Source organism: Streptomyces sp. NPDC024698 (assembly GCF_055559015.1).
Genome location: NZ_JBVHLK010000008.1, coordinates 225,388 through 281,485 on the forward strand (window position 1 = coordinate 225,388; position 56,098 = coordinate 281,485).

Consider the following 56,098-nt stretch of genomic DNA (forward strand, 5'->3'; position numbering starts at 1 on the left):
CCGCGGCGGCTCCGGCACGGGACACGCTCCGGCGGCCAGCCGGCCCCGCACGCTCGCGGGCGGCACCGTGGCGTCGGACCCCCGGCTGGTCACCAAGGTGCTGATCGGTCTCAACCTGGCCCTCTATCTCGTCCAGTTCTCGCTCGGCGACGCCTTCACCAACCGCTTCGACCTCTTCGGCCGTGCCGTGCTCTCCGGCGAGTTCCAAGGGGTGGCCGAAGGCCAGTGGTACCGCATGGTGACGTCGATGTTCCTGCACGGCAGCGTCATGCACATCCTGTTCAACATGGTCAGCCTGTGGTGGATCGGCGGCCCGCTGGAAGCCGCGCTCGGCCGCGCCCGGTACATCACCCTGTATTTCGTCTCCGGCCTCGCGGGCAGCGCGCTCTGCTATCTGCTCGCCAGCCCCTTGCAGCCGTCGCTCGGCGCCTCCGGCGCGATCTTCGGTCTGTTCGGTGCCACCGCGGTGCTGATGCGCCGCCTCAACTACGACATGCGTCCGGTCATCGGTCTGCTGGTGGTCAACCTGATCATCAGCTTCTCGCCCGGATTCAACATCGCCTGGCAGGCCCACGTCGGCGGTCTGATCGGTGGCGTGGTGGTGGGCTACGCGATGGTTCACGCTCCGCGTGAGCGGAGGAACCTCGTCCAGTACGGGGTCTCCGCGCTGGTGCTCGCCGCGGTGGTCGTCACGACGCTGCTCAGAACGGCACAGCTCACCTGAGAGACCGGGCTCGGCTCACCTGAGACCCCGTTCGGCTCACCTGAGAAGTGATGTTGTCCACAGATCGCCGCCGATCTTGTGCACCGTGTGCGGGAACAACTGTGCCCCCTGTCACTGACCCGAGTTTTCCCAGGTCGGACAGGGGGCGAACAGGTTTGCGGGGGCTTGCGGGCCGGTCACACCGGCGTCAACCGCGGATTAGTTATCCACAGATCGTCTTTCTTTTCCACCTGTGGACAAGTGTTGTGGATAACTCAGTGGGCAGCTGTGGGCAGAACTCGTGCCCACGGTGCTTCCATCCGGGCGAAGACGGTCACTTCCACTGTGTGGAGACGCCGAAACCGGCCGCGATGAAGCCGAAGCCGACCACGATGTTCCAGTTGTCGAGCGCGTCGATCGGCAGGGAGCCGTCCGTCACGTAGAAGACGACGATCCAGGCGAGCCCGATGAGGAACATGGCCAGCATGGCCGGTGCCACCCAGGTGTTGCTGTTCATCTTGATGGTGGTCGCCTGCTTCGCCGGGGGTGGCGTGTAGTCGGCCTTCTTGCGGATACGTGACTTCGGCACGAGGGTCTCTCCTGTCGATGCGCTGCGTGGCCGCGCAGGGAACTGGGGCGGGCTCCGGGGCAGCGTACAAGGGGAAACTGAGCGCTCCCCCGGGCGTCAGTTAGCGTAGTGCTTCCGCGGCGCCGAAGGAGATAAGGGTACGTTGAGCAATTCTGCCGACTCCCCCGGGACGAATCCCAGTCCTGGCGGTACGCACCGTTTCCGTCCGGTACGCGTCCTCACGGTGGCCGTCTTCGCCCTCGCGGGACTCATCTTCTTCACGAGCTTCGACACGGCCAAGGGGACGAACATCCGTACGGACTCGTCTCTGCTGAAGCTCTCCGACCTGATTCAGGAGCGCAGCCACAAGAACGCGACGCTGGATCAGTCCAACGGCGCCCTGCGCCGTGACGTGGACGGCCTCGCCGGCCGCGAGGACGGCAGCAGCGGCGCCGGGGACGCCCGGCTCGCGGCGCTGGAGAAGGACGCGGGCACCCAGAAGACCAAGGGCGAGGCGGTCACGGTCACGCTGAACGACGCCCCGCCCAACGCGACGGCGAAGCTGCCCGGCTACCCCGAGCCGCAGCCCGACTACCTGGTCATCCACCAGCAGGACCTCCAGGCGGTGGTGAACGCCCTGTGGCAGGGCGGCGCCAAGGGCATCAAGGTGATGGACCAGCGGCTGATCTCCACCAGCGCCGTGCGCTGCGTCGGCAACACCCTGATCCTCCAGGGCCGCGTCTACTCGCCCCCCTACAAGATCACCGCCATCGGAGACCCGGCCAAGCTCCAGAAGTCGCTCGCGGCCTCTCCGGCGATCCAGAACTACATGGTGTACGTCAACGTCTACGGGCTCGGCTGGAAAGTCGAGGAGAACGGGACGGTGACTCTTCCCGGCTACTCGGGCACAGTGGATCTGCACTACGCGAAGCCCGTGGAGTAGGCGCCGGACCTCGCGCAGCAGTGGGCGGAGCCTGTGGAGCCAGCCGTCGCCGGGGGGCCTTGTGTCGGTGCGCGTGGTCGTCAGGACGATCAGTGAGTTGTGCCTGACCGCGGGGGCCCTGATCGTGCTCTTCGTGGTCTACGTGTTGTTCTGGACCGGGGTCAAGGCCGACAGCGCGATGCACCACCAGATCGAAGTGCTCCAGAAACAGTGGTCGCAGGGCGCGGTGGCCCGGTCGCCGAAGCCACGCTCCGACTCCCCGGGAGCGTCGGGTCACGCCGCCGGAACGGCTCCCGCGAGCCCGAAGGCCCCCGGCCCCTACACGTACGGCGGCCCGCTCGCGGTCATGTACATCCCCCGTCTTGGTTTCACGTGGAACAAGCCCGTCCTCGAAGGCACGGCCACCCAGGTGCTGAAGCAGGGACTCGGCCACTACCGGGGGACCGCCCGGCTCGGCCAGGAGGGCAACTTCTCGGTCGCGGGTCACCGGCGCACGTACGGGGATCCCTTCAAGGACTTTCCCGAGCTCCGCAAGGGTGACGCGGTGGTGCTGACGGACGGAACCACCTGGTTCACGTATCGGATCGACAAAGGGCCCTACAAAACAGTGCCCTCCGACATTGAGGTGATCGACCCTGTGCCACGTAAGTCCGGGTACACGCGTCCGGGACGCTATCTCACGCTGACCACGTGCGATCCGGAGTGGGGGCACAGCCATCGGTTGATCGTGTGGGCACACCTTGATTCCACACAGCCTGTGGAGGCAGGGAAACCGACGGCTCTGCGCCGTTAGTCTGTTGGCGTACGGCTACGGAAGGGACGGCATGTACGGCTGGATCTGGCGGCATCTGCCGGGGAGCGTATGGGTGAGGGCGCTGCTCTCGCTCGTGCTCGTCCTGGCGGTGGTCTACGTGCTCTTCCAGTACGTCTTCCCGTGGGCCGAACCGCTGCTTCCCTTCAACGATGTGACGGTGGACAACCAGTGAGCACGCGCATCCTCGTCGTGGACAACTACGACAGCTTCGTCTTCAACCTGGTCCAGTACCTGTACCAGTTGGGCGCGGAGTGCGAGGTGCTGCGCAACGACGAGGTGTCGACCGCGCACGCCCAGGACGGTTTCGACGGCGTGCTCCTGTCCCCGGGGCCCGGCGCTCCCGAACAGGCCGGTGTCTGCATCGACATGGTCCGGCACTGCGCCGCGACCGGGGTCCCCGTCTTCGGTGTCTGCCTCGGGATGCAGTCGATGCAGGTGGCCTACGGGGGTGTGGTCGGCCGGGCGCCCGAGCTGCTGCACGGAAAGACCTCGCTCGTGGAGCACCAGGGCAAGGGCGTCTTCGCCGGACTGCCCTCGCCCTTCACGGCGACCCGCTACCACTCGCTGGCGGCCGAGCCGGAGACCGTCCCGGCCGAGCTGGAGGTCACCGCCCGAACGCACGACGGAATCGTCATGGGCCTCAGACACCGTGAACTTCCGGTCGAGGGCGTGCAGTTCCACCCGGAGTCGGTGCTGACCGAGCACGGCCACCGGATGCTCGCCAACTGGCTGCTCGAATGCGGTGACAAGGTGGCCGTGGCGAGGTCGGCGGGGCTCGCCCCGGTGGTGGGCAGGGCCACGGCGTGACCGCGCTGCGCCCCGAGCGCGACAGCTCCCCCTACGGCGGCGAGGCCGCGTACGGGGGCGCGGGCGCGTTCGAGGCGGCGGTCGGAGGACTCGCGGACCCGCTGACGGATCCGCTGCCCGGCCAGGGACACGCGCAGGGACAGGCGCAGGGAGTTCAGCAGCAGGGCTACGACCACGGCGGGTACGGACCCGACTGGTACGCCGCGCAGCAGCAGGCGGCCCGGATGCAGGCCGCGCACCTGCACGCGGCCCAGACGCAGGCCGCACAGGCCCAGGCCGCTCAGGCCCAAGCGGCTCAAGCGCAGGCCGCACAGGCGCAGGCGTACGCCGCCCAGGCCCAGGCGGCCCGGGCGCAGACTCCGACGCAGGCGATGCCGACCACCCCGGCGTCGGCACCCTCGTACGCGGACGACTACGAGCGGACGTACGCGCAGCCGTACGAGGAACCCGCGGCCGGCCACTACCGCGGACCGGCCGCCGCCCCGATGACCCCTCCCACCGCGGTGCGCATGGCGCCTCCGACGACCGCCGGCATGGCCGCCCCCGTGGCGGAACCGGTCCCGCCGGGACTGCCGTCGGACGACGCGACGGTCGCCCTGCGTCTTCCCGGCCCGTCCCCGAGGACGGAGCGCCGCGCGCGCGAGGCCGACGCAGGGAGCGGGCTCGCCTCCGGGGGCCGTGCGGCGCGCCGGAAGGCCGCCAGACGCCACGGGCGGCACGGCGGGCCACTGGACCCCCACGAGCCCCAGGAGACGGCTCAGGAGGCCGCTGGGAGCCCTCGGAGCCGGATGGACGCCCGGCGTGCGGCGCGGGCGTCGAAGCCCGGCGCGGCGGTCCTGGCGAGCCGGATGGTCGGCGAGGTGTTCATCACCACTGGTGTGCTGATGCTGCTGTTCGTCACCTATCAGCTGTGGTGGTCGAACGTGCGGGCGCACCAGCAGGCGGGCAGCGAGGCGAGCAGCCTTCAGCAGGACTGGGCGAACGGGAAGCGGAATCCGGGGACGTTCTCGCCCGGGCAGGGCTTCGCCATTCTGCACATCCCGAAGCTGGACGTGGTCGCGCCGATCGCGGAGGGCACCAGCAAGACGAACGTGCTCGACCGCGGCATGGTCGGGCACTACGGCGAGGCGCCCCTCAAGACGGCGATGCCGAACGCCAAGACGGGCAACTTCGCGCTCGCCGGGCACCGCAACACCCACGGCGAACCGTTCCGCTACATCAACCGCCTCAAGCCGGGCGACGAGATCGTCGTCGAGACGCAGGACGACTACTACGTCTACAAGATGACGTCGATCCTGCCGGAGACGAGTCCGTCGAACACGAGCGTGCTCGACCCGGTTCCCAAGGGTTCGGGTTTCACGGCGCCGGGCCGCTACATCACCTTGACCACCTGCACGCCGGAGTTCACCAGTAAGTACCGGATGATCGTCTGGGGCAAGATGGTCGAGGACCGGCCGCGCGGCAAGGGCAAGCCCGACGCGCTGATGGGCTGATGACGGACGCGGGCGCGAGGACGTGCCCGTGGGCGTCACGCGCACGAGAGACAACCTGAGACAGACCAGACGGGGCAGATGAACAGTGGCAGCGAGGACCGACCACGACGAACGCGCCGGATCGCAGGCCGGCTACGCGGCCCCTGGTGACGTGTCCGGCGGACGCCGGCGCATGGGATGGTTCGCGACGACGGTCAGCGTCTTCGGTGAACTCCTCATCACGGTGGGGCTGGTGCTCGGCCTGTTCGTCGTCTATTCGCTGTGGTGGACGAACGTCGTGGCCGACCGCGAGGCGCACAAGCAGGGGGACAAGGTCCGCGACCACTGGGCGCAGGCCCCGAGCGGTCCGGGCGCCCTGGACACCAAGGACGGCATCGGCTTCCTGCACGTCCCGGCGATGAAGAACGGCGAGGTGCTCGTCCAGAAGGGCACGGCGACGACGGTCCTCAACGAGGGTGTCGCCGGCTACTACACGGAGCCCGTCAAGGCGTCCCTGCCGATGACCGGCAAGGACGGCAACTTCACCCTCGCCGCCCACCGGGACGGCCACGGTGCCAAGTTCCACAACATCGACAAGATCGCCAAGGGTGACGCGATCGTCTTCGAGACCCGGGACAAGTGGTACGTCTACAAGGTCTTCGACATCCTCCCGGAGACCTCGAAGTACAACGTCACGGTGCTCCAGACGGTCCCGAAGCAGTCCGGCACGACCAAGCCCGGTCACTACATCACCCTGACGACCTGCACCCCGGTGTACACCTCCCGCTACCGCTACGTGGTGTGGGGCGAGCTGGAACGCGTCGACAAGGTCGACAACGCCCGGACACCGCCCAAGGAACTGCGCTAGCCCCCCGCCCGTCTCCACGGGGACGGGCCCCGGAGTGAGGGGTCCCACGGCAACGGGAAGGGCCCCGGCACTGTGAAGTGCCGGGGCCCTTTTCGCGGTCTGCCCGGGTGGGCGGTCGCCGGGGGCGGACGCTATCCGTTGTTCCCGCCGAAGAGGCCGCCGCCGCCGTTGTTGTTGCCGCCGTTGTTGCCGCCCAGCTTCACCGTCGTCAGCGTGACCGGGGTGTTGTCCGGGCTGCCGTTGGGCGCGCTGTTGGCCTGCGGGTCCTGGCCGATCACCCTGGCGTCGTCGCTTCCGTCGCTGCCCGGCTGGAACTGGATGTTGTTGTAGCCGGCACCCTGAAGGATCTGGCGTGCCTCGGCCACCGTCCTGCCGACGACACTCGGGACGGCCGTCTGCTGCTTGGCCTTGCCGATCTGGATCTGCACCGTGGAGCCGGGGTCCACCTGGGCGCCGATCTGCGGGGTCGTCTGGATGACCTTGCCGACCTGGTTCGGGTCGTCGGTGTCCGTGTCGACGCACTGACCGACGAGGTTGCTGGCCGTCATCTGCGCCTTGGCGTCGTCGCAGCCCTTGCCCGTCACGTCCGGCACGGTGGACTGCTTCTTCTCCTTGGCGACGGTCAGCGTGATGGTCGAACCCTTCTCCACCTCGTCACCGAGGCGCGGGTTCTGGTCCAGGACGGTGTTCGGGGCCTCCGTGGACTCCTCGAACTTCGTCTTCACGTTGAACTTGTACTTGTCGCCTTCGAGGAGCTCCGTCGCCTTGTCCAGGGTCTTGCCCGTGACGTTCGGTACGGCCACCTTCGGCGCCCCGGTGGACACGACCACACTGATCGTGTCGCCCTTCTTCACCGTCGAGCCCACGGGCGGGTCCTGCGAGCAGACGTTGCCCTTGGGTTCCTTGTCGCACGGCTTGCGGGTGGGGTCGAGTTTCAGCTCGCGGTTGTCCGCCATCTTCTGGGCGTCCGACAGCGTCTGGCTCACGAAGTTGGGCACCTCGAACGCCTCGCCGCCCGTGCCCTTGCCCGAGACGACGTACTTCCCGATCAGGATCGCGCCGATCAGCACCAGGACGCCCGCGACGACCAGGAGGATCGTCGAGGTGTTGTTCTTCTTCTGGCGACGGCGGTCCGGACGGTCGTCGTAGCCGTAGCCGCCGTCGTCCGGGTTCATCGGCGGCAGCATCGACGTGGCCTGGGCGTCCGAGGAGCGCAGGGCCGTGGTCGGCTGGTCGTCGCCGTAGCCTCCGTATCCGACCGAGCCCATGGCGGCGCTGGCCGCGACGGGCTGGCCGTCGAGGCAGGCCTCGATGTCGGCCCGCATCTCGTCGGCGGACTGGTAGCGGTAGTCCGGGTCCTTGACGAGGGCCCGCAGCACGATCGCGTCCATCTCGGGCGTGATCTCGGGGTCGAAGACCGACGGGGGCTGGGGCTCCTCGCGCACGTGCTGGTAGGCGACGGCCACCGGGGAGTCGCCCACGAAGGGCGGGCGCACCGTCAGCAGCTCGTACAGCAGGCAGCCGGTGGAGTAGAGGTCCGAGCGCGCGTCGACCTGTTCGCCCTTCGCCTGCTCGGGCGAGAGGTACTGGGCCGTGCCGATGACCGCGGCCGTCTGCGTCATCGTCATGCCGGAGTCGCCCATGGCGCGGGCGATGCCGAAGTCCATGACCTTGACCTGGCCGTTGCGCGTCAGCATGACGTTCGCGGGCTTGATGTCGCGGTGGACGATGCCGGCGCGGTGCGAGTACTCCAGGGCCTGGAGGATGCCGATCGTCATCTCCATGGACCGCTCGGGGAGCAGTCTGCGGCCCGAGTGCAGCAGTTCGCGCAGCGTGGACCCGTCGACGTACTCCATCACGATGTACGGGATGGAGGTGTTGTCGATGTAGTCCTCACCCGTGTCGTAGACGGCGACGATCGCGGGGTGGTTGAGCGATGCGGCCGACTGGGCCTCCCGGCGGAACCGGGCCTGGAACGACGGGTCGCGTGCGAGGTCGGCCCGCAGCGTCTTCACCGCTACGGTACGGCCGAGCCGGGTGTCATGCGCGAGGTAGACCTCCGCCATGCCACCACGGCCGAGCACGTGGCCCAGCTCGTACCGGCCGCCGAGGCGACGCGGCTCTTCCATAGCTACCTACCAGCCCTCTCCGTCGGTCCCGACCGCACCTTTGTGTGGTCCGGCGGTGTGCTGTCCGGGCATACCGTACCCGGATCGCTTCCTGTGACCTGGCCTAGACCGTCACCCGTGACAGGACCGGTATCGCAACGTGCACCGATGTGATGGGGACGTGATCGGGGTCACTTCTTACTGTCGATGACTGCCTTCATCACGTCCCTCGCGATGGGGGCGGCCAGACCGCCACCGGAGATGTCGCCGCGGTTGGCGCTGCCGTCCTCGACGACCACCGCGACGGCGACCGGGGAGCTGCCGTCGGGGAGCTTGGCGTACGAGATGAACCACGCGTACGGCTTCTCGCTGTTGGCGACACCGTGCTGGGCGGTACCCGTCTTGCCACCCACGGTGACATTGGGGATCTGCCCGTTCTTACCCGTGCCCTCCTTGACGACCGTCTCCATCATCGACTGAAGGATCTGGGCGTTGGCCTCGGAGAGCGGCTGGCTGAGCTTCTCGGGCTCGGTCTGGGAGACGACGTCCAGGTTGGGTGCCTGGAGCTTGTCGACCATGTAGGGCTTCATGAGCGTGCCGTTGTTCGCGACGGCGGACGCCACCATGGCCATCTGGAGCGGGGTCGCGGCGGTCTCGAACTGGCCGATGGAGCTGAGCGCGGTCTGCGGCTGGTCCATCTTCTTGGGGAAGACGGAGGCGTTGGAGCGGACCGGGGTGAGCTGTTCGGAGTTGAAGCCGAACTTCTCGGCCTCCGCCAGCATCTTGTCCTTGCCGAGGTCGGCTCCGATCTTGCCGAAGACCGTGTTGCACGAGAAGCGGAGGGCGATCCGCATGCTCGCGTTCTTGCAGGGGATGTTCCCCTCGTTCTTCAGCTCCGTGGTGGTGTGCGGCAGGGTGTACGGCAGCGGGGTGGTGGTGTGCTGGTCCGCCGTGCTGTACAGGCCGTTCTCCAGCGCCGCGGCCGCGGTGACCACCTTGAAGGTGGAGCCGGGCGGGTAGGTCTCGCGCAGCGCCCGGTTGAGCATCGGGTCGTCGGGGTCGTTCTTCTTCTGGAGCTTGTTCCAGGCCTTCGCGTCGGCATCGGAGTTGCCGGCGAAGGACGAGGGGTCGTACGACGGGGTGGAGGCCAGCGCCAGGATCGCGCCGGTCTGCGGGTTGATCGCGGCGACGGCGCCCTTGCCCCGGCTCAGCAGGCCCTTGTAGGCGGCCTTCTGCGCGGCGGCGTTGAGGGTGGTGACGACGTTGCCGCCCTGCTTCCCCTTGCCCGTGATCATGTCGAGGGTGTTGCGGAAGAAGAGCCGGTCGTCGTTGCCGGTGAGGATGCCGTCGTCCAGCTTCTCCAGCTGTGAGGCGTCGAAGGCCTGCGAGGCGTACCCGGTGACCGGCGCCCACATGGCGCCGTCCTTGTAGGTGCGCTTGTAGACGAAGTCGCTGATGCCGGTCTTCTTCGACTTGGCGGCCCCGGTGACCGGGTTGCCGTCGACGATGATGTCGCCGCGCGGGGTCGCGTACCGCTCGATGGCCACGCGGCGGTTGTTCGAGTCGGTCCGCAGGCCGTCCGCCTGGACGTACTGGACGTAGTTGTCGCGCAGGAGCAGGGCGAGGACGAGGAGCCCGCAGAAGATCGCGATCCGGCGCAGGGGCTTGTTCACGGGCGGACCACCTGGGTCATCTCGGCGTCGGGGCTGGGGGCGGGCGCGGGCGCCGGGCGGCGGGCGGTGTCGCTGATGCGGATCAGGATGCCCATCAGCGCCCAGTTGGCGATGACGGAGGAGCCGCCGTAGGCGACGAACGGCATCGTCATACCGGTCAGCGGGATCAGTCCCATGACGCCGCCCGCAACGACGAAGACCTGGAGCGCGAAGCCGCCGGAGAGACCCACGGCGAGGAGCTTGCCGAAGGGGTCGCGGGCGGCGAGCGCGGTGCGGATGCCGCGTTCCACGATCAGGCCGTAGATGACCAGGATGCCCATGATCCCGGCGAGACCCAGTTCCTCGCCGAAGCTGGCGAGGATGAAGTCGGAGTTGGCGGCGAAGCGGATGAGCTCGGAGTGGCCCTGGCCCCATCCGGTGCCGAGCGTGCCGCCGGAGCCGAAGGCCCACAGTGCCTGCATGGACTGCTCGGTGTGACCGGGGACGCCCTGACGGCTCTGCATGAACTCGTGCATCGGGTCGAGCCAGGCCTGGACACGCTGCTGGACGTGCGTCTCGAACGTCGCCACACCGACCGCGCCGGCCGCGGACATCAGCAGACCGAAGACGATCCAGCTGGTCCGCTCGGTGGCGACGTACAGCATGATGATGAACATTCCGAAGAACAGCAGCGACGTACCGAGGTCGGTCTCGAACACCAGGATGAGGATCGAGATGAACCAGACCACGAGGATCGGGCCGAGGTCGCGACCGCGGGGCAGGTAGAGACCCATGAAGCGGCGGCTGGCGAGGGCGAGCGCGTCCCGCTTCACCATCAGGTAGCCGGCGAAGAAGATCGCCAGGACGATCTTGGCGAACTCACCGGGCTGGATGGAGAAGCTGCCGATGTGGATCCAGATCTTGGCGCCGTAGATGTTGGCGCCGAGGCCCGGCACGAGCGGCAGGAGCAGCAGCACCAGGGCGCCGACCATGGAGATGTAGGTGTAGCGCTGAAGGACGCGGTGGTCCTTCAGGAAGAACAGCACGCCGACGAACAGGGCGATGCCCAGGGCCGTGTACATCAGTTGGCGGGGCGCGGCGGTGCCGGCCTGCTGGATCGACTGGAGCAGCTTGGACTGGTCGAGCCGCCAGATCATCACCAGCCCGAGGCCGTTCAGCAGCGTGGCCAGCGGCAGCAGCAGCGGGTCCGCGTACGGAGCGAACTTGCGTACCGCGAGATGGGCGACGCCGGCCAGCAGGCCGAGGCCCAGGCCGTAACTCAGCAGGCCGGTGGGCACCTTGTCGTCGATGGCGAGGCCCACGTTGGCGTAGGCGAACACCGGGATGACAACGGCGAACACCAGCAAGGCCAGTTCGGTGTTGCGTCGGCTCGGTGTGCCGATCGATCCGATCGTGGACGTGTGGTGCGTCGGCGTGTTCGTACTACTGCTCATCGTGTGACAGGGCCCCTCACGGCTTCTTACTGCTTACCGCACAGCGAGACCAGCTTCTGCTCCTCGTCGGAGAGGCTGGGGCCGGGTGTGGGAGTGGGTGCGGTCGTGGACTGGGAGGTCGAGGGTGCCGGGCTCGACGGGTTCGGGCTCGGGCTGGACGTGGCCTTGGACGTCAGGGAGGCCTTTGTGGTTCCCGTGGTTCCGGTGGCCTTGGTCGCGCTGGGCTTCGCGCTGTTCTGGCTCTCGACCGTGCGGCGCTGGGCTTCCTTGCGGCAGGCGGAGGCCTGCACGGCGAGTTCGTCGATCTTCGCCTGGGCGTCGGACAGGCCGCCTTCGGCGATGGTCGCCTTGACCTGCTTCTGCTGATAGGGCGGAAGGTACTTGAGTTCGATCTCGGGGTGGTTCTTCTCCACCTTCGAGAGCGAGACCCAGGCCAGGTCCTGGCTGATGCCGCGGTAGAGCGCGACGTGCTCGTCCTGGGCGCCGACGTAGTACTGCGTCTGCGTCCAGCGGTAACCGCCGTACAGGCCGCCGCCGATGACGGCGAGCGTCAGGACGATGTAGAAGGATCGCTTCAGCCACCTGCGTCCGCTGCGCGGCTTGACGAAGTCCTCGTCGCTGTAGTCGCCGAAGCTGCCGTTGGAGACGTAGCCGGTGGTGTCGCCGCTGCCGGGCGGGCCGAACTCGCCGCCGCCGCCCTGTCCGGGCACGGGCCGGCCGAGACCGGAGGCGCGGCCCGCGGGGGTCTGCATGGCGCCGTTGTCGTGCAGCTGGAGCTGGTTCTCGGCGACCGCGCCGACCACGACGGGGGTGTCGGAGAGCTGTGCCGCGAGGGTGTCGCCGGAGTCGATGTCGAGGACGTCGGCCACGATGACAGTGATGTTGTCCGGGCCGCCGCCGCGCAGCGCGAGCTGGATGAGCTCCTGCACGGTCTCCTGCGGGCCCTGGTAGCTGGCGAGGGTGTCTTCCATCGTCTGGTGGGAGACGACGCCGCTGAGGCCGTCGGAGCAGATCAGATAGCGGTCGCCGGCGCGGACCTCGCGGATCGAGAGGTCGGGTTCGACGTGGTCGCCACTGCCCAGCGCGCGCATCAGCAGGGAGCGCTGCGGGTGGGTGGTGGCCTCCTCCTCGGTGATGCGGCCCTCGTCGACGAGGCGCTGCACCCAGGTGTGGTCCTGGGTGATCTGCGTCAGCACGCCGTCCCGCAGCAGATACGCGCGGGAGTCGCCGACGTGGACGAGACCGAGGCGCTGGCCGGTCCACAGCAGGGCGGTGAGCGTGGTGCCCATGCCCTCGAGCTGCGGGTCCTCCTCGACCATCATCCGGAGCTGGTCGTTGGCACGCTGCACGGCGGTGCCGAGCGAGGTGAGGATGTCGGATCCGGGTACGTCGTCGTCGAGCGCGACGATGGTGGAGATCACCTCGGAACTGGCGACCTCACCGGCGGCCTGGCCGCCCATCCCGTCGGCGATCGCGAGCAGGCGGGGACCGGCGTAGCCCGAGTCCTCGTTGCCCTCGCGGATCATGCCTTTGTGCGATCCGGCGGCGAAGCGCAGTGACAGACTCATGCGCACCTCGCCCGTCGGCTCCGGGTACATCCGCACGGTGCCCACCCTCCGGTCGGGAGCGCGCCGGGGTCCCTTGTGTGGACCGCCGCTGCGTGCTCGCTCCGCTCGCTCATTGTCGTACTACTTCCGCAGCTCGATGACGGTCTTGCCGATGCGGATCGGCGCGCCCAGCGGAACGGGCGTCGGGGTCGTCAGCCGGCTCCGGTCGAGATACGTGCCGTTGGTGGAGCCGAGGTCCTCGACGATCCACTGGCCGTCCCGGTCGGGGTAGATCCTGGCATGCCGGCTGGACGCGTAGTCGTCGTCCAGCACGATGGTGCTGTCGTGCGCCCGGCCCAGGGTGATGGTCTGTCCCTGGAGCGCGACGGTGGTTCCCGTGAGGGTGCCCTCCGAGACGACCAGCTTCGATGGTGCGCCGCGGCGCTGCCGGCCACCGCTCGCGGGCGCCTGTTGTTGGCGCTGCTGCGGAGGCGCGGCCTGTCGCGCGGCCTGCTGGGGCCTCGCGGCTTCCCTGCGCGAGCCGCGCTGTGTGACACGCGTTCCGAACAGGTCGCTGCGGATGACCTGCACGGCCACGATCACGAACAGCCACAGTACGGCCAGGAAACCCAGCCGCATGACCGTGAGGGTCAGCTCTGACATTGCCCCCGCTTCACCCTTCGGCTTGCCGGTAAATGATGGTGGTGCTGCCCACGACGATCCGCGAGCCGTCGCGGAGCGTAGCGCGGGTTGTGTGCTGCCCGTCCACCACGATGCCGTTGGTGGACCCGAGATCCTGGATCGTCGAGGGCGTTCCGGTCCGGATCTCACAGTGCCGGCGCGATACGCCGGGGTCGTCGATCCGCACGTCGGCTTCGGTGCTGCGGCCCAGCACGAGCGTCGGGCGGGAGATCTGGTGGCGTGAGCCGTTGATCTCGACCCAGTGCCGCATGCGGCCGCCCGCCGCGGGACCGGCCGGGGGCCGGGCACCCGCGGGTGCCATGCCCGGACGGCCGCCGGGAGGCGGCGCGGACGGCATGGGGGGAGCGGCCGAGGGAGGGTAGCCGTAGCCACCCTGTGCTCCGCGGGGGGCCGCCGGGGCGGGGCCCGCGGGGGCGCGCTCGGGAGACTGCTGGTTGGCGGAGGAGGCGAGCGTACGGCTGCGGACCCGGTACAGGCCGGTGTCGAGGTCGTCCGCCTTCTCCAGATGGACCTTGATGGGGCCCATGAAGGTGTAGCGCTGCTGCTTGGCGTAGTCGCGGACCATCCCGGCGAGCTCGTCGCCGAGCTGGCCGGAGTAGGGGCTGAGCCGCTCGAAGTCGGGCGTGCTCAGTTCGACGATGAAGTCGTTGGGGACGACGGTCCGGTCGCGGTTCCAGATCGTGGCGTTGTTGTCGCACTCGCGCTGGAGCGCTCCGGCGATCTCCACGGGCTGGACCTCGGACTTGAACACCTTGGCGAAGGTGCCGTTGACCAGACCTTCGAGACGCTGCTCGAACTTCTTCAGGACTCCCATGGGGCACCTCCTCCGTCGTTGCCGTCCTGGTACAGCTTGCTGTCGTCTTCGTGGCCCTGCTGGACCAGCCGGCCCGGTCGGCCTTGCTGGTACTGCTTACTGATCGTATCCACGCGTCGGGAAATCGGCTGGTTCCCCCTGTCGGCACGGTCGACGGGTTGTCGACACCTTCCGAAGTCCCCTCCCGAAGTTCCCTGAGAGGCCCCTCTTCGAACTCTTCCCGGCACTGCTTCTGCCATGGATCGTAGAGGCGCCCCACGACCAGTGTCCCGCACCTGACTGTGCGGTCGGTCCGACTCCTGTGGAGATGCGCCGGACCGGTACGAGGTTGATACGTGAACAGGTTCTGTCCGAAACGTGTGACGCGCGAGGGGCCGCTGGTGGGGAGGCCGTCGGCCGGGGGACGCGGAGCGGCTCGGGCCCGGAGGCCGGGCGGGGCAAGGGCGCGGGGCCCGCGGATGCCGGGGAGGTCAGGGTGTGCGGGCGGGCGATGCGCGGGCGGGAGGGCCGGGGGAAAGGGATGTGATTCCACCCCTGACAGCGTGCTAATCTTCTGCATGTCGGAAGGCGCCCGCGGCGAAAGCGGGAGACGGAAGACACACCCAATGCGCGGGTGGCGGAATAGGCAGACGCGCTGGATTCAGGTTCCAGTGCCCGAAAGGGCGTGGGGGTTCAACTCCCCCCTCGCGCACCAGCCGAAAGCCCCTCAGGTCCTCGACCTGAGGGGCTTTCGCGTTGTCCGAAGCCGGACCGGTTCCGCTGCCTCGCGCTCGCAGGCCCTTGCCGTTTTCCCGCTTCTCGCATGCTGTCGATGGGCGGGAGCGCCGTTCGCCGCGGGTTGCGCGGACGGTCGGGGGCGCTGTGAAGTGTGACGATGCTCTCACGCGGGCGGCCGGGGACCGGCGGGCCGCCCGCGCGTGGAGCGGTGTCGATCAGGCGGCGACGCGGGCCGCGACCTTCTTGGCCCGGGCGGCCGCTTCGTCGAGGGCCTTGCTCCTGGAGGCCTCGAAGAGCGGGACCAGGTCGGACATCGCCGGGTTGTGCGGGGCCATGGTGAGCTCCGGGACGATGAACTCGACGTCGAGGCCGAGCATGTCGCCCAGTACGGCCCCCAGGTAGTTCTGCACGTACTCGAAGCCCGCGCGCGGAGTGCCCGGCGCGTACGAGCCGCCGCGGCTGGCGACGACGGTGACCGGGGTGCCCTTGGCCTTCTGGTCCTCGGTCATGGCGGTGCGCCCCACGAGGACGACGTTGTCCAGCCAGGCCTTCAGGGTCGAGGGGATCGAGAAGTTGTACATCGGGGCGCCGATCAGGATCGCGTCCGCGTTCTCCACCTCCTCGATCAGCTTCAGGCGTGCGGCGAAGGCCTCGGCCTGCCCGGGGGTGTGCGTGTCAGGGGCGGCGAAGCCGGCGCTGTGGGCGTCGGCCGTGATGTGCGGCACCGGGTGGGCGGCGAGGTCGCGGTGGACGACCGTGCCTCCGGGGTGCTGTTCCTCCCAGGCCGCGCGGAAGGCGTCCGCGACGGCACGCGAGGTGGAGACGCCGTCGGGGGAGACGGACGAGTCGATGTGGAGGAGGGTGGCCATGGTGATCTCCAGACAAAAGGGGTGGATCGGGGTGCCTGTCGGAACCGGGGTGAGCCCGTGTCCTCCCGGGCCGGGGGTGAGGCCGGCCCGTGTCCCGGGCGGGGTGGGCCCGCGTTCCGGGCCGGGGTGCGGACCGGGACGGGGCAGGGCTGTCGCAGGGAGCCGAGTCGCCCAGGAGGGCTTCTCTTTCGTACCTAACTAGAGATAACACAGGTACTTACTTTTTTTCATCCCCTTGTGTGGGCGCAGTACCCTGGGCTCATGCCAGTACCGGGAAGCCACGACGCGGGGCCGTGCCAGAAGGTGGACGACGGCATGACCCGTGTGTTCACGCTGCTCGGCAAGCGCTGGACGGGTCTCGTCGTCGCGGTCCTGATGCAGCAGCCCGCCCATTTCGCGGAGCTGCGCAGGGCGATCCCCGGCATCAGCGAGCGGATGCTCTCGGACCGGCTCACCGAACTCGGCGCCGCCGGTCTGGTCGTGCGCAAGGTCAACGAGGGCCCGCCGCTGCGGGTTTGCTACGGCCTGACGGAAGCGGGCGCGGCGCTCGAACCCGCCCTCAAGGAGCTCGGGGCCTGGGCGGAGCGGTATCTGCCGGAGGGTGGCTCCTGCCCGGAGCGGCTGGGGTAGCGGGCTGCCCCTGCGGCGGCCGTCGCGGGCGGAGGTGACCCGGTTCTCCGAGCCGCGGGCGGAGTTGTCCACAGGGCCTGACGCGTTTTCCCGGCCGGCTGTACGGTCAGCACGAGTTGATGTTCGTGCGCGGGGGAGGCGGTCGTGATGACCGAGATCGGTACAGCGGGGGCGGAACGGCGGACGGCGCCGACAGCACGGGCCGGGCTGGTCGAACAGGCCGGTCCGGTGCGGCAGGAGCACGCCGGGGCACAGCCCGGGGACGGGCCGGCGGCCGGCGCGTTCGGGGTCCGGGAGTTCGCGGTCCCGGGATTCGCCGCCTGGCCGGTGAAGGGTTCGCCCAAGGAGGAGGGGAAGGCCCTGCGCGGGCGGGTCCCGCGCGCGGCGCACGCCGAACTCCTGATGGACACCGACCGGCCGGACGCCGTGACCGCGGTCGAGGAGTCCAGCCGGGGCCGGATCCCCGAGCTCACCCCGATACGGGTCGGCAGGATGGCGGCCACCCCCTTCGCGTTCCTGCGCGGCAGCGCGGGCCTCATGGCGTACGACCTCGCCCGCACGCCGATGACCGGCGTCGGCGCCCAGATCTGCGGTGACGCCCACGCGGCGAACTTCGGGCTGTACGGCGACGCGCGCGGCCGCCTGGTCATCGACCTGAACGACTTCGACGAGACGGTGCACGGCCCCTGGGAATGGGACCTCAAGCGGCTCGCGACCTCGCTCGTGCTCGCGGGCAGGGAGGCCGGAGCGGACGAGGACACCTGCCGTGAGGCCGCGCGCGACTGCGTGGGCGCGTACCGGCGCACCATGCGTCTGCTGGCCAGGCTGCCGGTCCTGGACGCCTGGAACGCCATCGCGGACGAGGAACTCGTCTCGCACACCGACGCCCATGACCTGCTCGGCACGCTGGAGCGGGTGTCCGAGAAGGCGCGGGCCAACACCAGTGGACGCTTCGCCGCCAAGGCGACCGAGGCCGTCGAGGGCGGTGGCCGTCGCTTCGTCGACGCGGCACCCGTGCTGCGCCGGGTTCCCGACGGGGAGGCGGCCGCGGTGGCGGCGTCCCTGGAGCACTATCTGACGACCCTCTCCGAGGACCGCCTCCCGCTGCTCGCCCGGTACGGCGTGCACGACGTGGCCTTCCGGGTCGTCGGCACCGGCAGCGTCGGCACCCGCTCGTACGTGGTGCTGCTCCTGGACCACCGGGGCGAACCCCTGGTCCTCCAGGTCAAGGAGGCCCGCGCCTCGGCGCTGCTCCCCCATCTGGCGACCATCGGCCACCCGATGCCCGAGGTGGCCCACGAGGGCCGCCGTGTCGTCCTCGGCCAGAAGCGCATGCAGGTCGTCAGCGACATCCTCCTCGGCTGGACCTCGGTCGACGGTCTCCCCTACCAGGTACGCCAGTTCCGCAACCGCAAGGGCAGTGTCGACCCGGCCGCCCTGCCCGCCGACCACATCGACGACTACGGCCGCATGACCGGCGCCCTGCTGGCCCGCGCCCACAGCCACAGTGCCGACCCGCGCCTGATAGCCGGGTACTGCGGCAAGAACGAGGAGCTGGACGAGGCCGTCGCCTCCTTCGCCGTCGCCTACGCGGACCGCACCGAGGCGGACCACGCTGCCCTGACGGCTGCGGTCCGCAGCGGACGGATCGCCTCCGAGGCGGGGGTGTGACGGGCCCGGTGCGCTCCGCCTAGGCGGTGACCGGTGCCGGTGTGCCCGTCGGTTTCCCCGCTCGTGCCCGGGCTGGGCTGAGCCGGACTCGGCTGGACGGGGCGGAGCGGGGCGGGACGGGGCGCTGCCGGTTCCGGTCTCGGGAGGATCGGGGTGGTTGGGGTCAATGGGGTCGTTGTGGCCGGTCAGGTGGCTGTGGGGGCGGGGAAGGCGGTGAGACCCTGGGGAGTGTGGCCTACGCTGGTCGGGTGACGACCCCGGAAGCCGATCAGAGCCAGTCCGAGCCCGCCTTCGAGGAGGGCCGGGAGCACTCCGGTGCCCCGGAGGGCGAGACGCCCCATGCCTCCCTCGGCGACGCCGGCCGCACCACCGACGCGGAGGGTGCGGAGGCCGCCGACGCCTCTTCCCACACCCGGACCGGGTCCGGAGCCGCGGAGCAGGGCCAGGAGCGGACCGACGGGCAGGGCGAGACCCGGGCCGATGAGGTCCGGAGCCCGGCTCCGAGCGCTCCGAGCGCTCCGAGTGGCGAGGACCGGCCCGAGGCGCGCCTGGAGCGGGCCGTGCGTGCGGCCGAACAGGCGCTGATCGAGTTCGAGATCGCCGTGGAGACCTTCCGCGTGGAGGTCGACAACTTCTCCCGCCTGCATCACCAGAAGCTCGGTCCGATGTACTCCCGGCTCGACGAGCTGGAGGCCCAGATCGCCGAGGCGCGTGCCGCGCGCACGGGCGACCCGGAGGACATATTCAAGGCGCACGAGGCCCGGGCTCGGGTCATGCCCATGCCCGGTGTCGAGGAGCTGTTCCACGGCTGGATGGACTCCGAGGGCCTGTTTCCCGAGGCTGTGGCCATGCTCACGGACCAGCCCGTCCGGCCCCCGCAGCGGGTGCGTCCGAGCGAGGAGGCCCGCAAGCTGTTCCGCGAGCTGGTGCGCAAGGCCCACCCGGACCTCGCGCAGGACGACGGCGAGCGCAAGCGGCGCGACGAGTTCATCTCCCGCGTGAACGCCGCGTACGCCCGGGGCGACGAGGCGCTGCTGCGGGAGCTCGCCGTGGAGTGGGCCGCGGGTCCCGCGCCCGAGGAGTGGAAGCCGAGCCGCAGCGAGGAGCTCTACGCCCGTCTCGAATGGCTCTCCCAGCGCAAGGAGATGCTCACCCTCGTCGCCCGCGAGCTGGAGGAGAGCGCGATCGGCGCCATGCTCAAGCTGGCCCCGGAAGACCCGGACCGTCTCCTGGAGGAGATCGCCGAACAGCTGCTGACGCAGGTCGGTGAGCGCGAGCACGAGCTGGCGACGCTGATCTCCGAGGCTCCCTGAGCTTCGCGTCGGCGTGGTCGGGTAGCGTCGGAGGCATGAGTTTCGGAGCTGGTGTGCCCACGGTCGGGGTCGGCGATCTCACGGCCGACGACTTCCTGCTGGACGTCCGGGAGGACGACGAGTGGGAGGCAGGTCATGCTCAGGGGGCGCTGCACATCCCCATGAGCGACTTCGTCGCCCGGTTCGGTGAGCTGACCGAGGCCGCCCCCGAGGACGGCCGGGTCAACGTGATCTGCCGCTCCGGCGGCCGCTCGGCCCAGGTCACCATGTATCTGGTCCAGCAGGGCATCGACGCCGCGAACGTCGAGGGCGGCATGCAGGTCTGGGAGACCGCCGGCCGCCCGGTCCTGAACGCCAAGGGCGAGCCCGGCTTCGTGCTGTAGCCCCGCCCGCTCACCCCAGGGGGTGGGCCGCCAGCAGGTCGCCCAGGGCTTCCTCGTGTGCTGCCGCCGGGCCGAGTGACAGTTCCAGTTGCTTGGCCCAGGCGTGGTACCGGTGCAGCGCGTACTCGGTGTCGGCGCCGAAGCCTCCGTGCAGGTGCTGGGCGGTCTGCACGACTCGGCGCACCCCTTCGGACGCCCAGATCTTGGCCACGGCCACATCGCCGCCGGCCGGCAGCGCGCCGTCGGCTCCGGTGCTGATCCGCCACGCGGCCTGCCAGAGCGTCGCCTCCATCGCGCGCAGGTCGATGTAGCGGTCGGCGGCCTGGACGGCGACCGCCTGGAACGTGGCGACCGGGAACCCGAACTGCTCCCTCCGGCTCGTGTACGCGCTCGTCATCCGGAGCACCTCCTCCCCGAGCCCGAGCGCCAGCGCGCAGGTCCCGGTGGTCAGCAGGTCGCGCAGCCACTCCCACGCCCCCGGCACGTCGATGACCTCCCGGGCGGCGATCCGGGCGGACTCCAGGCGCAGTTCGCCGAGCCGCTCACCGGTCGTGGAGATCTGCTCGGCGAGTACGGCCCCTTCCTGATCACGGGCGACCAGGGCGAGCACGGTCCGGTCGGCGTCCGTGTGCGCGGGCACGACGACGAGGTCGGCGCCGAAGACCCAGGGCACCATCGTCTGCACACCGTCCAGCACCCACCCCGCACCGTCCTGCCGCGCGGTCACGGCGAGTTCGGCGGCATCGTGACCGGTCCTGCCGCCGGCGGCGACGGTCAGCACGAGTTCGCCCCGGCCGGCCCGTGCCGCCACCGCCGCGCTCAACTCCTTGCCGCCGTAGCGCCGGACGGCCGCCGCCGCCGCGCTGTTCTCCAGCAGCGGCCCCCGTGCCAGCACCTTCGCCGACTCCCGCAGCACGAGACACAGCGCGATCGCGTCGAGGCCCGCCCCGCCTGCCTCCTCGTCGAGCAGCAGGCTCAGCAGGTCCGCGTCGGCGAGCCTCGCCCACAGGGCCCGGTCGAAGTCCTCGGCGACGGCGCCCGGGGTGAGGGCGGGGCTGGGCACCCCGTCGGGGGAGACGTCGGCGAACACCCCCCGGGCCGCCTCGGCCGCCGCCTGCTGCTCCTCGGTGAAGGTGAAGTCCACGATCCCGTCCTCCCGCACGCGCGCCGGACCAAAGACCAGACAGAAAGCCTGATCTGACGGTGCGTCAAGATAGAACAGGTTCTATGAGAAGGGAACGGCCGACGAGCGGCCGCTCCTCCTCGGCTGTGTGAACCGCGAGCACCTGGATCCCGAGCACCCGAGTGCGGAGTGGTCGGTTCCAGAGCGTCCGAATCCTGAACGGTCAGGTCCCGAGCACCCGAGTCCTGAGCGCCCGAGTCCCCAGCGGTCGGATCCTCAGCGGTCGAAGTCCAACTCGACCTTCTCCGTGGCGGGATGGGACTGGCAGGCCAGGACGTACCCGGCCTCCGTCTCCTCCGGTTCCAGCGCGAAGTTGCGGTCCATCCGCACCTCGCCCGAGACCAGGAACGCCCGGCAGGTGCCGCACACCCCGCCCTTGCAGGCGTAGGGCGCGTCGGGACGGTTGCGCAGGACCGCGTCCAGCAGCGACTCGCCGTCCTGGACGGGCCAGGTGCCGCCGCGTCCGTCGAGCCGGGCGGTCACGGTGCTGTGCGCGGGAGCCGGGACGGTGGACGGAGCCGTCGTGGCGGCGTCCACGTGGAAGATCTCCTGGTGGACGCGGGTCCTGGACACCCCGAGCCCCCGCAGGGCCCGCTCGGCGCCCTCCACGAGCCCCAACGGCCCGCACAGGAACCATCCGGCCACCCGGTCCACGGGCAGCAGCGCCGGAAGCAGCCCGGCCAGCCGCTCCTGGTCGAGTCTGCCGGACGGCAGTCCCGCCTGCTGTTCCTCGCGGGAGAGGACCGTCACCAGCTGGAACCGCTGCGGATAGCGGTCCTTGAGGTCGGCGACCTCCTCCAGGAACATCGTCGAGGCCGTCGTCCGGTCGCTGCGGATCAGACAGAATCTCGCCTCGGGCTCCCGGGCCAGCAGCGTCGAGACGATCGACAGCACCGGGGTGATCCCGCTGCCGCCCACCACCGCCGCGTACAGGCCGGCCGAGGGCTCCAGCGTGAAGCGTCCCGCCGGGACCATCACGTCCACCTGGTCGCCGACGGCGATCTCCTTGAGCGCGTACGTCGAGAACGCGCCTCCGTCGACCAGACGCACTCCGACCCTCAGGGTGCGCGGGGCCTCCCCGTCGAGGGCGGGTGCCGGTGAGCAGATGGAGTACGTGCGACGGATCTCCGCGCCGTCGGCCGTGCGGCGCAGCGCGAGATGCTGCCCGGCCGCGTGCCGGTAGTCCTCGCGCAGTTCCGCGGGCACCGCGAAGGTCAGGGCCACGGAGTCGTCGGTGATCCGGTCGACCGCGGCCACCGTGAGCGGGTGGAAGCGGGCCATCACAACTCCTTGAAGTGGTCGAACGGTTCGCGGCAGGACAGACAGCGGCGCAGCGCCTTGCACGCGGTGGAGGAGAAGCGGCTGAGCAACTCGGTGTCGGCCGATCCGCAGGACGGACAGCGGACGGGCTCCGGCTCCCGCTCCGCCGTGAGCGTCCGGGTGGGTCCGAGGTCCAGAGTCACCGGCCCCGCGGGACGGTCGCCGCGCGGCGGCGCTATCCCGAACTCCCGCAGTTTGCGCCGTCCTTCGTCCGAGATGTCGTCGGTCGACCAGGCGGGGCTGAGGACCGTGCGCACGGACACCTCGCGGATGCCGTGTTCGTGCAGCACCCGCTCGATGTCGCTGGACATGGCCTCGACGGCGGGGCAGCCGGTGTAGGTGGGGGTCAGTTCGACCTCGACGCGGTCCGTGCCGAGGACGTGGACGGCCCGCAGCACGCCGAGGTCGTCCAGGGTGAGAACGGGCAGTTCGGGATCGAGGACGGAGCCGGCCAGCCTGCGCAGCTCCTCCTCCAGGGGGGTGGTCGTCACCATGACGCCCCCGGGTGGCTGCGGTGCAGATGCTGCATCTCGGCGAGCATCCGTCCGAAGGACTCGGTGTGCAGGCCCTGGCGCCCGGCGCCGGCCCTCCAGGCCCCGGCCCGGGGGCCTTCGGGGACCGTCAGCGTGGCACGGCGCAGGACGGATTCCACGGACTCCAGCCAGGCGGCCTGGAGCTTGTCCCAGTCCAGGTCGACGCCGTCGAGCGGCTGGAACATCTCACCGGTGAAGCGCCACAGCTCCTGGCACGCCCGGCTCATCCGCTCGTGGCTCTCGGCCGTGCCGTCGCCGAGGCGCAGGGTCCACTGCTCGGCGTGGTCCTGGTGGTAGGCGACCTCTTTGACGGCCTTGGCGGCGAGAGGAGCGAACTCGCTGTCTCCGGATGCCAGTTGTGCGTAGAGGAGCCGCTGGTAGGTGGAGAAGTAGAGCTGCCGGGCGATGGTGTGCGCGAAGTCGCCGTTCGGCTGCTCGACGAGCTGGAGGTTGCGGAAGGCGCGCTCCTCGCGGAGATACGCCAGCTCGTCCTCGTCACCGGCCAGGGAGAGCAGGACGCGGGCCTGGCCGAGCAGGTCCAGCGCGATGTTGGCCAGGGCGACTTCCTCTTCGAGGACCGGCGCGTGACCGGCCCACTCCCCCAGCCGGTGCGAGAGCACCAGGGCGTCGTCTCCGAGGGCCAGGGCGGCGGCGGTGTTCACGGTGAGCGTCACAGGTGCTTCACCCCTTCCGGGATCTCGTAGAACGTCGGGTGGCGGTAGGGCTTGTCCGCGGACGGCTCGAAGAACGGGTCCTTCTCGTCGGGCGAGGAGGCCGTGACGGCGGCGGACGGGACGACCCAGATCGAGACGCCCTCGCCGCGGCGCGTGTACAGGTCGCGGGCGTTGCGCAGGGCCATCTCGGCGTCCGGCGCGTGCAGGCTTCCGGCGTGGGTGTGCGAGAGCCCGCGGCGCGAGCGCACGAAGACCTCCCACAGCGGCCAGTCGGTGTTCGTCATGCTCGGGTCGCTCCTGTCTCACCGGTCGTGCTCATGGAGCCGACGGCCCGGCTCGTGTGCTTGTCCGCGTAGGCCGCGGCCGCCTCCCGTACCCACGCGCCTTCTTCGTGGGCGCGCCGGCGCTGGGTGATCCGCTGGTCGTTGCAGGGGCCGTTGCCCTTGAGGACCTCCCAGAACTCCGTCCAGTCGATGGCACCGAAGTCGTGGTGTCCCCGCTCCTCGTTCCACACCAGGTCGGGGTCCGGCAGGGTCAGGCCGAGCGATTCGGCCTGGGGGACGGCGATGTCGACGAAGCGCTGGCGCAGTTCGTCGTTCGAGTGGCGCTTGATCTTCCACGCCATCGACTGGGCGGAGTGCGAGGATTCGTCGTCGGGCGGGCCGAACATCATCAGCGAGGGCCACCACCAGCGGTCGACCGCGTCCTGCGCCATCGCGTGCTGCTCGGGGGTGCCCTGGCTCAGGGCCAGCAGCAGCTCGTACCCCTGGCGCTGGTGGAAGGACTCCTCCTTGCACACGCGGATCATGGCGCGCGCGTACGGGCCGTACGAGCAGCGGCACAGGGGGACCTGGTTGGTGATCGCCGCGCCGTCCACGAGCCAGCCGATGGCGCCGACGTCCGCCCAGGTCAGGGTCGGGTAGTTGAAGATCGAGGAGTACTTCTGGCGGCCGGAGTGCAGCTTGTCCAGCAGGTCGTCGCGGTTGACACCGAGTGTCTCGGCCGCGCTGTACAGATACAGCCCGTGTCCCGCCTCGTCCTGGACCTTGGCCATCAGGATCGCCTTGCGGCGCAGGGAGGGCGCGCGGGTGATCCAGTTGGCCTCCGGCTGCATGCCGATGATCTCGGAGTGGGCGTGCTGCGCGATCTGCCGGACCAGGGTGGAGCGGTAGGCGTCGGGCATCCAGTCGCGGGGCTCGATGCGTTCGTCGGCCGCCACCGCGGCGTCGAAGACCACCTCGTATGCCGCTGTGCGTGCCGCCTCGTCGGCGGCTTCGTCCGCCTGTGTGCGGGCCGTTTGGTGCGCTGATGCTGTCGCCATGCGGTCCCCCTCGACCTCTCGCTCCCGACCGACCGATCGTTCGGTCCATTCGCAACAATGGTCGGCCGCGCGTCCTACGGTGTCAACCGCTGTGGATAACCTCGTGTGCGCCGGTGTGGCCGCCGTGACGCCCGGGGCTGTGCCGGACGGTCGGCGCTGAGTACCGTTCGCTTGCGAACGTCGTGGCGCGCGGCGACGCGGCGGTACGGTGCCCGCAGTCCGGGGGCCGGCCGTCGGATTCGGGATCGTGAATCGGGGCGGGATGGACGCGAGGGACGAGGGCTCGAAGCGGGAGCCGGGGTCGGTCGCGCCCGAGGGGGGCGTGCCCGGCGGTGCCACCGGCGGTGTGCCGGTCCCCGGCCCGCGTCCGGCCGGAGAGGCGGCGACCGGACCTGAGGCGGCCGAGCCCCACACGGAAGCGTCCGACCCGGCTGGGGCCGAGGAAGACACGTCCGAGGACGGTACGTCCGGGGAAGCCGCCGCCGAGTGCCCCACAGAGGCCGGTCGGTCTGGAGACAGGGTTCCCGCCGGGCTTGCCGCGCTGTCCCCGCGCCATCAGATCGTCGCCGCCCTCGCCCTGGCCGCCGTGGCCGTCCTCGCCTGCGCGCATCTCGGGATGGTGTTCCTGCACGTCGCGCCCCCGAACACGGTGACGAAGCAGCACGGGCGCGCGATCGACGACTGGATCTACCCCGAGTTCGAGCAGAACTGGAAGCTCTTCGCCCCCAACCCCTTGCAGCAGGACATCGCCGTCCAGGTCCGTGCCCTGGTCCGTGCCCCGGACGGCACCAGCCGCGAGACCGGCTGGTACGACCTGTCCGCGCTCGACGGTCTGGCCATCGACGGGAATCCGCTGCCGAGCCACACCCAGCAGAACGAGCTGCGCCGCGCCTGGGACTTCTACGTGGGCACGCACGACGGCCAGAACCGTGCCGTGGGTCTGCGCGGCGACCTCTCGGAGCGCTATCTGCGCCGTATCGGCGTGCTGCGCCTCGACCGCGAGCGGGCGGGCGGTGAGGGCGCCGCCGTCGAACGTGTCCAGTTCCGCTCCCTCACCACCGACGTGCCGCCTCCACGCTGGAGCGACGCGAAGGTGTCCGACCGGCCCGTCGTCCGTGAGCTGCCCTGGTGGACCGTTCCGGGGAGCGATCGCGCGGACGCCCTGACGGAGGCGAGCGCCCGATGAACAGATCCGCTCCGACGATCGCGCGCGCGATCGCCCGGGTCACCGAGTCCGCTCTCGGCCCGTACCAGAGCGCCGTGATCCGCATCGGTTTCGCGGCCACCTGGCTGCTGTTCCTGCTGCGCGAATATCCGAACCGCCAGGAGATGTACGGGCCCCACGGGCCCTGGAGCTGGGACCTCGCGCGGCAGCTCGTCGCGAGCAACCACGCCTTCACGGTCCTGATGTGGTCCGACAGCCAGGTGTGGTTCGAGACCGTCTACGCCCTCGCGGTCCTCTCCGGCGCCCTGCTGCTGGTGGGGTGGCGGACCCGCGCGGTGTCGGTGCTCTTCATGATCGGCGTGCTGTCCCTCCAGAACCGCAGCGTCTTCATCGGGGACGGCGGGGACAACGTCCTCCACCTGATGGCGATCTATCTGGTGTTCACCCGCTGCGCCCAGGTGTGGTCGCTCGACGCGCGGCGGGACCGTCTCGCGCGTGCGGCACGCGCGCGTGGCGAGCGGCTCCGGCCCGATGGGAGCGGCCCCGTGCTGTGGGCGGCCCTCGGGACCGTGCTGGCGGTGGCGACGGGAGCGGGACGGATCGAGGGGGGTGTCCTGGGCGGCTGGCTCACGGTCTTCTGGGGACTGTGGGCGGTGCAGGCCCTGTGGTGGGCCGTCGGCTGTCTCGCCCGCACCGCCGAGCCGCGCGTCCTGCTGGACGTCGTCGCCAACATCGTGCACAACGCCGCTCTGATGATCATCATGGCCGAGGCGTGCCTGATCTACGCGACCGCCGGCTGGTACAAGATCCAGGGTTCGCTCTGGCAGGACGGCACCGCCGTCTACTACCCGCTCCACCTCCAGTCCTTCTCCCCGTGGCCCGCGCTGTCCGACCTGATGTCCGCGCACGGCACGATCGTGATGCTGGTGACCTACGGAACGGTCGTCGTCCAGGTCGCCTTCCCGTTCACGCTGTTCAACCGGCGGGTCAAGAACGTCCTGCTGGCGGTCATGATGACCGAGCACGCGGTGATCGCCGTGGTGCTGGGGCTGCCGTTCTTCTCGCTCGCGATGATCGCCGCCGACGCCGTGTTCCTGCCGACGTCCTTCCTCCTGCGCCTGGGCGGACGGGCGGCACGCGCGCGTGACCGGCTGTTCTCCGGCCGCGGCCCCGAGGTGCCGGGGACCGGGGAGGCGGACACGGGCGTTCCGGAGGGGGCCGGGCACGCGCCCGTAGGCTTCACCGCATGAACGACCCCGTACCCCTGTGGCGCCGGCTCTCCGACGACTCCGTCCTGCTCGACGGCTTCCACGCCCTCAAGCACGCGGTGCGCTTCGGAGCGCGTGTCCCGGTCGCCGTCACGACCGACCGGGGGGCGGCGCTCGGGCTGGCCGACGAACTCGCCCCGGACGTACGGGCCACTCTCGACGGACTGCTGGTCGAGGTCCCGGAGACGGTGTTCACCGCTCTCGTGCCGCGTCCGCATCCCACCTCGGTGGCGGCGCTCGCCGTACGCCCTTCCCGGGCCGCCAACCTGGAGACGCTGGCCCGGGCGCCGCGCACCGCGCCGGTGGTCGTCCTCGACGATCCGCGCAACCTCGGCAACGCCGGTGCGGTGATCCGGCTCGCGGCCGGCTTCGGTGCGACCGGGGTGGTCACGACCGGCACGCTCGACCCCTGGCACCCCACCGTCGTACGGGGCGGGGCCGGGCTGCACTTCGCGACCGCCGTGGAGCGCCTGGCGCTGGACGAACTGCCGCAGGGCCCGGTGTTCGCGCTCGACCCCGAGGGCGAGGACATCCGGGGGACGAGGCTTCCCGACGACGCCCTGCTCGCCTTCGGCTCGGAGCGCAGCGGGCTGTCCGCCGAACTGCGCTCCCGGGCCGACCACCTGGTCTCTCTGCCGATGCGCCCCCAGGTCTCCAGCTACAACCTCGCGACCAGTGTGGCCATGACGCTGTTCCACTGGAGCGCCGTGGGCGGCGCACCGGTGTAGGGGTGCCGTCCGGATCGAACGGCACCCCGGAGGCTCACGCCTCCCGGCGTACCTCGATCACCCGGAAGCGGTTCGCCACGAACGCTCCGTCGCACAGCGCCGCGTTGGCAGCGGCGTTGCCGCCGGAGCCGTGGAAGTCCGAGAACGCGGCCGTCTGGTTGACGTAGACCCCGCCCGTGAGGTTCAGGGAGAGCTGGGCGCACTCCTCCAGGCAGGCCTCCCGCACCTCGCGCTCGAACGTCTCGTCGGTGGTGTACGCGCCGACGGTCATCGCGCCCTTGTCCCGGGTGGTGCGGCGCAGAAGCTCCACGGCGTCCGCGGCCGAGTCGACCGCCACGGCGAAGGAGACCGGGCCGAAGCACTCGCTCATGTAGGCGGCCTCGTCGTCGCCCCCGGCGTTCTCCCAGTACTTGCGCGCGCCGTCGAGCTTCACCATCAGCGGCGAGCGCACGACCGCACCCGGGAACTCCGGGTTGTCGATCTGCCGTGAGGGCAGGGCCACTTCACCGAGCCCGGCGGCGGCCTCCAGCCGGGCCTTCACGTCCGGGTTCACGATGGCGCCGAGCAGCGCGTTGGCGCGGGCGTCGTCGCCGAGGAGTCCGCCGACCGACTTCGCGAGATCGGCGACCACCTCGTCGTAGGACTTGTGGCCCTCGTCCGTGGAGACGCCGTCGCGCGGGATGAGCAGGTTCTGCGGGGTGGTGCACATCTGGCCGCTGTAGAGCGACAGGGAGAACGCCAGGTTGGACAGCATCCCCTTGTAGTCGGCGGTCGACTCAACGATCACCGTGTTGACGCCGGCCTTCTCCGTGTAGACCTGCGCCTGGCGGGCGTTGGCCTCCAGCCAGTCGCCGAAGGCGGTGGAGCCGGTGTAGTCGATGATGCGGATCTCGGGGCGGGTGGCCAGCGTCTTGGCGATGCCCTCGCCGGGACGCTCGGCGGCGAGCGCCACCAGGTTCGGGTCGAAGCCCGCCCCGGCGAGCACATCGCGCGCGACCTGCACCGTGAGCGCGAGCGGGAGCACCGCGCGCGGGTGGGGCTTCACCAGGACCGCGTTGCCCGTGGCCAGGGAGGCGAACAGGCCCGGATAGCCGTTCCACGTCGGGAAGGTGTTGCAGCCGATCATCAGGGCGATGCCGCGCGGGACGGGCGTGAACTGCTTGGTGAGCGCGAGCGGGTCGCGCTTGCCCTGGGGCTTGCTCCACTCCGCGGTGCCGGGGGTGCGGACCTGCTCCGCGTAGGCGTAGGCCACCGACTCCAGGCCGCGGTCCTGCGCGTGCGGGCCACCCGCCTGGAACGCCATCATGAAGGCCTGGCCGCTGGTGTGCATGACCGCGTGCGCGAATTCGTGGGTGCGGTCGCTGATCCGCTTGAGGATCTCCAGACAGACCACGGCGCGGACCTCGGCGCCCGCGTCGCGCCAGGCGCGCTGCCCCGCGCGCATGGCGGGCAGCAGCGTGTCGAGGTCGGCGTGCGGATAGGTGACGCCCAGCTCGATGCCGTACGGCGACACCTCGCCCCCGACCCAGTCGTCCGTGCCGGGCTGGCCCAGGTCGAGGCGGGTGCCGAGGAGGGCGTCGAAGGCGGCCTTGCCCTCGGCCATGCCCAGGCTGCCGTGCTCGCCGTACGCCTTGGGGTGCTCGGGATGCGGGGACCAGTACGCGCGCGTGCGGATCGCTTCCAGCGCCTGGTCGAGGGTGGGCCGGTGCTGGGCGATCAACTGGGGCGCGGTGAGTTCGGCGGCCATCAAGGACCAACTCCTCGTCTCAAGAGCTCCTCGTCGAGCTCGCGAGCTGGGCAGGAAGGGACAGTCAGGGTTAGAGTAACCGAACGATCGGTCGGGATAAGGGGGTCCGCCGCATCTGTGGAAAACGCCGTGCGGGAGGATCGCGCACATGACAGCACTCGACCTCAGCAGCCCCGTGGCAGTCGTCGGAACCGGCACCATGGGCCAGGGCATCGCCCAGGTCGCGCTGGTGGCGGGACACCCCGTGCGGCTCCACGACGCCGCTCCCGGGCGTGCCGCGGCGGCGGCCGAAGCGATCGGCGCCCGGCTCGACCGGCTCGTCGCGAAGGACCGGCTCACCGGCGCCGAACGGGACGCCGCGCGGGCCCGGCTCCAGCCTGCCGAGCGTCTCACCGACCTCGCGGACTGCGCGCTCGTCGTCGAGGCGGTGCTCGAACAACTCGACGTCAAGCAGAAGCTGTTCGGCGACCTGGAGGACATCGTCGGGGACGACTGCCTGCTGGCCACCAACACCTCCTCGCTGTCCGTCACGGCCATCGGCGGCGCGCTGCGCAACCCCGGCCGGCTCGTCGGACTGCACTTCTTCAACCCGGCGCCGCTGCTGCCCCTCGTGGAGGTCGTCTCCGGGTTCGCGACCGACGTCACCTCGGCCACGCGCGCGTACGAGACGGCCCGCGCCTGGGGCAAGACACCCGTCGCCTGCGCGGACACCCCCGGGTTCATCGTCAACCGCATCGCCCGGCCCTTCTACGCAGAGGCGTTCGCGGTCCACGAGTCCCAGGCCGCCGACCCCGCCACCATCGACGCGGTCCTGCGCGAGTCCGGCGGTTTCCGGATGGGCGCCTTCGAACTCACCGACCTGATCGGCCAGGACGTCAACGAGTCCGTCACGCACTCCGTGTGGCGGTCCTTCTTCCAGGACGTGCGCTTCACCCCCTCGCTCGCCCAGCGGCGGCTCGTCGAGTCGGGCCGGCTCGGCCGCAAGGCGGGACACGGCTGGTACGACTACGGGGACGGCGCCGAGGCCGCCGAGCCGCACACCGCGGAGAAGGCGCAGCCGCCCGCGTACGTCGTCGCGGAGGGCGACCTGGGCCCCGCCGCCGATGTCCTCGCCCTGATCCGCGAGGCCGGCATCCAGGTCCGCGAGGACGAGGAGGACCACGGCACCCGTCTGGTGCTGCCCAGTGGCGGCCAGCTGGTCCTCGCCGACGGCCAGACCTCGGTCGAGTTCCGCGACGTCGTCTACTTCGACCTGGCGCTCGACTACCGCAAGGCCACCCGGATCGCCCTGTCGGCGTCCCAGGACACCGCTCCCCAGACCCTCTCCGAGGCCATCGGCCTCTTCCAGGCGCTGGGCAAGGACGTCAGCGTGATCGGCGACTGCCCCGGCATGATCGTCGCCCGCACGGTGGCCCGGATCGTGGACCTCGCGCACGACGCGGTCGCCAAGGGCGTGGCCACCGAGGAGGACATCGACACCGCGATGCGCCTCGGCGTCAACTACCCCCTCGGCCCCTTCGAGTGGAGCCGCAGGCTCGGCGCGAGCTGGTCGTACGACGTCCTGGACGAACTGCACGTGCGCGACCCCTCCGGGCGCTACGCCCCCTCGCTGGCGCTCTACCGCCACGCCTACGCCAACGAGAAGCGGGAGGGCACCCAGTGACCACCGCCAAGCGGGACACGTACACCCCCGAGACGCTGCTCTCCGTCGCCGTCCAGGTCTTCAACGAACGCGGCTACGACGGCACTTCCATGGAGCACCTCTCCAAGGCGGCCGGCATCTCCAAGTCGTCGATCTACCACCATGTCGCGGGCAAGGAGGAGCTGCTGCGGCGCGCGGTGAGCCGGGCGCTGGACGGCCTCTTCGAGATCCTCGACGAGGAGCACGCGCGCGTGGGACGTGCGGTGGAGCGTCTGGAGTTCGTGGTGCGGCGCATGGTGGAGGTGCTGACGTCCGAGCTGCCCTACGTGACGCTGCTCCTGCGGGTGCGCGGCAACACGGACACCGAGCGGTGGGCCCTGGAGCGGCGCCGCGACTTCGACCACCGGGTCGCCGAGCTCCTGAAGGCGGCGGCCGCCGACGGGGACGTACGCGGTGACGTGGAGGTCCGGCTCGCGACCCGGCTGGTCTTCGGAATGATCAACTCGCTCGTGGAGTGGTACCGCCCCGACGCGCGAGGCATGGGCGCGCGCGAGGTGGCCGACGCCGTGGTCGTGCTGGTCTTCGGAGGGCTCCGCCAGGAGCCGTGAGGCCGGCCGCAGACCGGTGGCGCGGGGCCGGTGACGAATGGCCCGGTGATACGAGGGCGGTCGCTGAGCCCGGTGACGCGCGGGCCGGGGCGCGTGGCCCGGTGACGTACGGGCCGGTGCCGTATGAGCTGGTGACGTACGGCCCGGTGCCGTGTGGGCTGGTGACGCACGGACCGGTGGCGTACGGGCTGGTGGCGCATGGGCCGGGGACGCGGCCGGGCCCGACCGGTCGCGTCAGCCCTCCGGTTCCAGGTCCTCCTCCTCGAAGACCAGCAGCGTCCTGCTGCTGAGCACCTCCGGGATGGACTGGAGCCGGGTGAGGACCAGTTCGCGCAGGGCCCGGTTGTCCGGCGTGTGCACCAGGAGAAGGACGTCGAAGTCGCCGCCCACCAGGGCGATGTGCGAGGCCCCGGGCAGCACCCTCAGCCGCTCCCGCACCGTGCGCCAGGAGTTCTGCACGATCTTGAGGGTGATGTAGGCCGAGGTGCCCTGCCCCGCGCGCTCGTGGTCGACGCGCGCCCCGAAGCCGCGGATCACCCCGTCGTCGATGAGGCGGTTGATCCGCGCGTACGCGTTGGCCCGCGATACATGGACCCGCTCGGCCACGGAACGTATGGAGGCGCGGCCGTCCGCCTGGAGCATGTGCAGGATGTCCTGGTCGATCGCGTCGAGCGGACGGGCGGGCGGCACGGAGGGTCCGGCCTCCGGCGGCTCGGCCATTTGTTCAGGTGCCATGTCCCCCCGCCTCCCTACCATGGACGTACTGCATCCATCTCAGGCTGTGCAGAACCGTTTGTCCACAGCCTGGCGGTGCCTGTAGCCAAAATGTGCCGACGACCGAACAATCGGTAGGTGAGGCGCATCACACCCGTGTCGCGTCCGAAGCCGCTCCCACGAGGAGGTGCCGTCATGACGGTCATGGAGCAGCGAGGGGCCCACCGGCCCACGCCGCCGCCCGCCTGGCAGCCCCGCACCGACCCCGCGCCGCTGCTGCCCGACGCGCTGCCCCACCGCGTCCTCGGCACCGACGAGGCCGCCAAGGCCGACCCGGACCTGCTGTGCCGTCTGCACAGGGAGCTGGTGCGCGGCCGCAGGTACAACGTCCAGGCCACCGCTCTCACCAAGCAGGGCCGTCTGGCCGTGTACCCGTCCAGCACCGGACAGGAGGCCTGCGAGGTCGCCGCCGCGCTCGTGCTGGAGGAGCGCGACTGGCTCTTCCCGAGCTACCGCGACACCCTCGCCGCCGTGGCCCGCGGCCTCGACCCCGTCCAGGCCCTCACGCTCCTGCGCGGCGACTGGCACACCGGCTACGACCCGCACGAGCACCGCGTCGCGCCCCTGAGCACCCCCCTCGCGACCCAGCTCCCGCACGCCGTGGGCCTCGCGCACGCCGCCCGCCTCAAGGGCGACGACGTGGTCGCGCTCGCCCTGGTCGGCGACGGCGGCACCAGCGAGGGCGACTTCCACGAGGCGCTGAACTTCGCCGCCGTCTGGCAGGCGCCCGTCGTCTTCCTCGTGCAGAACAACGGCTTCGCCATCTCCGTGCCGCTCGCCAAGCAGACCGCCGCCCCGTCGCTGGCCCACAAGGCCGTCGGCTACGGGATGCCGGGCCGCCTGGTCGACGGCAACGACGCGGTGGCCGTGCACCAGGTGCTGAGCGAGGCCATCGCCCACGCGCGCGCGGGCGGCGGTCCCACCCTCGTCGAGGCCGTCACGTACCGCATCGACGCCCACACCAACGCCGACGACGCCACCCGCTACCGGGGCGACGCCGAGGTCGAGGCCTGGCGCGCGCACGACCCCGTCGCCCTGGTCGAGCGTGAGCTGACCGAGCGCGGACTGCTCGACGAGGCCGGGCTCCAGGCGGTGCGCGACGACGCCGAGGCGATGGCCGCGGACCTGCGCGAGCGCATGAACCAGGACCCGGTGCTCGACCCCATGGACCTGTTCGCCCATGTGTATGCCCACCCCACTCCTCAACTGCTTGAGCAGGAGAGTCAGTTGAGAGCGGAGCTGGACGCCGAGGCGGACGGCACGCTCGGAGCGGGCCCGCACGGCCCGGAAGGAGCCGGGCGATGACCACGGTTGCCCTCAAACCGGCCACGATGGCGCAGGCGCTCGGGCGCGCCCTGCGCGACGCCATGGCCGCCGACCCGTCCGTCCATGTCATGGGCGAGGACGTCGGCACGCTCGGCGGTGTCTTCCGGGTCACCGACGGGCTCGCCAAGGAGTTCGGCGACGACCGCTGCACGGACACCCCGCTCGCCGAGGCGGGCATCCTCGGCGCGGCGGTCGGCATGGCCATGTACGGCCTGCGGCCGGTCGTCGAGATGCAGTTCGACGCGTTCGCCTACCCGGCGTTCGAGCAGCTCATCTCGCACGTGGCCAAGATGCGCAACCGCACGCGGGGCGCCATGCCCCTGCCCATCACGATCCGCGTCCCGTACGGCGGTGGCATCGGCGGCGTCGAGCACCACAGCGACTCCTCCGAGGCGTACTACATGGCGACCCCCGGTCTCCATGTCGTCATGCCCGCGACCGTCTCCGACGCGTACGGACTGCTGCGCGAGGCCATCGCCTCGGACGACCCGGTGGTCTTCCTGGAGCCCAAGAGGCTGTACTGGTCGAAGGATTCCTGGAACCCGGACGAGCCGCCGGCCGTTGAGCCGATAGGCCGCGCCGTGGTGCGGCGCCCGGGCCGGAGCGCCACCCTCATCACGTACGGACCCTCCGTTCCCGTCTGCCTCGAAGCCGCCGAGGCCGCGCGGGCCGAGGGCTGGGACCTCGAAGTCGTCGACCTGCGCTCCCTGGTGCCGTTCGACGACGAGACGGTCGCGGCCTCGGTGCGGCGGACCGGACGAGCGGTCGTCGTGCACGAGTCGGGCGGGTTCGGAGGACCGGGCGGGGAGATCGCGGCCCGCGTCACGGAGCGCTGCTTCCACCACCTGGAGGCGCCGGTGCTGCGCGTCGCCGGATTCGACATCCCGTATCCGCCGCCGATGCTGGAGCGGCACCACCTGCCCGGCGTCGACCGGATCCTGGACGCCGTGGGACGGCTGCAATGGGAGGCGCAGGGCTGATGGCACAGGTGCTGGAGTTCAAGCTCCCCGACCTCGGGGAGGGACTCACCGAGGCGGAGATCGTCCGCTGGCTGGTGGAGGTCGGTGACGTCGTCGCCGTCGACCAGCTCGTCGTCGAGGTCGAGACGGCCAAGGCGATGGTCGAGGTCCCCTGCCCCTACGCCGGCGTGGTCACCGCCCGCTTCGGCGAGGAGGGCACGGAAATGCCCGTCGGGGCACCGCTGATGACCGTCGCCGTCGGAGGTCCGGCCGAGGACGGCGGGACCGGGACCGGCGAGGACGAGCGGAGCGACGAGGGCTCCGGGAACGTGCTGGTGGGCTACGGAACGGGCGCGCCCCCGGCGCGCCGCCGCAGGGTGCGCCCCTCCGGCGGTGCCGTGGCCGCGGGACCGGCCGGGGCGCCGTCCCGCGCGGGCACGGGCAGCGCGCCCGCCCGGCCCGAGCCGGCCAGGCGGGAGCCGGTCCGCCCCGAACCCGTCGCCGCCGTGGCGCCGGTCACGGCAGGTGTGCCGCGGGCCGCCCACGACGGCGCCGCCCCCTCGCGGGGCGAGGGTCCCGTGCCCGTCATCTCGCCCCTCGTGCGGCGGCTCGCCCGGGAGAACGGCGTGGACCTGCGGGAGCTGCACGGTTCCGGCCCCGAGGGGCTCATCCTGCGGGCCGACGTCGAGTACGCGCTGCGCGCGGCGGCGACCGGCCGGCTGCGGTCGTCCGCCGGCTCCGAGCCGCACCACGCCTCGGCGTCCGCCTCCGGCGCGTCCGTCGCGGAGCCCTCGCACGACGGTCTGTCCGAGCAGGTGACCTCTTATGCGGACATCGCGGCGGTGGTGCCCGGAGCGTCCGGTGTCTCCCGGGGCGCGACCCCGCAGGGTGTCCGTGTCCCCCTTCGCGGGGTCCGCGGTGCCGTCGCCGACAAGCTCTCCCGCAGCCGGCGCGAGATCCCCGACGCGACCTGCTGGGTGGACGCCGACGCCACGGAGCTCATGCGGGCCCGCAGGGCGATGAACGCGGCGGGCGGTCCGAAGATCTCGCTGCTGGCGCTGCTGGCCCGGATCTGCACGGCGGCCCTGGACCGTTTCCCCGAGCTCAACTCGACGGTCGACCTGGACGCCCGCGAGATCGTCAGGCTCGACCAGGTGCATCTGGGCTTCGCGGCGCAGACCGAGCGCGGGCTCGTCGTCCCGGTCGTGCGGGACGCGCACACACGGGACGCGGAGGGACTGAGCGCGGAGTTCGGCCGGCTGACCGAGGCGGCACGGGCCGGGACCCTGACGCCGGCGGACCTCACCGGCGGCACCTTCACGCTGAACAACTACGGCGTGTTCGGCGTCGACGGTTCCACACCGATCATCAACCACCCCGAGGCGGCCATGCTCGGCGTCGGCCGCATCATCCCCAAGCCCTGGGTCCACGAGGGGGAGTTGGCGGTGCGTCAGATCGTCCAGCTCTCGCTCTCCTTCGACCACCGGGTCTGCGACGGCGGTACGGCGGGCGGGTTCCTGAGATATGTGGCGGACTGCGTGGAACAGCCGGCGGTGCTGCTGCGCACTCTGTAGGACGTGGGGCCCGGTCACACCGGTACCCGTGCCGTGCCCCGAGGGTGGCGCCGATTCCTCGGACGCCCATACTCGGGGCATGACCGCGTACGAGCCCGAGGGCGCGACCGGGCGACCTGGAAGCCGCGGCCCGCGGGATGGCCTGGGTGCCGACACCGGCCCGCGGGGCAGCCTCGGGGCCGACACCGGCCCGGGGGGCAGCGACACCGCGTACGACGCCGTCGTGCTCGCGGGCGGTGCCGCCCGGCGGCTCGGCGGCGAGGACAAGCCCGGCGTGCGCGTGGGCGGACGAACGCTGCTGGACCGGGTCCTGGCCGCTTGTGCCGATGCCACCCGCACGGTGGTCGTGGCCGGGCCCAGGCCCACCGCGCGCCCCGTGGAGTGGGCGCGCGAGGACCCGCCGGGCGGGGGACCGCTCGCCGCGCTGGACGCAGGGCTGCGGCGGACCGAGGCCCCGCACGTCCTCGTGCTCTCGGCCGACCTGCCGTTCCTGGAGGAGAAGACGGTCCGGCGCCTGCTGGACACCCTGCGCACGGGCACCGCCCCACAGGAGACCCCCACCGCTCCCCAGGCCCCCCAGTCGGCCGCCGCCCACACCCACACCGGCACCGGTTCCGCCGGGCACCGCACCCGCGGCGCCGACCACGCTCCCCGCGGCACCGACCACGCCCCCCGCCGCGACGGGGGCCACGCCCGCCCCGACGGAGTGCTCCTCACCGACTCCGGCGGGCGGGATCAGCCGCTCGTGGCCGTCTACCGCGCCGAGGCGCTGAGGCGGGAGCTGGACGTGCTCGCCGCCGCGCACGGCAGCCTCGCCGGGCTGCCGCTGCGGCGGCTCGTCGCCGCTCTCGACCTCACTCGCGTCACCGACCCCGTCGCGTCCTTCGACTGCGACACCTGGGACGACATCGCCGCCGCTCGAGCACGCATCAGGGAGCATGGGCACGTGCTGGATGAATGGATTTCCGCAGTCAAGGACGAGCTGGGCATCGACCTGGACGTCGACACCGGTGTACTGCTCGACCTGGCCCGCGACGCCGCGCACGGCGTCGCCAGGCCGGCCGCGCCGCTGACCACGTTCCTCGTCGGATACGCGGCCGCGCGGGCCGGCGGAGGCCCGGAGGCGGTCGCCGAGGCCGCCCGCAAGGCCGCCGCGCTCGCGCTCCGCTGGGCCGACGAGGACACCCCGGACGCCCGGCCGGGCGCCCCCGAAGCCCGGCCCGAGGCCCCCGAAGCCCGGCCGGACGCCGCACCGCCCGCCACCGAGCCGGACGCCGGATGACCGCCGCCCGCTCCACCAGGACCGGCCAGGACAGTCAGGACGCCGACGACTTCGACGTCGAGGAGGCGCTCGCCCTGGTCAAGGGCGTGAGCGCCCACGCGTCCGGCGAACCCGGCCAGGCCGGACGTGCCGTCCCGGGACCCCAGGGAACCGACCCGGCGGTCCCGGTACCGGGCGCCCAGGACGGCGGCGGGGGCAAGCACCCCCGTCACCACGCCACCCCCTGGCCGGAGGCCCGTGCGATCGCCGAACGGGCCGCCCGCTCCCTGCCCCGTCGGACCCCCGTCCCGGTCCCCCTCGACGCCGCCCTCGGCCTCGTCATCGCCGCTCCCCTGACGGCGCTCACCGACCTTCCCTCCTTCGACACCTCGGCGATGGACGGCTGGGCCGTCGCCGGACCCGGTCCCTGGGAGGTGCGGGAGGACGGCGTGCTCGCCGGACACGCGGAGCCGGAGCGGCTCGGCGACGGCGAGGCGGTCCGGATCGCCACCGGGGCGCGGGTCCCCCGGGACGCGACCGCCGTTCTGCGCAGCGAGCACGGCCGCCTCGACGACAAGGGACGCCTGCACGCGGGAGTCCCCCACGAGCAGGGCTCCGCCCGTTCCCGGGGAGTCCTGGCGCTCGCGCACGGTCAGGACATCCGCCCGCGCGGCCAGGAGTGCCGCAGCGGCGACCAACTGCTGCCTCTCGGAGCTCTGGTCACCCCGGCCGTGCTGGGCCTCGCGGCGGCCGCCGGCTACGACACGCTCGCCGTCGTCCCCCGCCCGCGCGCCGAGGTTCTCGTCCTCGGCGACGAACTGCTCACCGGGGGACTGCCCCGCGAGGGACTCATCCGGGACGCGCTCGGACCCATGCTGCCGCCGTGGCTGCGGGCGCTGGGCGCCGAGGTCGTCGCGGTCCGCAGGCTCGGGGACGACGCCAAGGCACTGCACAAGGCGATCACCGCCTCCCGGGCCGACCTGATTGTCACCACCGGCGGCACCGCGGGCGGCCCGGTCGACCATGTCCACCCCACCCTGCGCCGGATCGGCGCCGAACTGCTGGTGGACGGCGTCAAGGTCCGGCCGGGGCACCCGATGCTGCTGGCCCGCACCCAGGAGAACCAGCACCTCGTCGGCCTGCCCGGCAACCCCCTCGCCGCCGTCTCAGGACTGCTCACGCTGGCCGAGCCGATGCTGCGCACACTGGCCGGACGCGCGGCCCCGGAGCCGTACACGCTGCCTCTCGGAGAAGCCGTCCAGGGGCACCCGTACGACACCCGCCTCATCCCCGTCTCGCTGCGCGGTGAACGGGCCACGCCGCTGCACTACAACGGCCCGGCGATGCTGCGGGGCATCGCCGCCGCCGACGGGCTCGCGGTCGTACCGCCGGGAGGGGCACGGGCCGGGCGGGAGCTGGACCTGATCGATCTGCCCTGGGCCGCCGCGGGGATCGACGCCTGCTTCGTCTGAACCGGTCCAGCGCATGAACGGCACGAATCCGAGCGGGGAGTGTTTCACGTGAAACTTCCGGGCGATGACACGATCGCCCGCCAGGCCGACGAACATCTCGTGACCTACCAGGTGAAGCTGCCGCAGAAGGTCGTGCAGCGGCCTCTTCGGCAGGTGGCGAAGCGGCTGGCGGTGGCGCTGCTGCTGCTCGTGCTCACCGCGCTCATCGTCTGGGCCGACCGCGGCGGCTACACCGACAACTCCGACGGCAGCGTCGACATGCTCGATGCCTTCTACTACGCGACGGTCACCCTCTCCACCACCGGATACGGCGACATCACCCCGACCAGTGACATCGCCCGGCTCATCAACATCCTCGTCATCACTCCCCTGCGGGTCCTGTTCCTGATCATCCTGGTCGGCACCACCCTGGAGGTCCTCACGGAGCGCACCCGGGAGGAGTGGCGACTGAACCGCTGGAAGGCGACCTTGAGAGAACACACCGTCGTTGTCGGGTTCGGGACCAAGGGGCGGTCGGCCATCGAGACCGTCTGCGCGACCGGGCTCAAGAAGGAACAGGTCGTGGTCGTCGACCCGAGTTCCCGGGTGGTGGACGCGGCGACGGCCGAGGGATACGCGGGAGTGATCGGGGACGCCACCCGCAGCGACGTGCTGATGCGGGCCGAGGTCCACAAGGCGCGACAGATCATCATCGCCACCCAGCGGGACGACACCGCGGTCCTGGTCACCTTGACGGCGCGGCAGCTCAATCGCGGAGCGAAGATCGTCGCCGCGGTCCGTGAGGAGGAGAACGCGCCGCTGCTCCGGCAGTCCGGCGCCGACGCGGTCATCACCAGCGCCAGCGCGGCCGGCCGGCTGCTCGGGCTCTCCGTGCTCAGCCCCGCGGCGGGCATGGTGATGGAGGACCTGATCCATCAGGGCAGCGGGCTCGACATCGTGGAGCGGCCCGTCACCAAGGCCGAGGTGGGCCTCGGCGCCCGCGAGACGACGGACCTGGTGGTCAGTGTCGTACGAGGGCATCGCGTGCTCGGATACGACGATCCGGACGTCGGCGCGCTGGAGCCGATGGACCGGCTGATCACGATCGCCCGGGTCACGCGCAGCACCCGGATGATGCCGGGCCACCGGCCCTTGCCGCAGGACTAGACGGACCCTGCCGCGCGACTAACCGGCCCCTGCCGCAGGACTGGACGGAACCTTCCAGGAGTAGCGTCCCTCTCATGTACGCGATCACGATTCCCGAACCTGGTGGGCCCGAGGCGCTGGTGTGGGACGAGGTTCCCGATCCGGTGCCGGCCGAGGGCGAAGTGCTGGTCGAGGTGGTGGCCAGCGCCGTCAACCGCGCCGATCTGCTGCAACGGCAGGGCCTGTACAACCCGCCGCCCGGCGCCTCCCCCTACCCCGGACTCGAATGCTCGGGGCGCGTCGCCGCGGTCGGCCCGGGTGTCCTGGGCTGGTCGGTCGGCGACGAGGTGTGCGCGCTCCTCGCGGGCGGCGGATACGCCCAGAAGGTCGTCGTCCCCGCGGGCCAGCTGCTGCCGGTGCCCGCGGGCCTGGAGCTGCGGCAAGCGGCGGCGCTGCCCGAGGTGACCTGCACGGTCTGGTCGAACGTCTTCATGGTCGCCCATCTGCGTCCCGCCGAGACCCTGCTCGTGCACGGCGGCTCCAGCGGCATCGGCACCATGGCGATCCAGCTGGCGAAGGCCGTCGGAGCGAGGGTCGCGGTCACGGCGGGTACGAAGGAGAAGCTCGACTTCTGTGCCGAGCTGGGCGCGGACATCCTGATCAACTACCGCGAGCAGGACTTCGTCGAGGAGATCAAGAGGGCCACCGGAGGGGCGGGCGCCGACGTCATCCTCGACAACATGGGGGCCAAGTACCTCGACCCCAACGTGCGCGCGCTCGCCGTCAACGGACGGCTCGCCATCATCGGCATGCAGGGCGGCCTCAAGGCGGAGCTGAACATCGGCGTTCTCCTGAACAAGCGCGCCGCCGTCAGCGCCACCTCGCTGCGCGCCCGGCCGCTCGGCGAGAAGGCGGCGATCGTGGCGGCCGTACGGGAGCATGTGTGGCCGCTGATCGACTCCGGCCATGTCCGTCCGGTCGTCGACCGCGAGCTGCCCATGAGCGAAGCGGCCGACGCGCACCGGGTGCTGGAGGAGAGCAGTCACATCGGAAAGGTGCTGCTGGTCGCTCCTTAGGGAGCCCCGCGCCAGGCCCCCCAGCGCTCCCCGGTGCTCCCCAGCGATCCGCAGGGCTACTCGGGGCCCCAGTGCTCACCAGGACTGCCGAGTTTTCCCCTGGGCCTCCCAGCGCTCCCCAGGCCTCGCCCGGGCTTCCTCAGGCGCGGCGTACCCGCAGGCCCAGGAAGGCCAGGGCCAGGCCGAGGCCGATGAGGATCAGGCCGCTGCCCAGCGGCAGGATCGCCAGTTCCGTGTCCGGCGTGGAGCCGGGGCCGACCACGCTCTGCTGGACGGGGACCGCGTTCCCGCCCGAGGGATCGGGGGCGGTGTCCGGCTCGGTGAGTCCGGCGTCGGCGGCGGGGGCGGTGTCCTGGAGGGCCGGGGCGGCGGTGCTGTCCGGGTCCGGGCTGTCGGGGGTGTCGGGGCTGTCCTGACGGGCCGTGGTGTCCGGATCAGCCGTCCGGCCGGGCCGCTCGCGCCCCTCGCCCGCGTAACTGCCCGCACGGGACGGGTCCGCCGTGGCGGTGGGCCGTGCGGGATCCGAGGCGGCGGGGCCGGGCGCCCCCGGGCCCGCGGACTCGTGGGCGGACGGCCCGGACGAGCCGCCCCCGGTCCCTCGGGCGGACGGAGTCGGGGAGGCGGTCCCCCGGGCGGACGGGGCCGGTGAGGTGCTCCCCTGGCCGGACGAGGCCCCCGAAGGGCTCGCGTCCGCCGAAGGACGCGCATCCGCCGAGGGAGTGGGCGTACCGCCGTTCGAGGGACTTCCGGAGCCGGTGGGGGCGGTGTCCGAGCGGGCCCCGGAGCCGGTGGGAGCGGTGCGGGAGAGGTTCCCGGAGCGCGCCGGAACGGCGGACGAGGAAACGCCCGAGCCGGCCGGGACGGCGGGCGAGCGGGCTCCCCGGGCTGCCAGGAGGGTGGCCGAGAAGGTCCCCGGGGCCGCCAGGACGGTGGACGAGCGGATGCCCGAGCCCGTCAGGGCCGTGGACGCGAGGGCTCCCGGGGCCGCCGGGAGCCTGGACGTGAGGAACGGGGAGCCCGGGGCGGCGATCGCGAGGGGGCCGGCGTTCAGCAGGGCGGCCGCGAGGAGTCCGGCCGTGGGCAGGGTGCGCAGCCATGGAGTCACGTCGGTGACCCCCTCCCGGAAAGGTTCCGCCAAGACGGGTGCCGTGATCGACGGAACCAGCCTCACATGACGTCGTGATCCCGGCATCTCGGCCGAAAGCACTGCCATTCGCGCACTTCAGAGGCCGTGGAACCGCACGGATTCGCCAACTGGGCCGACCTAGGTGGTGGATCACCGTGTACGGGGGGCACCACCGTGATGGAGTACGTGGGTGCGAGAGAATGGCGGCATGGAGATGCCGAGGAACGAACGGTCGCCGGAGAAGCCTCAGGTCCTGGTTGTCGGCCAGGACGGAATGGCGCTCGGCGGCACCGGGGACGAGGACGTCCGTGAGATCCCGGTGACGGAGATGGTGGAGCAGCCGGCCAAGGTGATGCGCATCGGCAGCATGATCAAGCAGCTGCTGGAGGAAGTGCGCGCCGCACCCCTGGACGAGGCCAGCCGGGTCCGCCTGAAGGAGATCCACGCGAGCTCCGTCAAGGAGCTGGAGGACGGTCTCGCCCCGGAGCTCGTGGAGGAACTGGAGCGCCTGTCCCTGCCGTTCACGGACGAGGGGACCCCGAGCGACGCCGAACTGCGGATCGCGCAGGCTCAGTTGGTGGGCTGGCTGGAAGGACTCTTCCACGGGATCCAGACGACCCTGTTCGCCCAGCAGATGGCGGCCAGGGCTCAGTTGGAGCAGATGCGCCGTGCCCTTCCTCCGGGCGTCGGCGGTCTGGAGGACGACGAGGACCCCCGTACGGGGGGCCGTGCGGGCGGACCGTACCTGTAGCCCCGCGGGTGGACCCACCTGCCCTTGCGCGGGCGGTGGAGCCGCCGCGCCCACGCATCCCCACGATCCCGCGTCACCCCGACAGGACAACGGGCCCGGCACTCACGTGCCGGGCCCGTTCCCGCATGCGCAGCCGGCACCCGGAGTGCCCCGTAGGCGTCCGGGACGGCACCCGGAGCGCCCCTGGGTTGTCCGGCAGTGTCCGACCAGAGCCTAGGACGGGTTGCCCGAGGACACCTTGAGTTCGATCACGGGCATGCTCTTGGGGTCGAGGTCACTGCCGGCGGAGGGGAACTCCTCCATGATCGTGTCCTCGCCGTAGGTGTTCTCGTCGACGCGGGTGATCTTCATCTGCCAGCCGGCGGCCTGGAAGCAGGACTTCACCGAGCTCAGGTTCTTGAACTGGAAGTCCGGGAGCTGGATCTTCTTCGGGTCGTCGTACGACTCCGTCGGGTCCGTGCACTTCTCGGTGTCGATGGTCTTCGAGGTGTCGGCACCCTTGTGTCCCACGACCGGCGTGGACGACGAACTGGTGGTGCTCTGCCCGCCGCCCTTGTTGTCGTCGCCGGACCCGCCGTTCATGACGAGCGCCGTGATCAGGCCGCCGACGGCGACGAGCGCGACGATGACCGACCCGATCACGACCGCCTTGTTGCTCCTGCCGCCGCCCGAACCGCCGGCGGCGGGCTGGGGCGAGAGGTTGTACGGGGGAGGCGTGGAGGGTCCGTGCTGCCCGGCGTACGCGGAGGTCTGCGGCGGGGGCTGGTAGCCGCCCTGCTGCGGGTAGCCGTACGCCGGTGCGGGTGTCGGCGTGCCGTACGGGCCGGGCTGGTACGGCGTCTGCACCGGTCCCGGCGCCGGGGTGCCCTGCTCGACCGGCGGGAACACGGCGGAGCCGACACCCGAACCGCTCGGTGTCTGGGCGCCCGGCACGATGTTCGGCGCGACGGCCTGGAACGACTGGGCGACCCGGAGGCACTCGTCGCGCATGGTCTCGGCGCTCGGGAAGCGCTCGTTCGGGTTCTTCTTCAGCGCGCGGGCGATCAGCGCGTCCACCGCCGGGGGCAGCGAGCGGTTGACCGAGGAGGCCGCGACCGGCTCCTCCTGGACATGCGCGTAGGCGATGGCCAGCGGGGAGTCCGCCTCGAACGGCAGCCGCCCGGTGACCAGCTGGAACAGCATGATGCCGACCGAGTACAGGTCGGACCGGGCGTCGACGCCCCGGCCGAGGGCCTGCTCGGGGGAGAGGTACTGCGGGGTGCCGACGACCATGCCGGTCTGGGTCATCGAGGTGACGCCGGACTGCATCGCGCGGGCGATGCCGAAGTCCATGACCTTGACGACGTTGCGCTTGGTCATCATCACGTTGCCCGGCTTGATGTCCCGGTGGACCAGGCCCATCTCGTGGCTGATCTCCAGGGCCGCCAGCACGTCCGCGGTGATCTTCAGGGCCTTGTCGGCGGGCATCGCGCCGTACTGCTGGATGTCCGCGTCGAGGACCGAGCCGAGCGGCTTGCCCTCGATGTACTCCATGACGATGTACGGCGTCGTCATGCCGTCGAGGTCGTCCTCGCCGGTGTCGAAGACCGAGACGATGTTCGTGTGGGTGAGCTTGGCCACCGACTGGGCCTCGCGGCGGAAGCGCTCGCGGAAGGCCTGCTCCCGGCCGAGCTCGGTGTGCAGAGTCTTGATGGCGACCTGCCGGTCGAGCACCGAGTCGTAGGCGAGGTGCACCGAGGCCATACCGCCCTCGCCGAGCAGATCGCGCAACTGGTAGCGGCCGCCGGCGACCGCGCGCCCCGCGTACCGGCCCTGTGCGCCGTCCTGGCTCATCTTCTGCGTCCCCCGCGGCCGTGATCGATTGGCTTATTCCGGGCCAAGTCTGCCCGAGGGCACGGACACGTCAAGCTCGGTGCCCGTTCCGTGACCGTCTGAGAAAGAAGCGTCGCGGAAGCGTTACAGGTGACGTACGTCCGGTACACGGAATGTGCACCGGTGGGTCGGACGGCCGGTCCGTCTCACGCTCATCTCGGACCGGCGCCATGCGTGGAGCCTGTAGCGTGGCCCGACGGAGACCGTAACAACCACCGCGCAGACCGCGGGCAGAAACGACGGCGAGGACTGATGGCACAGCAGCAGCGCGCTCAGGGCCCGTCCGACCCCGAGGCGACTGGCGGCGGTATGTCAGATGCGCCGGAGATGTGGGGTAACGGCGGGCTGGTCGGCGACGGCCGGTATCGGCTGACGCACAGGCTCGGCCGGGGTGGCATGGCCGAGGTGTTCGCCGCCGAGGACGTGCGCCTGGGGCGGACGGTGGCGGTGAAGCTGCTCCGTGCCGATCTGGCCGAGGACCCCGTGTCCAAGGCCCGTTTCACACGCGAGGCACAGTCGGTCGCGGGGCTCAACCACCACGCGGTCGTGGCCGTGTACGACTCCGGCGAGGACGTGGTCGGGCACGGGGTCGTCCCGTACATCGTCATGGAGATCGTCGAGGGTCACACGATCCGCGATCTGCTGATCAACGCCGAGGCCCCCGGGCCCGAGCAGGCGCTGATCATCGTCTCGGGTGTCCTGGAGGCGCTGGCCTACTCGCACCAGCACGGGATCGTGCACCGGGACATCAAGCCGGCGAACGTGATCATCACGGAGACCGGCGCGGTCAAGGTTATGGACTTCGGTATCGCGCGTGCCCTGCACGGCGCGCAGTCGACGATGACCCAGACCGGCATGGTCATGGGCACCCCGCAGTACCTCTCCCCGGAGCAGGCGCTCGGCAAGGCCGTCGATCACCGCTCCGACCTGTACGCGACCGGCTGTCTCCTCTACGAGCTCCTCGCGCTGCGGCCCCCGTTCACCGGGGAGACGCCGCTGTCGGTGGTCTACCAGCACGTCCAGGACATCCCGCTGCCTCCCTCGGAGGTCGACCGCGAGGTGCCGCCGGAGCTCGACGGGCTCGTCATGCGCGCCCTCGCGAAGGATCCGGACGACCGGTTCCAGACCGCCGAGGAGATGCGCGGACTGGTCCAGTACGCGCTTCAGATGCTGTACGACCAGGGCAGCCACACCGGCACCTGGAACACCGGCCCGGTCACCCTGCACGAGGGGCCGCGCGGCCAGGTCGGCGGCTTCGCCGGTACGGCGGCGCTGCCGCACCCCGGTGACTACGGCACCACGCAGATCCCGGCGCCGCTCATCCCGCCCTACGGGACCGGTGACGACGGCGGCTTCGAGGGGCACGGCAACCGGGGCAGCGGCCGCGGCAAGCTGTGGCTCCTCGCGTTCTTCGCGCTGATCGCCATCGCCGGCGGTGTCGCGCTCGCGTTCCACAACATGGGCAACGGCACGGGCTCGGGGACCGGCACCACGCCGTCGCCGACCGTCTCGCACTCCAGCAAGACCGACGACTCGACCGACCAGCCCAGCGACGACTCCACGGACCAGTCCACGGACGACAGCACCTCGGACGACTCGACAAACACCGGCGGGAACCAGGACTACACGCCGTCGTACCAGCCGACCCAGGACACCACCACCCAGGCGCCGCCGGACCAGCCGACCGACCAGCCGACGAAGACCCCGCCGACCTCGGCGCCCCCGACGACCCAGCCGAGCACGCCGACGTCGGAGCCGACGAGCGGCGATCCGGCCGGCGGCGGCACCGAGTCCCCCGCCGCGGGTGACCTGGGCTGACCCGACAGGGCCGGCCGGACGGATCCGGGAAGAGACACCTTCCGCGCGCGGGAGCCCACGACGGGCTTCCGCGCGCGGCGTGTCCGGGGCCTTCGCGCCGGACCGGCGCATTCACCCGGCGCATTCAGGGGTGCTGCTGTTCCGCCTGTTTGCGCGCCACATAGGCGGCCGCCTGCGACCGGCGCTGCATTCCGAGTTTGGACAACAGGCTCGACACATAATTCTTGATCGTTTTCTCGGCGAGGTGCAGCCGCTCGCCGATCTGGCGATTGGTGAGCCCTTCGCCGATCAGGTCGAGAATTCTGCGTTCCTGCTCGGTGAGGCGGGAGAGCCGGTCGTCGTCCTTGGTGCCGCCGCTCCTCAGCCGTTCCAGGACACGCGCGGTGGCCGCCGGGTCGAGCAAGGACTTTCCCGCCGCGACATCCCGTACGGCCGCGAGCAGCTCATGGCCGCGAATGGCCTTCAGGACATAGCCCGAGGCCCCCGCCATGATCGCGTCGAACAGGGCCTCGTCGTCGGCGTACGAGGTCAGCATCAGGCATTTGACGCTCTCGTCCGCGGAGCGGATCTCGCGGCAGACTTCCACCCCGCTGCCGTCCGGGAGGCGTACGTCGAGGACGGCGACGTCCGGGCGGGTGGCCGGGATCCGTACCAGTGCGTCGGCCGCCGTACCCGCCTCTCCGACCACCTCGATGTCGTCCTCGGTCGAGAGCAGTTCGTGGACGCCGCGGCGGACGACTTCGTGGTCATCGAGGAGGAATACGGTGATTTTCCCGATTTCACGCACACTGTCAGTCTCACACACGATCATGGGCACTGCGCCAGGTGAACTCTTCCCGAGCCCGGGGTGGCCGGGATAACGTGCCGGTGTTCCGGCCCCCTGCAAGGCTGTGACCAGTGCTGTGACCAGCGACTGTTCCGATCTGCTCGATCTAGTAGGAAATCCACGTTTCCAAGTACTTGGATTTCCTATAAAAATCGCAGGTCAGGAGGGGTTTCACAGAAATGTGAAGCACTGGGTAACGTGGCAGTTGCAGGGCGCTCGCCGGGGCACCTGTCACGCCTGTTCCCGGCCGAGTGGCACCCACCCCGTGCACGGGTGCCGGAACAGGCGAGCCGCTCTCCCGAGCTCGAACCGCGAGCGAGGGGGACCCCAGCCTTCCGGCAACCCCGGGGGCCGGACCGACGGAGGAGCACACGTGACCGTGGAGAGCACTGCCGCGCGCAAGCCGCGACGCAGCGCAGGTACGAAGAGCGCAGCGAGCGCCAGTACGACCGGTACCAAGAGCGCCGCGAGCAGGAGCACCGGCGCGGCCGCCAAGAAGCCGCTCGGGGCGACCGGCGGCGAGCCTGAGCTCGTTCAGCTGCTGACCCCGGAAGGCAAGCGGGTCAAGGACGCCACGTACGACCCGTACGTCGCCGACATCACCCCCGAGGAGCTGCGCGGTCTGTACCGGGACATGGTCCTGAGCCGCCGCTTCGACGCGGAGGCCACCTCCCTCCAGCGCCAGGGCGAGCTGGGCCTGTGGGCCTCGATGCTCGGCCAGGAGGCCGCACAGATCGGTTCGGGCCGGGCCACCCGCGACGACGACTACGTCTTCCCGACCTACCGCGAGCACGGCGTCGCCTGGTGCCGCGGAGTCGACCCGACCAACCTGCTCGGCATGTTCCGGGGCGTGAACAACGGCGGCTGGGACCCGAACGGCAACAACTTCCATCTGTACACGATCGTCATCGGCTCGCAGACGCTGCACGCCACCGGCTACGCCATGGGCGTCGCCAAGGACGGTGCCGACTCGGCCGTGATCGCGTACTTCGGTGACGGCGCCTCCAGCCAGGGCGACGTCCTGGAGGCCTTCAACTTCGGAGCGGTCTACAACGCTCCCGTGGTGTTCTTCTGCCAGAACAACCAGTGGGCGATCTCCGAGCCGACCGAGCGCCAGATGCGCGTGCCGCTGTACCAGCGCGCGCAGGGCTTCGGCTTCCCGGGCGTCCGCGTCGACGGCAACGACGTGCTCGCCAGCCTCGCGGTGACCCGCTGGGCGCTGGAGCGGGCCCGCAACGGCGAGGGCCCCACCCTGGTCGAGGCCTACACCTACCGCATGGGCGCGCACACCACCTCCGACGACCCGACCAAGTACCGGGCCGACGAGGAGCGCGAGGCGTGGGAGGCGAAGGACCCGATCCTGCGCCTGCGCGCCTACCTGGAGTCCGCAAACCACGCGGACGAGGGATTCTTCGCGGAACTCGAGGCCGAGAGCGAGGCGTTGGGCAAGCGAGTGCGCGATGTGGTGCGGGCCATGCCCGACCCGGACAAGTTCGCCATCTTCGAGAACGTGTACGCGGACGGGCACGCGCTCGTCGACGAGGAGCGCGCCCAGTTCGCCGCCTACCAGGCGTCGTTCGCGGACGCGGGGGAGGGCAAGTAGCCATGACGACGGAAAAGATGGCGCTGGCCAAGGCGATCAACGAATCGCTGCGCACGGCCCTGGACACCGACCCCAAGGTCCTCATCATGGGCGAGGACGTCGGCAAGCTCGGCGGTGTCTTCCGGGTCACCGACGGGCTTCAGAAGGACTTCGGCGAGGACCGGGTAATCGACACCCCGCTCGCCGAGTCGGGCATCGTCGGCACCGCGATCGGCCTGGCCCTGCGCGGCTACCGCCCGGTCGTGGAGATCCAGTTCGACGGATTCGTCTTCCCGGCGTACGACCAGATCGTCACCCAGCTCGCGAAGATGCACGCGCGGGCGCTGGGCAAGATCAAGCTCCCCGTCGTCATCCGTATCCCGTACGGCGGCGGCATCGGCGCGGTCGAGCACCACTCGGAGTCCCCCGAGGCGCTCTTCGCGCACGTGGCGGGCCTGAAGGTGGTCTCTCCCTCGAACGCGGGCGACGCCTACTGGATGATGCAGCAGGCCATCCAGAGCGACGACCCGGTGATCTTCTTCGAGCCCAAGCGGCGCTACTGGGACAAGGCCGAGGTCGACAAGGACGCCATCCCCGGCCCGCTGCACAGGGCGCGGGTGGCCCGCGAGGGCAGCGACCTCACCCTGGTCGCGTACGGCCCGATGGTGAAGGTCTGCGTGGAGGCCGCCGCGGCCGCGCAGGAGGAGGGCAAGTCGATCGAGGTCCTGGACCTGCGCTCGATGTCCCCGATCGACTTCGACTCGATCCAGGCCTCGGTCGAGAAGACCCGCCGCCTGGTCGTGGTGCACGAGGCACCGGTGTTCCTCGGGACGGGCGCGGAGATCGCGGCCCGTATCACCGAGCGGTGCTTCTACCACCTGGAGGCGCCCGTCCTGCGGGTCGGCGGCTATCACGCCCCGTACCCGCCGGCCCGCCTGGAGGAGGAGTACCTTCCGGGCCTCGACCGGGTGCTCGACGCCGTCGACCGCTCGCTGGCGTACTAGGAGAGAGTCGTGACGACGATGACTGAGAACGCGTCGGGACTCCGCGAGTTCAAGATGCCCGATGTGGGCGAGGGGCTCACCGAGGCGGAGATCCTCAAGTGGTACGTCCAGGTCGGTGACACGGTCACCGACGGACAGGTCGTCTGCGAGGTCGAGACCGCCAAGGCCGCGGTCGAGCTGCCGATCCCGTACGACGGTGTGGTGAGCGAACTCCGCTTCCCCGAGGGCACGACGGTGGACGTCGGCCAGGTGATCATCACGGTGGACGTGTCCGGCGGGACGGCGTCCGCGCCGGCCGCCCCGGCCGCCCCGGCCGCCGCACAGGCCCCCGCGGCTCCGGCTCCCGCCGCCGCTCCGGTGGCGGCTCCCGAGGCGGAGGCCAAGCCCGGAGGCCGCAAGCCGGTCCTCGTCGGGTACGGCGTGGCGGAGTCCTCCACCAAGCGCCGCCCCCGCAAGGGCACCGAGGCCCCGGCCCAGCAGAGCGAGACGCTCTACGCGGCCACCGCGATCCAGGGCGAGCTCAACGGCCACGGCCACGGCTCCGTGGTCCGGGAGCGGCCCCTGGCCAAGCCCCCGGTCCGCAAGCTCGCCAAGGACCTCGGCGTCGACCTGGCGACGGTCACCCCCTCGGGCCCGGACGGCATCATCACGCGGGAGGACGTGCACGCGGCGGCCGCCCCGGCGCAGGCACCGGCCCCCGTGGCCGCCCCGGCTCCGCAGGAGGCCCCGGCCCCCGTCCAGCCGCAGGTCCCGGCTCCGGCCGCGTCCTTCGACGGCGCGCGCGAGACCCGGATCCCGGTCAAGGGTGTCCGCAAGGCGATCGCCACCGCGATGGTCGGTTCCGCGTTCACCGCCCCGCACGTCACCGAGTTCGTGACCCTCGACGTGACGCGCACGATGCGCCTGGTCGAGGAGCTCAAGCAGGACAAGGACATGCAGGGGCTGCGGGTCAACCCGCTGCTGCTCATCGCCAAGGCCCTGCTGGTCGCGATCAAGCGCAACCCGGACGTCAACGCGTCCTGGGACGAGGCCAACCAGGAGATCGTCCAGAAGCACTATGTGAATCTGGGCATCGCCGCCGCCACGCCCCGCGGGCTGATCGTGCCGAACATCAAGGACGCCCACACCAAGACCCTGCCGCAGCTGGCCGAGTCGCTGGGCGAGCTGGTGGCCACGGCCCGCGAGGGCAAGACCTCGCCGGCCGCGATGCAGGGCGGCACGGTGACGATCACCAACGTCGGCGTCTTCGGCGTCGACACGGGCACGCCGATCCTCAACCCCGGTGAGTCCGCGATCCTCGCGGTGGGTGCGATCAAGCTCCAGCCGTGGGTCCACAAGGGCAAGGTCAAGCCCCGTCAGGTCACCACCCTGGCGCTCTCCTTCGACCACCGCCTGGTCGACGGCGCGCTCGGATCGCAGGTCCTCGCGGACACCGCGGCCGTCCTGGAGCAGCCCAAGCGGCTGATCACCTGGGCGTAAGCCGTCCGGCGCCGAACGGAAAGGGGCCTGCCGCGCACCGCGCGGCAGGCCCCTTTCCGTCGGACCGCTCTACCTGGCGAAGGCGTAGTTCATCAGCTTCTTGGCGTCGGACGTGCGGTTGGTGATCGACGTGGAGGCGAGCACCGTGCCGATGACCGTCTTGCCGTTACGGGTGGCGGCGAAGACGAGGCAGTAGTGAGCCTCGGGGCCCGAACCCGTCTTGACGCCGATGGTGCCGGTGTAGCCGGTCAGCAGAGGCTTGTTGGTGTTCTCCCACGTGTAGTAGCGGTAGCCGCCACTCGCGGTCGTCACCTTCTGCTTCGTGGAGACGGTCTTGACGACCGTCTTGAACGTGGAGCTCTTCATGGCGCTGCTGGCGATCTTCGTCAGGTCACGCGGCGTCGACCAGTTGTTGCCGTTGCCGATGCCGTCGAACGAGTCGAAGTGCGTGTGCGTCAGGTGCAGGCTGGTCGCGGCAGCGTTCATCTTGCCGATGAACGACTTCACGCGGGCGGCGCGCGTCGTGCCCGAGCCGAACTTGTCGGCGAGCGCGTAGGCGGCGTCGCAGCCGGACGGCAGCATCAGACCGTAGAGGAGCTGACGGACGGTGACCTTGTCGCCCACGATCAGGTGCGCCGAGGAGGCGGTGTTGGCGACGATGTAGTCGCTGTACGCCCTCTGGATCGTGACCTTGGCGTCCAGGTTCAGGTTCGGCTGGGCCAGAACCACCTTGGCCGTCATGATCTTCGTGGTGGAACCGGTGGACAGCTTGGTGTCCGCCGCCTTGCTGTAAAGGGACGCGGCCGTCCCGTTGTTCATCACATAACCGCCCTTGGCGGTGATCGTGGGGGTGGCGACGGCGCCCGCCGGCGCGGCGCCGAAAGCTCCGGCCGCCAGCACGGCGCCGGTCGTGAGGGTCACAGCGGCGGCCTTGCGGAAACGCGTGCCCTTAATGCCGGTAATCAAAATGAATGCTCCGTATGCGCGAAATGCCCCTGGGAGAACGGCACATGACGGTGCCGTCCCACGTTCAGACTCCTGGGACGGGCGAAGGGATGCACGGCAAACGGATGAAATTCATGTGACCTGGGTTACGGGCAGGGCCCGTTGGGGTCCGCATGCTGAAATGCCCCCGGCCATGCGTACGTGTTGTATCTATGATGTGCGCATGCCTTCCGCCCCACCCGCGCCCGTGCAACTCCCCGCCAAACAGCCGCCGGCGGCAGATCGCGTCTACGCCCACGTCAAGGACGGGGTCCTGGAGCGCCGTTACGAGGGCGGGGCCCTGCTCACCGAGGGCGAACTCGCCGACGCCGTGGGCGTGTCCCGCACCCCGGTCCGCGAGGCGCTGCTCCGCCTGGAGGCCGAGGGGCTGATCAAGCTCTACCCCAAGAAGGGCGCGCTCGTCCTGCCGGTCTCCGCCCAGGAGATCGCGGACGTGGTCGAGACCCGCCAGCTCGTGGAGGAGCACGCGGCGCGCAAGGCCGTACCGGCGTCGCCGCAGCTCCTGGCCCGGCTGGAGGAACTGCTCGAACGGCAGAAGGAGCAGGCCGCCGCCGGGGACCTGGCCGCCGCGGCCGTCACCGACCGCTGCTTCCACGCCGAGATCGTCCGCAGCGGCGGCAACGAGATCCTCTCCCGGCTCTACGACCAGCTCCGCGACCGCCAGCTGAGGATGGGGGTCGCCGTGATGCACGCCCACCCCGACCGGATCACCAAGACGCTCGTCGAGCACGAGCAGATCCTCCGGGCGCTGCGCTCCGGCGACGCCGACGCGGTCGTCGGCCTCATCCACGGACACGTCAGCTGGTTCTCCAACCTGGCGCGGGGCGAGGTCCGATGAGCTCCCCCGCCACCCTGCCCGGCGACCCGCCCGGCGGCCGGCGCGCGATCGCCGTCTGGGGCATCGGCGTCTCGGTCTACTTCGTCGCGGTCATCTTCCGTACGTCCCTGGGGGTGGCCGGGCTCGACGCGGCGGACCGCTTCCACGTGGGCGCCTCCGCCCTGTCCACCTTCTCCATCCTCCAGCTCCTCGTGTACGCGGGCATGCAGATACCCGTCGGGCTGCTGGTCGACCGGCTCGGCACCAAGAAGGTGCTGACCATCGGCGTCGTGCTGTTCACGGCGGGGCAACTGGGCTTCGCGTTCTCCACCTCGTACGGCATGGCGCTGGCCTCGCGCGCGCTGCTGGGCTGCGGTGACGCGATGACCTTCATCAGCGTGCTGCGGCTCGGCACCCGCTGGTTCCCCGCCCGGCGCGGACCGCTCGTCGCGCAGTTCGCGGGCCTGGCCGGCATGGCCGGCAATCTTGTCTCGACGCTGGTGATCGCCCGTCTGCTGCACGGGGTGGGCTGGACGACCGCGTTCGCCGGCAGCGCCGGGGCCGGTGTGCTCGTCCTGGTCCTGCTGCTGCTGTTCCTGGAGGACCACCCCGAAGGCCACCGGCCGGAGCCGTTCCCCCACCGGGGCGCCGCCTACGTCCGCCGGCAGATCGCCGCCGCCTGGCGCGAACCCGGCACCCGGCTGGGCCTCTGGGTGCACTTCACCACCCAGTTCCCGGCGATGGTGTTCCTGCTGCTGTGGGGGATGCCGTTCCTCGTCCAGGCGCAGGGACTGACCCGGGCCACCGCCGGTGAGCTGCTGACCCTCGTCGTCCTGGCCAACATGGGCGCGGGGCTGGTCTACGGACAGATCGTCGCCCGGCACCACACCGCCCGGCTGCCGCTCGCGTTGGGCACGGTCGCGGCGACGGCGGTCGCGTGGGCTGGGGTGCTGGTGTACCCCGGCGAGCACGCGCCGATGTGGCTGCTGGTCGTGCTGTGCACGGTGCTCGGGTTCTGCGGGCCGGCCTCGATGCTCGGCTTCGACTTCGCGCGCCCGGCGAATCCGCCGGAGCGCCAGGGAACGGCGTCCGGGATCACCAACATGGGCGGTTTCGTCGCCTCGATGACGACGCTGCTGGCCGTCGGTGTCCTGCTCGACGCCACCGGCGACAACTACCGGATCGCCTTCGCCTCCGTGTTCGTGCTCCAGGCGGCCGGGCTGAGCCAGATCTTCCGGCTGCGGAAGGAGGCGGCCCGCCGGGAGCGGGAACGGCTCGTGGCCAGCCGGGTGGAGACGGTGCACGTACCGGCGTGACCGCCCGAAGCCCGTACCGCCCCTGCCGCTCTCCCCGCTGCCCCTGCCGCTGACCGGGGCCGGAGCGGCCGAGTGACCGGAAGGGGCGGGCGAGCCGACCGGAAGGGCGGGCGAGGGAACGCCCCGCCCCTTTGCCCGTGCCCGGACGGCCTGTCCGCCCGTCCGCCCCGTCCGCTACGGCGTGACGGCGAGGTTGCGCAGGATCGCCGCGGCCAGATCGGGATCGCCCTCGACCTTGATGCGGTCGGACACGGTGTCGGGGTGGACGCGGCCGCAGGTCAGCCGGACGAAGGTCTCCCAGTCGAGGCCGAGGCTCACCGCGGGACCGAGGGAGGGCGCACCGTCTATCGTTCCGCGCCCGTCGGCGTCGACACGGACGGTGCGCAGGAACTCGACCGGACCGTGCACGTCGAAGACGACCGCGGAGTTCGCCGGCGCCCCCGCGCCCTTGGCGACGACCTTCGGCAGCGCGGCCAGCAGCTGGTCCCGCACGACCGCCGAACCGGGGGAGTCCAGGTTCCCGGGCCGGCCCAGGGTGTACCGCAGGTCCTGCTCGTGCACCCACACGTCGAAGGCGCGGTTGAGCATGGCCTGTTCGAGGGTGATCTCGGTGCCGAGCGGACCCCGCACCTTGGCGTCGGGCTGCCGCGACTCGTTCCGCAGCTGCCGGTTGCGGCGGATGACCGTGTACTCCAGCTCGGAGGTCATCTC

General features: G+C 71.1%; 52 protein-coding genes and 1 tRNA gene (2 of these 53 running past the window's edge). 31 read left to right on the forward strand and 22 right to left on the reverse strand.

Features of this window, described 5'->3' with window-relative positions:
- Positions 1-724 carry the 3' portion of a rhomboid family intramembrane serine protease gene (locus ACZ4AA_RS20750; RefSeq protein ID WP_467603985.1) on the forward strand. Its footprint begins 188 nt before the window's first position, so 724 of the gene's 912 nt are visible here — the last part of the coding sequence; its start codon lies off the left edge, out of view; the stop codon is at positions 722-724.
- Positions 725-1,037: 313 nt separating this feature from the next.
- Here the strand turns inward: ACZ4AA_RS20750 and crgA are convergent, their stop codons facing one another.
- Positions 1,038-1,292, reverse strand: a complete 255-nt coding sequence (crgA, locus tag ACZ4AA_RS20755) for a cell division protein CrgA (RefSeq protein WP_451404542.1) — start codon at positions 1,290-1,292, stop codon at positions 1,038-1,040.
- A 142-nt stretch (positions 1,293-1,434) separates the two neighbouring features.
- On the opposite strand from crgA, the gene ACZ4AA_RS20760 reads away from it, so the two are divergent.
- The 6 genes from ACZ4AA_RS20760 (at position 1,435) to ACZ4AA_RS20785 (ending at position 6,175) form a co-directional block, all read left to right on the forward strand.
- Entirely contained in the window at positions 1,435-2,214 is a 780-nt protein-coding gene (locus tag ACZ4AA_RS20760) for a DUF881 domain-containing protein (RefSeq protein ID WP_467603994.1), read from the forward strand.
- 67 nt (positions 2,215-2,281) lie between these two features.
- Positions 2,282-3,007 carry a class E sortase gene (locus ACZ4AA_RS20765; RefSeq protein ID WP_467603999.1) on the forward strand — a complete coding sequence of 242 codons (726 nt, stop codon included), beginning with the start codon at positions 2,282-2,284 and terminating at the stop codon, positions 3,005-3,007.
- Positions 3,008-3,038: 31 nt separating this feature from the next.
- Complete coding sequence (locus tag ACZ4AA_RS20770) at positions 3,039-3,200, forward strand: hypothetical protein (RefSeq protein WP_467604001.1); 162 nt, start codon at positions 3,039-3,041, stop codon at positions 3,198-3,200.
- The gene (locus tag ACZ4AA_RS20775) at positions 3,197-3,835 is read left to right on the forward strand and encodes an aminodeoxychorismate/anthranilate synthase component II (protein WP_467604004.1); all 639 of its coding nucleotides are present in this window, start codon (positions 3,197-3,199) and stop codon (positions 3,833-3,835) included. Before ACZ4AA_RS20770 ends, ACZ4AA_RS20775 begins: the two co-directional genes overlap by 4 nt.
- Positions 3,836-4,206: 371 nt before the next feature.
- Positions 4,207-5,328, forward strand: coding sequence for a class E sortase (locus ACZ4AA_RS20780; RefSeq protein ID WP_467604375.1), 1,122 nt, complete (start codon positions 4,207-4,209; stop codon positions 5,326-5,328).
- Positions 5,329-5,413: 85 nt separating this feature from the next.
- Positions 5,414-6,175, forward strand: a complete 762-nt coding sequence (locus ACZ4AA_RS20785; RefSeq protein ID WP_467604007.1) for a class E sortase — start codon at positions 5,414-5,416, stop codon at positions 6,173-6,175.
- A 131-nt stretch (positions 6,176-6,306) separates the two neighbouring features.
- Here the strand turns inward: ACZ4AA_RS20785 and pknB are convergent, their stop codons facing one another.
- From pknB to ACZ4AA_RS20820, 7 genes are all read right to left on the reverse strand, one after another.
- Positions 6,307-8,304, reverse strand: a complete 1,998-nt coding sequence (gene pknB / locus ACZ4AA_RS20790) for a Stk1 family PASTA domain-containing Ser/Thr kinase (protein ID WP_467604009.1) — start codon at positions 8,302-8,304, stop codon at positions 6,307-6,309.
- 170 nt (positions 8,305-8,474) lie between these two features.
- Positions 8,475-9,956 carry a peptidoglycan D,D-transpeptidase FtsI family protein gene (locus tag ACZ4AA_RS20795; RefSeq protein ID WP_467604012.1) on the reverse strand — a complete coding sequence of 494 codons (1,482 nt, stop codon included), beginning with the start codon at positions 9,954-9,956 and terminating at the stop codon, positions 8,475-8,477.
- On the reverse strand, positions 9,953-11,389 hold the full coding sequence (locus ACZ4AA_RS20800; RefSeq protein WP_467604017.1) for an FtsW/RodA/SpoVE family cell cycle protein: 1,437 nt from the start codon (positions 11,387-11,389) through the stop codon (positions 9,953-9,955). Before ACZ4AA_RS20800 ends, ACZ4AA_RS20795 begins: the two co-directional genes overlap by 4 nt.
- Before the next feature lie 26 nt (positions 11,390-11,415).
- Positions 11,416-12,957, reverse strand: a complete 1,542-nt coding sequence (locus ACZ4AA_RS20805; protein WP_467604023.1) for a Stp1/IreP family PP2C-type Ser/Thr phosphatase — start codon at positions 12,955-12,957, stop codon at positions 11,416-11,418.
- Positions 12,958-13,077: 120 nt separating this feature from the next.
- Positions 13,078-13,599 (reverse strand): FHA domain-containing protein FhaB/FipA, encoded by a 522-nt coding sequence (locus ACZ4AA_RS20810; RefSeq protein ID WP_037614909.1) that lies wholly within the window; start codon positions 13,597-13,599, stop codon positions 13,078-13,080.
- Positions 13,600-13,609: 10 nt separating this feature from the next.
- Positions 13,610-14,452 (reverse strand): FhaA domain-containing protein, encoded by an 843-nt coding sequence (locus ACZ4AA_RS20815; protein WP_467604029.1) that lies wholly within the window; start codon positions 14,450-14,452, stop codon positions 13,610-13,612.
- A complete protein-coding gene (locus ACZ4AA_RS20820) occupies positions 14,440-14,565 on the reverse strand; it encodes a hypothetical protein (protein ID WP_467604033.1) in 126 nt (41 codons plus the stop codon). The genes ACZ4AA_RS20815 and ACZ4AA_RS20820 overlap by 13 nt, the downstream gene beginning before the upstream one ends.
- A 494-nt stretch (positions 14,566-15,059) precedes the next feature.
- Here ACZ4AA_RS20820 and ACZ4AA_RS20825 point away from each other — a divergent pair.
- Positions 15,060-15,146, forward strand: a tRNA-Leu gene (locus ACZ4AA_RS20825).
- A 238-nt stretch (positions 15,147-15,384) separates the two neighbouring features.
- On the opposite strand, the gene ACZ4AA_RS20830 is transcribed toward ACZ4AA_RS20825, so the two are convergent.
- Positions 15,385-16,038, reverse strand: coding sequence for an FMN-dependent NADH-azoreductase (locus tag ACZ4AA_RS20830; protein ID WP_467604038.1), 654 nt, complete (start codon positions 16,036-16,038; stop codon positions 15,385-15,387).
- Positions 16,039-16,299: 261 nt separating this feature from the next.
- Here ACZ4AA_RS20830 and ACZ4AA_RS20835 point away from each other — a divergent pair, with 261 nt between their 5' ends.
- The 4 genes from ACZ4AA_RS20835 (at position 16,300) to ACZ4AA_RS20850 (ending at position 20,035) form a co-directional block, all read left to right on the forward strand.
- Positions 16,300-16,668: a winged helix-turn-helix transcriptional regulator gene (locus ACZ4AA_RS20835; RefSeq protein WP_467604042.1), complete on the forward strand. Its 369-nt coding sequence runs from the start codon at positions 16,300-16,302 to the stop codon at positions 16,666-16,668.
- Between the two features lie 147 nt (positions 16,669-16,815).
- Complete coding sequence (locus ACZ4AA_RS20840) at positions 16,816-18,339, forward strand: DUF2252 domain-containing protein (protein ID WP_467604046.1); 1,524 nt, start codon at positions 16,816-16,818, stop codon at positions 18,337-18,339.
- A 248-nt stretch (positions 18,340-18,587) separates the two neighbouring features.
- A complete protein-coding gene (locus ACZ4AA_RS20845) occupies positions 18,588-19,652 on the forward strand; it encodes a hypothetical protein (protein ID WP_467604050.1) in 1,065 nt (354 codons plus the stop codon).
- 35 nt (positions 19,653-19,687) lie between these two features.
- A complete protein-coding gene (locus ACZ4AA_RS20850; protein ID WP_467604054.1) occupies positions 19,688-20,035 on the forward strand; it encodes a rhodanese-like domain-containing protein in 348 nt (115 codons plus the stop codon).
- 10 nt (positions 20,036-20,045) lie between these two features.
- Here the strand turns inward: ACZ4AA_RS20850 and ACZ4AA_RS20855 are convergent, their stop codons facing one another.
- The 6 genes from ACZ4AA_RS20855 to paaA all read right to left on the reverse strand — a co-directional run bounded on the left by ACZ4AA_RS20855 (position 20,046) and on the right by paaA (position 25,066).
- Positions 20,046-21,179 (reverse strand): acyl-CoA dehydrogenase family protein, encoded by a 1,134-nt coding sequence (locus tag ACZ4AA_RS20855; protein WP_467604058.1) that lies wholly within the window; start codon positions 21,177-21,179, stop codon positions 20,046-20,048.
- A 255-nt stretch (positions 21,180-21,434) separates the two neighbouring features.
- Positions 21,435-22,499, reverse strand: coding sequence for a 1,2-phenylacetyl-CoA epoxidase subunit PaaE (gene paaE, locus ACZ4AA_RS20860; RefSeq protein ID WP_467604061.1), 1,065 nt, complete (start codon positions 22,497-22,499; stop codon positions 21,435-21,437).
- Positions 22,499-23,032 (reverse strand): 1,2-phenylacetyl-CoA epoxidase subunit PaaD, encoded by a 534-nt coding sequence (gene paaD / locus ACZ4AA_RS20865; protein WP_467604065.1) that lies wholly within the window; start codon positions 23,030-23,032, stop codon positions 22,499-22,501. The genes paaE and paaD overlap by 1 nt, the downstream gene beginning before the upstream one ends.
- Positions 23,026-23,745 (reverse strand): 1,2-phenylacetyl-CoA epoxidase subunit PaaC, encoded by a 720-nt coding sequence (gene paaC, locus ACZ4AA_RS20870; RefSeq protein WP_467604069.1) that lies wholly within the window; start codon positions 23,743-23,745, stop codon positions 23,026-23,028. Before paaC ends, paaD begins: the two co-directional genes overlap by 7 nt.
- Positions 23,742-24,029, reverse strand: coding sequence for a 1,2-phenylacetyl-CoA epoxidase subunit PaaB (gene paaB / locus ACZ4AA_RS20875; RefSeq protein ID WP_261703692.1), 288 nt, complete (start codon positions 24,027-24,029; stop codon positions 23,742-23,744). The genes paaC and paaB overlap by 4 nt, the downstream gene beginning before the upstream one ends.
- Positions 24,026-25,066, reverse strand: a complete 1,041-nt coding sequence (paaA, locus tag ACZ4AA_RS20880) for a 1,2-phenylacetyl-CoA epoxidase subunit PaaA (protein ID WP_467604075.1) — start codon at positions 25,064-25,066, stop codon at positions 24,026-24,028. Before paaA ends, paaB begins: the two co-directional genes overlap by 4 nt.
- Before the next feature lie 262 nt (positions 25,067-25,328).
- Between paaA and ACZ4AA_RS20885 the strand changes: the two genes are divergently transcribed.
- The 3 genes from ACZ4AA_RS20885 to ACZ4AA_RS20895 are packed head-to-tail and all read left to right on the forward strand — an operon-like array spanning position 25,329 to position 28,227.
- On the forward strand, positions 25,329-26,252 hold the full coding sequence (locus ACZ4AA_RS20885) for a DUF5819 family protein (RefSeq protein WP_467604078.1): 924 nt from the start codon (positions 25,329-25,331) through the stop codon (positions 26,250-26,252).
- Positions 26,249-27,481, forward strand: a complete 1,233-nt coding sequence (locus ACZ4AA_RS20890) for an HTTM domain-containing protein (RefSeq protein ID WP_467604083.1) — start codon at positions 26,249-26,251, stop codon at positions 27,479-27,481. The genes ACZ4AA_RS20885 and ACZ4AA_RS20890 overlap by 4 nt, the downstream gene beginning before the upstream one ends.
- The gene (locus ACZ4AA_RS20895) at positions 27,478-28,227 is read left to right on the forward strand and encodes a TrmH family RNA methyltransferase (protein ID WP_467604088.1); all 750 of its coding nucleotides are present in this window, start codon (positions 27,478-27,480) and stop codon (positions 28,225-28,227) included. Before ACZ4AA_RS20890 ends, ACZ4AA_RS20895 begins: the two co-directional genes overlap by 4 nt.
- Positions 28,228-28,261: 34 nt before the next feature.
- On the opposite strand, the gene paaN is transcribed toward ACZ4AA_RS20895, so the two are convergent.
- Positions 28,262-29,974, reverse strand: coding sequence for a phenylacetic acid degradation protein PaaN (paaN, locus tag ACZ4AA_RS20900; protein WP_467604092.1), 1,713 nt, complete (start codon positions 29,972-29,974; stop codon positions 28,262-28,264).
- Between the two features lie 148 nt (positions 29,975-30,122).
- Between paaN and ACZ4AA_RS20905 the strand changes: the two genes are divergently transcribed.
- Positions 30,123-31,637, forward strand: a complete 1,515-nt coding sequence (locus ACZ4AA_RS20905) for a 3-hydroxyacyl-CoA dehydrogenase (RefSeq protein ID WP_467604096.1) — start codon at positions 30,123-30,125, stop codon at positions 31,635-31,637.
- Positions 31,634-32,224: a TetR/AcrR family transcriptional regulator gene (locus tag ACZ4AA_RS20910; RefSeq protein ID WP_467604101.1), complete on the forward strand. Its 591-nt coding sequence runs from the start codon at positions 31,634-31,636 to the stop codon at positions 32,222-32,224. The genes ACZ4AA_RS20905 and ACZ4AA_RS20910 overlap by 4 nt, the downstream gene beginning before the upstream one ends.
- 234 nt (positions 32,225-32,458) lie before the next feature.
- On the opposite strand, the gene ACZ4AA_RS20915 is transcribed toward ACZ4AA_RS20910, so the two are convergent.
- On the reverse strand, positions 32,459-32,944 hold the full coding sequence (locus ACZ4AA_RS20915) for an Lrp/AsnC family transcriptional regulator (RefSeq protein ID WP_467604379.1): 486 nt from the start codon (positions 32,942-32,944) through the stop codon (positions 32,459-32,461).
- A 189-nt stretch (positions 32,945-33,133) separates the two neighbouring features.
- Here ACZ4AA_RS20915 and pdhA (ACZ4AA_RS20920) point away from each other — a divergent pair, with 189 nt between their 5' ends.
- The 7 genes from pdhA (ACZ4AA_RS20920) to ACZ4AA_RS20950 all read left to right on the forward strand — a co-directional run bounded on the left by pdhA (ACZ4AA_RS20920) (position 33,134) and on the right by ACZ4AA_RS20950 (position 41,791).
- On the forward strand, positions 33,134-34,303 hold the full coding sequence (gene pdhA, locus ACZ4AA_RS20920) for a pyruvate dehydrogenase (acetyl-transferring) E1 component subunit alpha (protein ID WP_467604105.1): 1,170 nt from the start codon (positions 33,134-33,136) through the stop codon (positions 34,301-34,303).
- Positions 34,300-35,304 (forward strand): alpha-ketoacid dehydrogenase subunit beta, encoded by a 1,005-nt coding sequence (locus tag ACZ4AA_RS20925; protein WP_467604108.1) that lies wholly within the window; start codon positions 34,300-34,302, stop codon positions 35,302-35,304. The genes pdhA (ACZ4AA_RS20920) and ACZ4AA_RS20925 overlap by 4 nt, the downstream gene beginning before the upstream one ends.
- Positions 35,304-36,857 (forward strand): dihydrolipoamide acetyltransferase family protein, encoded by a 1,554-nt coding sequence (locus ACZ4AA_RS20930; RefSeq protein ID WP_467604112.1) that lies wholly within the window; start codon positions 35,304-35,306, stop codon positions 36,855-36,857. The genes ACZ4AA_RS20925 and ACZ4AA_RS20930 overlap by 1 nt, the downstream gene beginning before the upstream one ends.
- 79 nt (positions 36,858-36,936) lie before the next feature.
- On the forward strand, positions 36,937-38,139 hold the full coding sequence (locus ACZ4AA_RS20935) for an NTP transferase domain-containing protein (protein ID WP_467604115.1): 1,203 nt from the start codon (positions 36,937-36,939) through the stop codon (positions 38,137-38,139).
- Complete coding sequence (locus tag ACZ4AA_RS20940; RefSeq protein WP_467604118.1) at positions 38,136-39,590, forward strand: molybdopterin molybdotransferase MoeA; 1,455 nt, start codon at positions 38,136-38,138, stop codon at positions 39,588-39,590. Before ACZ4AA_RS20935 ends, ACZ4AA_RS20940 begins: the two co-directional genes overlap by 4 nt.
- Before the next feature lie 39 nt (positions 39,591-39,629).
- Positions 39,630-40,736, forward strand: coding sequence for a potassium channel family protein (locus ACZ4AA_RS20945; RefSeq protein ID WP_467604121.1), 1,107 nt, complete (start codon positions 39,630-39,632; stop codon positions 40,734-40,736).
- Positions 40,737-40,810: 74 nt separating this feature from the next.
- Positions 40,811-41,791, forward strand: coding sequence for an NAD(P)H-quinone oxidoreductase (locus tag ACZ4AA_RS20950; RefSeq protein WP_467604123.1), 981 nt, complete (start codon positions 40,811-40,813; stop codon positions 41,789-41,791).
- A gap of 139 nt (positions 41,792-41,930) precedes the next feature.
- On the opposite strand, the gene ACZ4AA_RS20955 is transcribed toward ACZ4AA_RS20950, so the two are convergent.
- A complete protein-coding gene (locus ACZ4AA_RS20955) occupies positions 41,931-42,896 on the reverse strand; it encodes a hypothetical protein (RefSeq protein WP_467604127.1) in 966 nt (321 codons plus the stop codon).
- A 229-nt stretch (positions 42,897-43,125) separates the two neighbouring features.
- Here ACZ4AA_RS20955 and ACZ4AA_RS20960 point away from each other — a divergent pair, with 229 nt between their 5' ends.
- Positions 43,126-43,668 (forward strand): bacterial proteasome activator family protein, encoded by a 543-nt coding sequence (locus ACZ4AA_RS20960; RefSeq protein WP_467604129.1) that lies wholly within the window; start codon positions 43,126-43,128, stop codon positions 43,666-43,668.
- 213 nt (positions 43,669-43,881) lie between these two features.
- Here the strand turns inward: ACZ4AA_RS20960 and ACZ4AA_RS20965 are convergent, their stop codons facing one another.
- On the reverse strand, positions 43,882-45,501 hold the full coding sequence (locus ACZ4AA_RS20965; RefSeq protein ID WP_467604131.1) for a protein kinase domain-containing protein: 1,620 nt from the start codon (positions 45,499-45,501) through the stop codon (positions 43,882-43,884).
- A 291-nt stretch (positions 45,502-45,792) separates the two neighbouring features.
- On the opposite strand from ACZ4AA_RS20965, the gene ACZ4AA_RS20970 reads away from it, so the two are divergent.
- Positions 45,793-47,358 carry a protein kinase domain-containing protein gene (locus tag ACZ4AA_RS20970; RefSeq protein WP_467604134.1) on the forward strand — a complete coding sequence of 522 codons (1,566 nt, stop codon included), beginning with the start codon at positions 45,793-45,795 and terminating at the stop codon, positions 47,356-47,358.
- A gap of 124 nt (positions 47,359-47,482) precedes the next feature.
- Here ACZ4AA_RS20970 and ACZ4AA_RS20975 read toward each other — a convergent pair whose 3' ends face one another.
- Positions 47,483-48,145, reverse strand: coding sequence for a response regulator (locus tag ACZ4AA_RS20975; RefSeq protein ID WP_467604137.1), 663 nt, complete (start codon positions 48,143-48,145; stop codon positions 47,483-47,485).
- Positions 48,146-48,557: 412 nt separating this feature from the next.
- Here ACZ4AA_RS20975 and pdhA (ACZ4AA_RS20980) point away from each other — a divergent pair, with 412 nt between their 5' ends.
- The 3 genes from pdhA (ACZ4AA_RS20980) to ACZ4AA_RS20990 are packed head-to-tail and all read left to right on the forward strand — an operon-like array spanning position 48,558 to position 52,249.
- Positions 48,558-49,787: a pyruvate dehydrogenase (acetyl-transferring) E1 component subunit alpha gene (pdhA, locus tag ACZ4AA_RS20980; protein WP_467604140.1), complete on the forward strand. Its 1,230-nt coding sequence runs from the start codon at positions 48,558-48,560 to the stop codon at positions 49,785-49,787.
- Between the two features lie 2 nt (positions 49,788-49,789).
- Complete coding sequence (locus tag ACZ4AA_RS20985; RefSeq protein WP_467604143.1) at positions 49,790-50,770, forward strand: alpha-ketoacid dehydrogenase subunit beta; 981 nt, start codon at positions 49,790-49,792, stop codon at positions 50,768-50,770.
- A 9-nt stretch (positions 50,771-50,779) separates the two neighbouring features.
- Positions 50,780-52,249 (forward strand): dihydrolipoamide acetyltransferase family protein, encoded by a 1,470-nt coding sequence (locus ACZ4AA_RS20990; protein ID WP_467604146.1) that lies wholly within the window; start codon positions 50,780-50,782, stop codon positions 52,247-52,249.
- Positions 52,250-52,318: 69 nt separating this feature from the next.
- On the opposite strand, the gene ACZ4AA_RS20995 is transcribed toward ACZ4AA_RS20990, so the two are convergent.
- Positions 52,319-53,215, reverse strand: coding sequence for a D-alanyl-D-alanine carboxypeptidase family protein (locus ACZ4AA_RS20995; RefSeq protein ID WP_467604150.1), 897 nt, complete (start codon positions 53,213-53,215; stop codon positions 52,319-52,321).
- A 202-nt stretch (positions 53,216-53,417) separates the two neighbouring features.
- Between ACZ4AA_RS20995 and ACZ4AA_RS21000 the strand changes: the two genes are divergently transcribed.
- Together ACZ4AA_RS21000 and ACZ4AA_RS21005 are read left to right on the forward strand one after the other, a co-directional pair.
- Complete coding sequence (locus ACZ4AA_RS21000; RefSeq protein ID WP_467604154.1) at positions 53,418-54,092, forward strand: GntR family transcriptional regulator; 675 nt, start codon at positions 53,418-53,420, stop codon at positions 54,090-54,092.
- Entirely contained in the window at positions 54,089-55,387 is a 1,299-nt protein-coding gene (locus tag ACZ4AA_RS21005; RefSeq protein WP_467604157.1) for an MFS transporter, read from the forward strand. Before ACZ4AA_RS21000 ends, ACZ4AA_RS21005 begins: the two co-directional genes overlap by 4 nt.
- 174 nt (positions 55,388-55,561) lie before the next feature.
- On the opposite strand, the gene ACZ4AA_RS21010 is transcribed toward ACZ4AA_RS21005, so the two are convergent.
- Positions 55,562-56,098, reverse strand: the 3' portion of a protein-coding gene (locus ACZ4AA_RS21010; protein ID WP_467604160.1) for a maleylpyruvate isomerase family mycothiol-dependent enzyme. Its footprint extends 288 nt past the window's final position; the window shows 537 of its 825 coding nt (coding positions 289-825); its start codon lies beyond the right edge, outside the window; it ends in the stop codon at positions 55,562-55,564.

Bases quoted from the DNA above. Each gene is read 5' to 3' on its own strand.
- ACZ4AA_RS20770 (WP_467604001.1), top strand. From the start codon at position 3,039: ATGTACGGCTGGATCTGGCGGCATCTGCCGGGGAGCGTATGGGTGAGG.
- ACZ4AA_RS20780 (WP_467604375.1), top strand. From the start codon at position 4,207: ATGCCGACCACCCCGGCGTCGGCACCCTCGTACGCGGACGACTACGAG.
- pknB (WP_467604009.1), bottom strand. From the start codon at position 8,304: ATGGAAGAGCCGCGTCGCCTCGGCGGCCGGTACGAGCTGGGCCACGTG.
- ACZ4AA_RS20800 (WP_467604017.1), bottom strand. From the start codon at position 11,389: ATGAGCAGTAGTACGAACACGCCGACGCACCACACGTCCACGATCGGA.
- ACZ4AA_RS20805 (WP_467604023.1), bottom strand. From the start codon at position 12,957: ATGAGTCTGTCACTGCGCTTCGCCGCCGGATCGCACAAAGGCATGATC.
- ACZ4AA_RS20810 (WP_037614909.1), bottom strand. From the start codon at position 13,599: ATGTCAGAGCTGACCCTCACGGTCATGCGGCTGGGTTTCCTGGCCGTA.
- ACZ4AA_RS20815 (WP_467604029.1), bottom strand. From the start codon at position 14,452: ATGGGAGTCCTGAAGAAGTTCGAGCAGCGTCTCGAAGGTCTGGTCAAC.
- ACZ4AA_RS20830 (WP_467604038.1), bottom strand. From the start codon at position 16,038: ATGGCCACCCTCCTCCACATCGACTCGTCCGTCTCCCCCGACGGCGTC.
- ACZ4AA_RS20835 (WP_467604042.1), top strand. From the start codon at position 16,300: ATGCCAGTACCGGGAAGCCACGACGCGGGGCCGTGCCAGAAGGTGGAC.
- ACZ4AA_RS20840 (WP_467604046.1), top strand. From the start codon at position 16,816: ATGACCGAGATCGGTACAGCGGGGGCGGAACGGCGGACGGCGCCGACA.
- ACZ4AA_RS20850 (WP_467604054.1), top strand. From the start codon at position 19,688: ATGAGTTTCGGAGCTGGTGTGCCCACGGTCGGGGTCGGCGATCTCACG.
- paaE (WP_467604061.1), bottom strand. From the start codon at position 22,499: ATGGCCCGCTTCCACCCGCTCACGGTGGCCGCGGTCGACCGGATCACC.
- paaD (WP_467604065.1), bottom strand. From the start codon at position 23,032: ATGGTGACGACCACCCCCCTGGAGGAGGAGCTGCGCAGGCTGGCCGGC.
- paaB (WP_261703692.1), bottom strand. From the start codon at position 24,029: ATGACGAACACCGACTGGCCGCTGTGGGAGGTCTTCGTGCGCTCGCGC.
- paaA (WP_467604075.1), bottom strand. From the start codon at position 25,066: ATGGCGACAGCATCAGCGCACCAAACGGCCCGCACACAGGCGGACGAA.
- ACZ4AA_RS20885 (WP_467604078.1), top strand. From the start codon at position 25,329: ATGGACGCGAGGGACGAGGGCTCGAAGCGGGAGCCGGGGTCGGTCGCG.
- ACZ4AA_RS20890 (WP_467604083.1), top strand. From the start codon at position 26,249: ATGAACAGATCCGCTCCGACGATCGCGCGCGCGATCGCCCGGGTCACC.
- ACZ4AA_RS20895 (WP_467604088.1), top strand. From the start codon at position 27,478: ATGAACGACCCCGTACCCCTGTGGCGCCGGCTCTCCGACGACTCCGTC.
- paaN (WP_467604092.1), bottom strand. From the start codon at position 29,974: ATGGCCGCCGAACTCACCGCGCCCCAGTTGATCGCCCAGCACCGGCCC.
- ACZ4AA_RS20905 (WP_467604096.1), top strand. From the start codon at position 30,123: ATGACAGCACTCGACCTCAGCAGCCCCGTGGCAGTCGTCGGAACCGGC.
- ACZ4AA_RS20915 (WP_467604379.1), bottom strand. From the start codon at position 32,944: ATGGCCGAGCCGCCGGAGGCCGGACCCTCCGTGCCGCCCGCCCGTCCG.
- pdhA (WP_467604105.1), top strand. From the start codon at position 33,134: ATGACGGTCATGGAGCAGCGAGGGGCCCACCGGCCCACGCCGCCGCCC.
- ACZ4AA_RS20925 (WP_467604108.1), top strand. From the start codon at position 34,300: ATGACCACGGTTGCCCTCAAACCGGCCACGATGGCGCAGGCGCTCGGG.
- ACZ4AA_RS20930 (WP_467604112.1), top strand. From the start codon at position 35,304: ATGGCACAGGTGCTGGAGTTCAAGCTCCCCGACCTCGGGGAGGGACTC.
- ACZ4AA_RS20935 (WP_467604115.1), top strand. From the start codon at position 36,937: ATGACCGCGTACGAGCCCGAGGGCGCGACCGGGCGACCTGGAAGCCGC.
- ACZ4AA_RS20940 (WP_467604118.1), top strand. From the start codon at position 38,136: ATGACCGCCGCCCGCTCCACCAGGACCGGCCAGGACAGTCAGGACGCC.
- ACZ4AA_RS20950 (WP_467604123.1), top strand. From the start codon at position 40,811: ATGTACGCGATCACGATTCCCGAACCTGGTGGGCCCGAGGCGCTGGTG.
- ACZ4AA_RS20960 (WP_467604129.1), top strand. From the start codon at position 43,126: ATGGAGATGCCGAGGAACGAACGGTCGCCGGAGAAGCCTCAGGTCCTG.
- ACZ4AA_RS20965 (WP_467604131.1), bottom strand. From the start codon at position 45,501: ATGAGCCAGGACGGCGCACAGGGCCGGTACGCGGGGCGCGCGGTCGCC.
- ACZ4AA_RS20970 (WP_467604134.1), top strand. From the start codon at position 45,793: ATGGCACAGCAGCAGCGCGCTCAGGGCCCGTCCGACCCCGAGGCGACT.
- ACZ4AA_RS20985 (WP_467604143.1), top strand. From the start codon at position 49,790: ATGACGACGGAAAAGATGGCGCTGGCCAAGGCGATCAACGAATCGCTG.
- ACZ4AA_RS21000 (WP_467604154.1), top strand. From the start codon at position 53,418: ATGCCTTCCGCCCCACCCGCGCCCGTGCAACTCCCCGCCAAACAGCCG.
- ACZ4AA_RS21005 (WP_467604157.1), top strand. From the start codon at position 54,089: ATGAGCTCCCCCGCCACCCTGCCCGGCGACCCGCCCGGCGGCCGGCGC.